Genomic DNA, 55,728 nt, shown 5'->3' with positions numbered 1-55,728 from the left:
GCAAGGTCCTCGCCCCGGGCGGCGTCCAGGTCCGGGAAGGCCAGGATCCAGAAGCGGTGACCCGTTTCTTCGGCCAGCAGGCCGGTAAAGGCCTCGCGCACCTCGAACGGCCGGTCCTGAACCACCGCCGCGATCCGGGCTTGCAGGTCTTCGGCCGTCGTCGCGTCGTGCGTGACCAGCGAGAATTCCGCCTGCCCGTCCGGGCCAGGGCCGCCGAACTTGGCCCAGATATCGAGGATGTCGGATGTGTTGCTCATGATCGCCCCCTAGTCGCGGCCCCGTCGGGCCGACGGGCACGATTATTGGTTGTGTTCATGACGCATGCAATCGCTACGCGGCGGGAAAAACACCCATTGCGGGCAGCTTGACCATAATGTGGCTTGAGGCTGTATTTCCTCGGCGGCGTTCGCGATGCGACGCGTTTTGGACGGCTGCTTCACCCGCCCCCGCAAGCTCCTCGGACACCTGCGCACGGCCGGGCTCTAACGGCGAGCGGCAAGGGCGGATAGCGGAACGCGGCGGGCCAGACAGGGGAGCGGAGGGAAGGAAGATGCGGAGGATCGGCGCAGGCGCCTTGCTGATGGCGGCCATGACCCTTTCGGCGTGCGGGGCCTGGAACACCTCCGTCTCGCCCCGTGTCGCGATCAAGACCCATGACCCTTGCAGGTCGATCCCCCTGCCTGATGGCGGACAGGGTCTGGGCGTCGAGGACATCGATCAGGATCCGGCGAGCGGCGCCTTCTACCTGTCGGCCGCCGACTGGGCCGGCGCGGTGCGCGGCGCGACGGGCCCCGGCGCGATCTACAGGCTTGTCCCCGCCGCAAACGGCGAGCTGACGCCGCAGAACGTCACCCCGGCCATGTCGGTCCCGTTCTCGCCGCACGGCCTGGACCTCTATCGCCCGGCGAACGGCGGCGACGCGCGCCTCTTCGTGATCAATCACAACGACAAGGCGCCCTCCCGCATAGAGGTGTTCGACGTGGGTCCCGACGGACGACTGACCTGGTCGGAGGCCGAAAGCGGCTCGTACAAGGACCTCAAGCGCCCGAACGACATCGCGGTCGCCGGGCCCAAGGCCTTCTACGCGACCAACGATCACGCCGCGCCCTGGCGAGGCTGGATGCCCGGCCCCCTGGAGATCATTGAGGACGGCATCGCGGCGCGCACCGCCAGGGTCGTTCACGTCGACCTCGCGACCCGCACGACCAAGACGGCCGCCCGCGCGGCCTTTCCCAACGGCGTCGCGATCGCCCCCGACGGCAAGACGGTCTATGTCAGCGAACTGACCCGCAGCCAGGTGCGGATATTCACCGTACGCGACGACGCCACCCTGGCGCCCGCCGGTCGCCTTGCCGCCCCTAGGATGCCCGACAACCTGCACCTGCAGGACGGCCGCTGGCTCTGGGTCACGGCCCATGACCACGTCTGGGACTTCCGCGGCCACGCCGTCAGTTGGAAGAAACGCAAGCCCAAGCACCCGCCCTCCCCCGGCCGGGTGCTGCGATATGACCTCGCTCAGCGAGCTCCCGCCGCGACGCTTGTCTATGGAAGCACCAAGGCGGCGCTGAAGAAGGATGGCGGGCCGTCTGCGGTTTCCGTGGGCGTACCGGGACCGGGCGGCGTCCTGCTCGGCTCGATCTATCAGGGCGCCTGGCGCTGCCCAGGCTGAACCGGGACGTCGGCGCTCAGGAGATGTATTTGGAGAACCTCAGACCAGCCGAAATCAGGCTCGGCGCGATCAAGCGCGCGACGATCAGCAATTCTGAGAGAGGAAGGGATGGTGGACGCGACAGGGATTGAACCTGTGACCCCTACGATGTCAACGTAGTGCTCTCCCGCTGAGCTACGCGTCCGCCGAAGCGATCCGAAGCGCCTTCGTGAAGGCGTCCCGGCCGGGAAGGTGTGGGGGTATAGCGGCGGCTTGGCCGGGGCGCAAGCCGCCTTTGAAACTTTTTCGGAGAAGTTTTCCGAAAGGTGTGGAGCCTTACGCGGCCATCATCTTTTCGACCTCGGAGACGAGGTCGCGCAGGTGGACAGGCTTGGACAGCACCTTGGCGCCGGCCGGTGCACGGTCCTGGGCCGACAGGGCCACGGCGGCGAAACCGGTGATGAACATGATGCGCAGGGCCGGGTCGCGGGCGGCGGCCTGGCGCGCCACTTCGATGCCGTCCATGCCGGGCATGACGATGTCGGTCAGCAGCAGGTCCCACGGGTGCTCGAGGTGGCTGACCGCCTCTTCGCCGTCGGCGCAGGCGGTGACTTCGAAGCCGGCCCGCTCCAGGGCCCGGGCGAGGAAGCCGCGCAGCGAGTCGTCGTCTTCGGCGAGGAGGATGCGGGCCATGTCGCTTACGTGTCCGTTAAGTCTTCATCTCTGGAAAGCCGAATCTAGGTCCAGGACGGTAAATCGCCGGTGAACCTGCGCGGTCCGTCCACAGATACGACGGGGCGCGAGGCCATTTGACCGCAAGCCCGCCGCCCTCGACTATGTGACGCATGAACGCATGGGACCCGATCACGCCGGAAACGGCCTCCGCCCAGGCCGGCGGCGCCGCGCCCGGGCGCGAACCGGCGTTCGAGGCCGTGCGGGCCGCGCCGGAAGGGTCGCGCCCGCCGACGCCCGTGGTGTTCGCCTCGCCGCATTCAGGTGCGCTGTATCCACCCGAGATGATGGCCGCCGCCCGTCTGCCCGAGTCGGTGCTGAAGGGCTCGGAGGACGCCTTCGTCGATCGGCTGATCGCCGGGGCGCCGGCCCGGGGCGTGGCGACCATCCGCTCGCGCCTGGCCAGATCCTATATCGACCTCAACCGCGACCCGTGGGAACTGGATCCGGCGATGTTCGAGGACGACGCCCTGCCAGAGTTCGCCCGCGGCCGCACCGCGCGCGTCGCCGCCGGCCTGGGGGCGATCGCCCGCATCGCCGACGGCCGGCCGATCTACGAGCGCAAGCTGACCTTCGAGGAGGCCACGGCCCGCGTCGAGTACGGCCACCGCCCCTATCACGACATGCTCAACCGCCTGCTGGCCCAGGCCCGCGCCGCCCACGGCCTGGCGGTGCTGATCGACTGGCACTCGATGCCGGCGGCGGCCACCCGCGGCACCCGGGCCAGGGCCGGCGGCCCCTGCGACATCGTGCTGGGCGACCGCTTCGGGGCGGCCTGCGCGCCGGGCTTGACCAGGCTGGTCGAGGAAGCCCTGGAAGGCATGGGCTATCGCGTGGCCCGCAACAGCCCCTATGCCGGCGGCTACACCACCGAGCACTACGGCCGTCCCGCCCGGCGCACCCACGCGCTGCAGGTCGAGATCAACCGCGCGCTCTATATGAACGAGACCACGCGCGAGCCGACCGAGGGCCTGGCGGTGCTGGCCGCGCACGTGGACCAGCTGACGGCGCTGCTGGCGCAGACCGACTGGGCGGCGCTGAAGTAACCACAACGGACGGTGGCGCTGGCGCAACCTTCACGATAAGGCGGCGCGATGAAAAACCTCGCCCTGGCCTGCCTGCTCGTGACCGCCCTGACCACCGGCCCCGCCGCCGGCCAGGATCCGGCGCCCCGTCAGCTGACGGCCGAGGAATCCGCCTACCTCCAGGAAATGTATCCGCCGCCCAAGCCGCCGACGCCGCAGGAAATCGCCGCCACGGCCGCGCACCGCGCCGAGGTCCGAAAGGTCCTGGACAGGACCGCGCGCCAGGCAGTCGCCCTGCTGGAAGACGCGCCGGGCCCCCGCTCCGCCGACGCCAGGAGCTGGTTCGGCGGCCTGCCGCGCATGCCCGCCGGCCTGGACTGGCCGCGCCAGCGGTCGACGCGCAAGCCCATGACCTTCCTGGCCCAGGTCGATCTTGCGGAAGTTCCAGACGCCGCGCGACCGCCGGGCATGCCCAAAACCGGCACGCTGTGGTTCTTCGCCGCCCTCGACTACCTGATGGAAGAGCGCGAGCAGGTGGCCGTGCTCTACAGGCCCGCGCGGCGCGAGCCCTGGCCCGAACGCGCCCCGCCGAAGGACCTGGGGCCGGTGCGGGAAGACGCCTGGCCCTACGACGCCTTTCCCAAGGGCGACCCGAGGGCGAGCATCATCCTTAAGACCCCGATGCGCCTGGTGGCCCACAAGTGCTACGACGCGGCGGCCGATCGCAACACATTCTATCCCGACCAACCGCAGGAGTTGATCAAGATCTTCCGCGAGGAAGACCTGAAGGCGGCCCTGGGCGGCCAGCCCAGGATCGGGCCGTCGGTTTACATGTCGCCTGAACATGGCGGGATCGACTGGCGAACCATCACCAAGACCTGGCCTCCAACCGGCTCCGACGCCTGGCCCCAGGCCGGCGTGTTCGCCGAAACGGCCGCCCTCAGCATCCCCGCCGAATTGCACACGCCCGCGCAGGACGGCCCTGAGTGGGCGCCCGAGGGGCGTGCCCTACGTGAACAGCTGGAACGGGAGGCCAGGGCGCAGGCCGCGACCTGGAGCTTGCGCCGCTTCACGCCGCTCAGCGCTGGCGAACGCAAGGCCTTCCGCACCTGGGCGGACTCGGTGACCGCTCGTGTCGAGGCCATGCCGCGCGAGAAGACCGGCGGATATCGCCTCGCCTTCTATCCTGAGTTCCTTGGAAAAGACGAATGGCACAGCCGCTATTCCGCCTATCAGGTGCTGGAGCACGGCGCGCCGCTCGAGGTGCTGCCCGAGGCGATGCGCCAGAGCTGGGACTGGATGGACCAGCCCAACCTCGACCAGATGTTCGGCTATGGCGCGCCTGTGCATGAAGCGGCCGAGCAGTATCGTGATCATGTCCTGCTGATGCAGCTCGCCGACACGCCCAGTCGCACCTGGACGGGCGGCGCCGTGCTGAGCTTCTGGATCTCGCAGGAAGACCTGGCGCGGGGCCGGTTCGATCGTGCGTTCCCGACCCTGGAGGCCAACTGAACGGCCCCCTCCCGCCCGCAAACCGCCGCAAAGTGCTGCAAACTCGCGGCCCGTCGGGCTCAGGCCAAAAAAAAGCCCGGCGGTAAGGCCGGGCTAGTTCATTAGGGAGGAAACGCCCAGGAAGGGCAGAAGCGGCAGCGCCGCCTCACACCTTCCTTATAGGGTGCGCTGCGAAATCGGGCAAGCGGAAAGTTGGACAACGTTGTCGAATTTTCCGCGACAACCTGAAGCAACCCTTTGCGCAGCAAGGATCGGAGAACGTCGATCTTCAAGCTTGACCACAAAATAGGCATTGCTGCGCTGCAGCATTAGTTGCCTAAGAAACGACATCCGCCAGAAACCACCTCAAACCCGGTAGGAATAAGGGTTTGCGAGTTGACACCGGTAACCGCGACACAAGGCGCCTTACGGGCGGGGTGGATAAACGCAGCGCAGTCGCGTAAAAGCCGCGCGCCTGACGCGCGCAGCGTCTCATCCGATTTTCTCCGAAAGCCCGCCGTCCTCCCATGTCCATGCGAAATATCGCCATCATCGCGCACGTCGATCATGGCAAGACCACCCTCGTCGACCAGCTGCTGGCCCAGTCGGGCGTGTTCCGCGCCAACGAGGCGACGACCGAACGCGCCATGGACTCCAACGACCAGGAGCGCGAACGCGGCATCACCATCCTGGCCAAGTGCACCAGCGTCCTGTGGAACGGTGAAGCGGGCGAAACCCGCATCAACATCATCGACACCCCCGGCCACGCCGACTTCGGCGGCGAGGTCGAGCGGATCCTCGGCATGGTGGACGGCTGCGTCCTGCTGATCGACGCCGAAGAAGGCGTCATGCCGCAGACCAAGTTCGTGCTGACCAAGGCGCTGAAGATGGGCCTGCGCCCGATCCTCTGCATCAACAAGGTCGACCGCGCCCACGCCGATCCGGACCGCGTCCACAACGCCGCCTTCGACCTGTTCGCCGCCATCGGCGCCACGGACGAGCAGCTGGACTTCCCGCACATCTACGCTTCGGGCCGTTCGGGCTGGGCCACGCTGGACATGAACGTGCCCAGCGACAACCTCGCCCCGCTGTTCGACCTGATCGTCCGCCACGTGCCGGAACCCAAGCAGATCGCCAAGCGCGACGAGCCGTTCCAGATCCTGAACGTGCTGATCGAAAGCGACCCGTTCCTGGGCCGCCTGCTGACCGGCCGCATCGAGAGCGGCCGCGCCGTCCCCGGCATGGCCATCCACGCCCTGGACCGTAACGGCAAGGAAATCGAGCGCGGCCGCATCACCAAGGTGCTGGCCTTCCGCGGCCTGAAGCGCCAGCCGATCGACGAGGGCGCGGAAGCGGGCGACATCGTCGCCATCGCCGGCATGTCCAAGGCGACCGTGGCCGACACCCTGTGCGCCATGGAAGTCACCGAGGCCCTGCCCTCGCAGCCGATCGACCCGCCGACCATCTCGATGACCGTCTCGGTCAACGACAGCCCGCTGGCCGGTCGCGAAGGCGACAAGGTGCAGTCGCGCGTCATCCGTGACCGCCTGCTGAAGGAAGCCGAGAGCAACGTCGCCATCCGGGTGACCGAGAGCACCGAAGGCGACGCCTACGAAGTCTCTGGCCGCGGCGAACTGCAGCTGGGCGTGCTGATCGAAAACATGCGCCGCGAAGGCTTCGAGGTCTCGATCTCGCGTCCGCGCGTCGTGTTCCAGGCCGATCCGGAAACCGGCAAGCGCCTCGAGCCGATGGAAGACGTCATGATCGACGTCGACGACGAGTTCTCGGGCATCGTCATCGAGAAGCTGTCGCTGCGTAAGGCCGAGCTGAAGGACATGGGTCCGTCGGGCGCCGGCAAGACCCGCATCCAGCTGACCGCTCCTTCGCGCTCGCTGATCGGCTATCAGGGCGAGTTCCTGACCGACACGCGCGGTTCGGGCGTGCTGAACCGCGTGTTCAGCCACTACGAGCCCTACAAGGGCGCGATCGACCAACAGCGCAAGGGCGTGCTTATCAGCAACTCGGACGGTGAAACCGCGGCCTACGCGCTGTGGAACCTGGAAGAGCGCGGCACCATGTTCGTCGGCGCCGGCGAGAAGACCTATCAGGGCATGATCATCGGCGAAAACGCCCGCTCGGATGACATGGACGTCAACCCGATGAAGGCCAAGCAGCTGACCAACGTCCGCGCCTCGGGCAAGGACGAGTCGATCCGCCTGACCCCGCCGCGCAAGATGACCCTCGAACAGGCCATCGCCTACATCGAGGAAGACGAACTGGTCGAAGTGACCCCGAAGAACATCCGTCTGCGCAAGCAGACCCTGAACCCGTCGTTCCGCAAGAAGCGCGTCAAGGAAGACTAGTCTTCCCAGGCTCCTTCGGGATCTGAAACGGGCCGCCGACCTTCCGGGTCGGCGGCCTTTTTCGTGGGCGAAGGCCCGCTCCTCCCCCGCTCGCGGGGGAGGGGGACCGGCGAAGCCGGTGGAGGGGGCGAGACTGGGCGCCGAGCTTGAACTCGCCCCCTCCGTCACGCTGCGTATCCGCAGCGCGCCACCTCCCCCGCTTCGCGAGGGAGGAGCTTGAACCCAAAAGAAAAGGCCGCCGCCCGCGAGGGCGACGGCCTTTCCGGCTTTCAGACCGGGATACGCCTACCAGCTGCGCTCGATGCTGAGGAAGCCGCGGCGGCCCCGCAGCTCGTAGCCCCAGACTTCCGAGTTGCCGACGCGATAGCTGCTCGAGATCGAGGGCGGGGCCTCGTCGAACAGGTTCTGCACGCCGAAGGTCATGGTCGTCTTGTCGTCGATCACCTTGCGGGCCGAGACGTTGTGATAGGCCATGAACTCGGTGTGGTACTTCACGTGGACGTACTTGTAGTAGGTCGAGCCGACCACGTAGTCGTAGCTGGTGGAGGTGGCGTACTTGGCGCTGCCGACGGTGTCGCCCAGGATTTCGGCGTCCGAGGCCTTGCCGGTGATGGTCGACGACCAGGTGTAGGTCCACGGCCCCTTGCGGTACGACAGGCTGGCCTTACCGGAGAAGTCCGGGCCGTCGTAGATGTAGGTCGTGCCGTTGTAGTCGTCCTCCTCGGTCTCGCCGAACAGGTTCGAGGTGTCCTGCAGCTGCCAGCTGAACTGGCTGTTGAAATAGAGCTGCCCGCCGTTGTCGAAGTCGTGGCGGTAGTCGGTGGTCAGGTCGATCGCGCGGCTCTTCTGCGAGGCGACGTTGACATAGTCGTTCTTGACCAGAGTCAGCTGGTGCGTGGTCGGATCGCGCGTCACCAGCTGGCAGAACGGGCTGGAGAGGCCCACCGACTCGTAGCAGCGCGAAGCGATCTTGGCCGCGCCGAACTGGGTGATCTCGTTGCTGATGTCGATGTCGGCGTAGTCGACCGCGACCTTCAGGTTGATGAAGCTCGGGGTGAACACCACGCCGATGGTCTTCGACTCCGAGGTCTCGGCCTTCAGTATGCCCTTGCCGCCGCCGGCCGTGACCAGGGTGGAGTAGCTGGCCTGGCTGGCCGACACGCCCTGGGCGGCGCAGTTGGTGACGATGGTCTGGCTGGCGCCGCTGCTGCCGTAGAGGATGCAGGGGTCGGCGACGCTGTAGCCGGTCTGGTCGGCGAGGTAGAGCTCGTACAGCGACGGGGCGCGGAACGAGGTGCCGTCGCTCATGCGCAGACGCCAGGTCGGGGTGATCTGCCAGTTCAGGCCGATCTTGTAGGTGTCGCTGTCGCCGTAGCTGTCGACCTCGGTGTGACGGCCCGAGACCTGCAGATCCAGGCTCTTGACCAGGAACAGGTCCTTCAGGATCGGCACGTCGATCTCGGCGAAGGCTTCGGTGGTGGTGTCGGTGCCGAAGGTGTGGCCGGCGCGGGTCAGGTTCCAGTTGTTGTTGTTCAGCGACGCCGTGCCCGGGCTGTCGTCGAAGTCGTCGTGACGCCAGGTGAAGCCGAAGGCGGCCCCGACCTTGCCGGCCGGCAGGCTGAACAGCTCGCCCGAGAAGCTGGCCTCGACCAGCGACTGCTCATAGGTGGTGTGGCCGACGTCCACGCCGAACAGGAAGGCCTTTTCGGCGTCGGTGAACTGGCCCGCCAGCACGCGCGAGCTGAACCACGGGATGCCGGTCGGCAGGGTCGAGCAGCTGCCGCCCGAGATCGTCACCAGCGACTGGTTACAGTACGAGCCCGCCGAGGTGGTGGCGGCGATCGCGTCGCTGTTGATCGAGCTGACCGAATAGGTCCCGTCCGACTTGCCGTACTGGCCGTAGACGTCCCAGTCCCAGCCGCTCAGGAAGCCCAGCTTGGAGCCTTCCAGGAACTTGAAGTCGCCGCGCAGGCCGCCCAGGCCCCGGTAGTAGTCGACCTTCTGGATCGAGTCGTAGGCCACCGCGATGACCGGATAGGCCGTGCCGCCGGCCGCGCCGAAGATGTTGTTCGGGTTGGTGGTGCTGACGGTCGGGAACAGCTGGCGGGCGCCGTTCTGTTCGGAGTTGCGGCGGTTGTAGAGCAGCTCGCCATAGGCCTCGACGCCGGCGCCCAGGTCATAGCCGCCGGTCACGTAGAAGCTGGCGCGCTCGACCGGGCTGATGACCGTGGCCCGCTGCCAGACCGACGAGTCGTAGTTGGCGACGCGGTAGGTCTCCGGATAGTTGGCGCGCGCCACGCGGGCCAGGTTGGCGAAGGCGGCGTTGCTGGCCACGAAGTTCGGCGCGGTGTTGCCGGTGTACGAGTAGCTCGTGCCCGGCTGCATGTACTGGAAGTAGCCGCCGTAGCCGCTGGTATAGGCGACGTTGTTGATCTGGTTGAAGCACTTGTAGCTGCCCGTGGCCGGATCGGTCAGGTCGACGCGCGCGCCCGTGGTCGTGCTGTAGTAGTTGTCGGCCGAGCAGGAGGTGTAGTCGCGGTCGCCGCGACGCAGGGCCATCTGCTTGTAGTAGCTGGCCGAGGCGCTGAGATAGCCGCGTTCGAAGGTCTTGCCCCACGAAGCTTCGGCCGAATACTCCTGGCCGCCGCCGCCCTTGGCGAAGGGCGCGTTGCCGTACACCCGCACGCGGCCGCCGTCATAGTTGGTCTTGGTGATGTAGTTGACGACGCCAGCCACGGCGTCCGAGCCATAGATCGACGAGGCGCCGTCCTTGAGGATCTCGACGCGGTCGATCATGGCGTTGGGAATGGTGTTCAGGTCGACCGGGCCGACCGTGCCGCGCACGCCCGACGGCGTCAGGCGACGGCCGTTCAGCAGCACCAGGGTGCGGTTGGCCCCCAGGCCGCGCAGCGAGATGGTGTTGACGCCCGGACCGCCGGTGACGTTGTAGCCCGTCATCTCGTCGGCCACCTGGAACGAGCCGCTGGCCAGCGACGAGCTCTGGATGATCTCGGTGGTGTTGACCAGGCCCTCGAGTTCGCTCTGCTCCGAGGTGATCACCTGGATCGGCGAGGCGCTGTTGTAGGCGTTGCGCTTGATGCGCGAGCCGGTCACGACGATGGCCTCGACATCGGCGGCGTCGTCGGTGTTCGAGGCCGCGGCCTTGTCGGACTTCGTCTGGGTCTGGGCCTGCGCCCATGCGCCGACGGGCGCCAGCCCCAGGCCGGCGATCACCGACGAGGCCAGCAGCAACTTGCGATCAAGCATCTAGAATATGCCCCCATGGATAGGTTTGCGTGGAAACTTCGCCCCTCGCGAAGTTCCTGCCCTGCCGGGGTCTTTAGGACGCTGAAGCCGCGGAAGAAGCGCAAACGCGCCCCTCAAGTCGACTTTTCACCCAAATTTCCCAACAAAGCCGCCCTCGACAGCAACAGTTAGCCGCCGAAGATCATGGGTAGGACATTAGTTCGTCACAGTTCGGTCGTTATCTCCCAACCGAACGACATGTGTTCTATTTAATAGTTTTATAGATTCACTTTAGAAATACATCGATATCTGTTGTTACGATTTTCATCACTGAAGTTGTGAATGACAACGCCTCGCCGTTGGCGGCGGGAAGGGTGCGCGAGCGAACGCCCGGCTTTTGGGCGCCGCCCGCGTTCAGAATGAATCGGATCAGCGTCGCGAGACCCGCCAGATGATGTTGCCGACGTCGTCGGCCACCAGCAGGTCGCCGCGCTTGTCGAACTCGACGCCTACCGGCCGGCCCAGGGCCTCGCCTTCCGCGTTGAGGAAGCCCGTCAGCACGTCACGAGGCGGCCCCGACGGCTTGCCGCCGGCGAAAGGCACGAAGATCACCTTGTAGCCGCTGTGGGGCTTTCGGTTCCACGAGCCGTGCTGGCCGATAAACGCCCCGCCCTTCAGCGGCGCAGGGAAGGCCGAGGCGGTGTCGAAGGTGAAGCCGAGCGAGGCGGTGTGCGGACCCAGCGCGTAGTCGGGCTTGATGGCCCTGGCCACCAGGTCGGGCCGCGGCGGCTTGACCCGCTCGTCCACGTGCTGCCCGTAATAGCTGTAGGGCCAGCCGTAAAAGCCGCCATCCTTCACCGAGGTCATGTAGTCGGGCACAAGGTCGCTGCCGATCTCGTCGCGCTCGTTGACCACAGTCCACAGGGCGCCGGAGGTCGGCTCCCAGCCCATGCCGTTGGGATTGCGCAGGCCGGTTGCGAACAGGCGCTTGGCGCCGGTGGCGACATCGATTTCCCAGATGGCGGCCCTGCCCTCCTCCTCGGCCATGCCGTTCTCGGCGACATTGCTGTTGGAGCCGACGGTTGCATAGAGGCGCCCGCCGTCCGGACTGGCGATCAGCGCCTTCGTCCAGTGGTGGTTGCGCGGCCCGCCCGGCAGGTCGGTCACCCGTCGACGCGGCGCGGTGATGGCGGTCTCGCCTTCCTTGTACGGGAAGGCCAGCACCGCGTCGGTGTCGGCCACGTAGAAGGTGTCGCCCACCAGGGCCATGCCGAACGGCGAGTTCAAACCCGACAGGAAGGTCGAGCGCAGGTCGGCGACGCCGTCGCCGTTGGTGTCGCGCAGCAGGGTGATGCGGTTGGCGCTCTTGGTCACCGCCCCGGCCCGCTTCATGACCATGCCCTGGATCTTGGCCCGGAGGCCCTTCTGGTCCTCGGGCTTGGGCGGGGCGTTGGTCTCGGCGACCAGAACGTCGCCGTTGGGCAGGACGTGGATCCAGCGGGGGTGATCCAGCTTGTCGGCAAAGGCCTGCACGACCAGGCCCTCGGCGGGATTGGGCGCGCCGCCCGCCGGCCAGCCCTTGGCCGGCGCGATGTTCAGGGTCGGCAGCAGCGTCTTCTTGGGCGCCGGCAGCTGCGGATTGGCGCCGGTGCCGGCGGCCACGTCGAGGTCGGCCCGCTCGCCGCAGGCCGCCAGGCTCAACACCGCCGCGCTCGCGGCGGCGACCAGAAGAACCCGCATCAGGCGCGTCGACGGAAAAGGCCCAGCAGGGCCAGCAACACCACCGCGCCGATCGTCGAGATCACCAGGCTGCCGATCCAGCCGGTCGCGCCCAGGCCGACCATGCTGGCCAGAAACGCCCCGATCAGCGAACCGACGAGACCCACGACCAGGTTGGTCAGCAGCCCGTGGTCGCGTTTCATGATCTTCTCGGCCAGCCAGCCGGCGAAGATGCCGATGATGATCGCGCCGATGAAACCCACGCCGTTCATGCCGTCGACTCCTGTTAACCCCTTGGCGTGAGGGAAATGCGCGGGGCGCGGCGCAGGTTGCGTGGTCCGTCAGGAACCTCCCCCTCTGGGGGAGGCGATCGCGCAGCGATCGGTGGGGGGGGAGGACGGCCACCGCCCGGCGGCTGAAAACGGCCCCCTTGCGCCCCTCCGGGCCACCTCCCCCAGAGGGGGATGATCTAGAGCCTTGGCTCCAACGGCGGCCCGCGCCATGGTCGCCGCCCACATCACGAGCGCCCCATGGTCCACCCCGTCTTCGCCGACCTGCCCGTCACCGTGTTCGAGGAGATGAGCGGTCTCGCCCGCGAGTTGGGGGCGATCAATCTGGGCCAAGGCTTTCCCGACGACCAGGGACCGATCGCCCTGCGGCGCAAGGCGGGCGAGGCGCTGATCGAGGGCTCCAACCAGTATCCGCCGATGCGCGGTCTTCCCGAGCTTCGCCGCGCCGTGGCCAGACACTACGGGCGCACGCAGGGTCTAGATCTCGACCCCGACCGCGAGGTCATCGTCACCTCGGGGGCGACCGAGGCCCTGGCGGCGGCTTTCCTGTCGCTGATCTCGCCCGGCGACGAGGTGGTGCTGTTCCAGCCGCTGTACGACGCCTACCTGCCGATGGTGCGGCGCGCGGGCGGCGTCCCGCGCCTGGTGCGCCTGTCTCCGCCGCACTGGCGGTTCGACCGGGCGATGCTGGAGGCGGCGTTCAGCGACAGGACGAAGCTCGTGGTGCTCAACAGCCCGCTCAATCCGGCCGGCGTCGTCATGCCCGAGCAGGACCTGGCCCTGCTGGCCGAGTTCTGCGTGCGCCACGACGTCATCGCCGTCTGTGACGAGGTCTGGGAGGCCGTGGTCTTCGACGGTCGCGTCCACCGCCCCCTGATGACCTTCCCCGGCATGCGCGAGCGGACGGTGAAGATCGGCTCGGCCGGCAAACTTTTCGGCATGACGGGGTGGAAGGTCGGCTTCCTGTGCGCCGCCCCGCCGCTGGCCAAGGCCCTGGCCGGCGCCCACCAGTTCCTGACCTTCACCACCCCGCCCAACCTGCAGGCCGCCGTCGCCTTCGGCCTGGACGAGCCCGGCGACTGGTTCGAGACCATGCCGGCCGGCCTTCAGCGCTCGCGCGACCGGCTGGCCGCGGGCCTGCGGCAGGCGGGGTTCACGGTGCTCGACAGCGGCGGGACCTACTTCCTCAACATCGACCTCCTCGCCTCGGGGATCGACGAGCCCGACCGCGCCTTCGCCCTTCGGGCCGTGCGCGAGCACGGCGTGGCGGCGATCCCGGTCTCGGCCTTCTATGCGCAGGATCCGGTGACCAGCGTCCTGCGGCTGTGCTTCGCCAAGGGGGATGATGTGCTGGACGCGGCGGTCGAGCGGCTGGCGGGGGCGAAGGGCGGCTAGAACCGCTTGCCACCCTTCTTCGAGCGCACAGCGCTTATCCGGGCCTTAGCGGCCGCCGCACGGCGGCGGCGATCGTTTGGGCGCCGCTCCCTTTCCGGGTAGGCGCGCCCCCCTCAGGCCGCCACCCGCTCCTCATCCCGCACGCTTCGCCGAAAGTCGCGCGGCGAGCAGCCGTACTGGTCGCGGAAGGCGCGGCTGAAATGGGCGCTGCCGTTGAAGCCCCAGCGGAAGCAGATCTCCGAGATCGACAGCCGGGCGAACTGCGGACTGGCCAGGTCGTTGCGGCAGCGCTCCAGCCGGCGGGTGCGCAGGTAGTGGCTGAAGGTCTCTTCCACCCCCTCGAACAGCTTCTGCACGTAGCGCGGCGAGACGCCCTCCTCGTCGGCCACCCGGCGGATGGTCAGGTTCGGGTCGGGCAGCAGGGTCTCGATGGTCTGGCGCAGGCGCTGTAGATGGGCGCTGCGGGCGTCGGTGGGCCAGGCCGCGCCGCGCTCCTCGCCGGCCTCCAGCAGGCACAGGCCCAGGAACTCGGCCAAGGCCAGTTCGACGGGGCGCAGTTGGTCGACGGTCAGGTCCTCCAGCGAGTCCGCCGTCGAGCGCAGCAGGCCCGACAGGATGTGCTTGACCCCGCCCTCGCCGCGCAGACGACCCACGCGCAGGGCTCGGGGCGCGACCAGGCGATGGTTCAAGGCGACGCGCGGCGCGCGGACGAACATCAGCCGGCAGCGGGTGGAAAGACGCAGGGCCGCCGCCTGGCCGGTAGGACCGAAAGCAATGTCGCCGATCGTCAGGTCTTCGGCGAGATCGTCGCTGACCACCGCCGCCTGGCCGTCGAGCAGCACCGCCATCCACACCGCCGCCGGCTGGTTGGTCAGGCGGCCCGAGATGGTCTGGGCCCCGGCGTTGACCAAGGCGAACTCGATGCCCAGCGGGCTGGTCAGGCAGACCACCGAGGTCGAGGCCGGCTCCAGCTCCGACAGCCCCTCGACCGGCAGGCCCAGGCGCGACATGGCCTCGCGCCAGGCGTCCGAACGCTCGGCGCGGGGATAGCTGTCGGTGCTGAACGACCAGGCCCGCAAGGCGGATCAGGCCTTGGTCGGGAAGATGTCGCGCGGGATGCGCACGTGGCAGCCCTGCTTGCCGTCGACCACCTGGGTCACCCCGAAGTCGGAGGCCACGCTCATCAGCGAATAGGCGTCGTTCTTGGACAGGCCCACGTGATCGGACAGCAGGCTCAGCATGTTGAGGGAGGCTTGCTTCATGGCCACGTTGAGGTCCTCGTCGAACCCGTGGACGATCCACCACTTGGGGGTCTCCAGCAAAGGCCCGGGGGTCTCGAAATCCTTCCGCAGCACGATCTGCATCAGGACGTTGAGCGAACTTTCGATCGCGGTGCCTGAAAGTTCGCCATCCCCCTGGCTGACATGGGGATCTCCGATGGAGAAGAGGCCGCCCTCCACCTGCACGGGATAGTACATCGTCGCGCCCGCCCCGATGCGCCAGTTGTCGATATTGCCGCCATGCAGGCCGGGCGGGATGGTGCTGACGCGGCCGTCGACGGCCGGCGCGACGCCCGCCGTGCCCAGGTGCGGACGGGCCGGGATGCGCACGCCCGGCAGCGCGCTCTGGCGGTCGCATTCGGGACAGTTGGTGATCGTGCCGGGCGTCAGGTACTTGCCCGGAAAGTCGTAGGCGTAGAGGGCGCTGGCGGTGTTGAAGTCGGCGTCCAGCTCGTAGATCGTCACCCGCTCCTTCTCGCCGAACTCCTTGTAGAGATAGCCCCAGTTGGCCGCGAGGTTGGAGCCGTAGCGGTTGCGCGGCGCCATGCGCAGATAGCGCACCTCCAGCACGTCGCCGGGCTTGGCGTCTTCGACATAGATCGGGCCGGTCATGATGTGGACGCCGGGGTTGCGGTCGTCCTCGGGCACCTTGGTGAAGATCCGCGTCACCGCCTCATCCATCATCAGTTCGGGGGCGTCGCCGGCGTGGTGGGTGATGGCCTCGGCCTGGATCAGGTCGCCGCTCTTGATGCGCAGGGCCGGTTTGATCGACGGGTCGAAGTAGCCCCAGTGGATGGTCTCGGGCGTGGCCTTCAGGTGGTGCAGGGCGCCGGGGGCGACGTCGGGGCGGACCTGGCCGGGTTCGCAGATGAAGGGCATCGGAAGTGTCCTCTCAGGCGGCCGGGAAGCGCGCCAGGGTTAAGTGTGAGCGGTTAACCCGCCCGGGCGCGCGCTAACTGGAAGCTGAAGCCTGCTGGTAAGCAGGCTTCAGGGTCACGCTGGTCATGCTCAGCGAGCCGTGCTCGATGTGGTCGGGGGAAAAGCGGGCGACGTCGCCGGGCAGGCGCGCGCCCAGCACATAGAGCAGCGGCCAGTAGTGGTCGGGCGTCGGCACGGAGCGACGCGCGTCCTCGCCCAACTTCTCGAACTCGACGGCGGTCAGCGGCCGGTCCTCGGCGATCGCCGCCTTGATCGCCTCATTGAAGCGCTGCGACCAGTCGTAGGGCGCGCAATGGCGGTCGCCCCAGTCCATGGCCGGCAGGTTGTGGACGATGTTGCCGGTGCCGACGATCAGCACGCCCTCATCCCTTAGCGGGGCGAGGCGCTGGCCCATCTCGTAGTGCCATTCCGGCGACCTGTTCCCGTCCATCGACAGCTGGATCACCGGCACGTCGGCTTCGGGATAGGCCTTGCACAGCACCGACCAGGTTCCGTGATCCAGGCCCCACTGACGCTCGTCCAGCACCACGGGAATCTCGGGCGACAGCAGGTCGCGCACCCGCGCCGCCAGCTCGGGCGAGCCCGGCGCGGGGTACTGCACCTCGAACAGGGCGCGCGGGAACGAGGCGCCGAAGTCGTGGATGGTGCGGGGCTGGCTCATCGCCGTGACCCCGACGCCCCGGGTGATCCAGTGGGCCGAGACGCAGAGGATGGCCTTGGGCTTGCCGTGCTTGGCCTCGATCTCTTGAGCCATCGCCCGCCAGGTCTTGGTGGTGTCGTTGGTCTCGAGCGCGATCATCGGGCTGCCGTGACCGAAGAAGACGACGGGAAGGCGCGCGGTCATCTCAGGCGGCCTCCACCGGGGTGGAAGACGCGGCGGGCGCGCCCTTCATCCGATCCCACTGGGCCTGGTAGCGCGGGGCGAGCCAGCGGTTGAACTGCACCTGCGCCCCCTCCTGCCAGGAGTAGCGGCCACGGATGGCGAAGCGCGAGCGCAGGCCCTTCTGGACCAGCTCGTCCACATGCATGTCCTGGGCGATGATCTGGCCCGCCGAGGTCATGATCATCTCCAGCCGTTCCTTGAAGCCGTAGCTGTCGCGCGCGCCGGGGGCGACCAGGATGCCGGTGTCCTGGGCCATGGTCTCAGGCCCCGTGGGCCGCAGGATCAGGTAGATGACCATGTCGCTGGTCATCACCAGAGACAGGGTCGGCGGGATGTTGGCGAAGGTCGCCCGGCCGCGGTCCTCGTCCGACAGCTTGGGGAAGATCGGCAGCACCGCCTTCTGGGTCGGGTTGAAGCTGGCGTCCGGGTGCAGGGTGCCGTTGTAGCGCAGGAAGCCCGCATCGCCCGGCGCGGCTTCCGGGAAACTGGCCAGCTCGCTGGGAATGAAGTCGTGCAGCACGCCGCGATGCAGCTTGCTGGCGTGGTAGCCGTCGTTGTTGTTCTCGAACATCACCTTCCAGTTCCAGGCGAACTGGCCGGTCATGGGCACGAGCGCCTCGGCGGTCTCGAGGTCGAAATTGGCGATGGCGGCTTCCACGGCGGCCAGGCGCGGCGCCAGCGGCTCTGCGTCCGCATCGAAATTGACGAAGATGAAGCCCAGCCAGATCTCGACCTTGAAGGTCGGCAGGCTGATCTTCTTCTTGTCGAAGCCGCAGGTGCGGTCCATGGCCGGTGCGTTCACCAGGTCGCCGTTCAGCGAATAGACCCAGTGGTGATAGGGGCAGACGAAGCCGCGGGCGTTGCCCTTGCCCTCGGCCACCAGCATGGCGCGGTGCTGGCACACCGACGACATCGCCTTGATCTCGCCGGCCCGGTTGCGGGTGACCAGGATCGGCTCGCCGACGATCTCGGTGGTGAAGAAGTCGCCGGGCTCCTGCACCTGGTCCACCCGGCCCACGCACAGCCATTCGCGGTCGAACAGGGCGGCCTTCTCGAACTCGTAGAACGCCGCGTCGGTGTAGCAGGCCGGCGGCAGGGTTTCGGCCGCGCCCACCTCGTGGGTGGAGCTGGACAGCCCGTCGAAGAAGGCGTCGCTGAACAGGGTCACGGCCGGGCGCTCGCTTTGGGGAAGAAGACCCCTCAAGGCTGGCGCCCCGCCCCGCCCCGGTCTTGCTCCAGCGCGCACGAAAACTTGGTCAGCGGCAGGCCCGGGCCGCACGGTCGCCCGCCGATCGGGCGCTGCTGTCGCCGCGCTGCGCAAGGACCCCACTTTTGACCGTACGCGCACGAGAGGCAGGCAAGAGACAGTACGCGCTGAGGCAAGACCGTGATTTTTCAGCCGCCTAGGCTCAAGGCCAGACAGTCACCGAAGGTCGCCGACATGCTCGCGCAAGCCCTGCCCGCCCTGGCCAAGAAGCCGCTGAAAGACGACTTCGGCGCCGAGATCCTCGACATCGAACTGCCGACGGCGACCGACGCCGAGCTGGACGGCGTGGTGGCCGCCTTCCATGCCCACGGCGCGGTGCTGGTGCGCGACCAGAAGATGACCCCCGACGACCTGATGGCCTTCATCGGCCGGTTCGGCGATCCGGAGGATCATACCCAGACCCGCTTCACCCTGCCCGGCTATCCGAAGATCTTCATCCTCTCCAACCGCGTAGTCGACGGAAAGCCGATCGGGGCCCACAACGACGGCGTCGGCTGGCACACCGACTACAGCTACAAGCCGCAGCCGGTGATGCTGACCATGCTCTATTGCGTGGAGGCGCCGGAGGAAGGCTCCGACACCCTGCTGGCCGACGGCTGCGCGGCCTGGGAGGCGCTGAGCGCGGAAAAGCAGGCCGAGCTGCTGCCGCTGCGCCTTCACCACAGCTACAAGCACTTCATGGCCACCCGCGAGTTCGGGGCCCAGATCCTGTCGCCCGAGATGGAGGCGGCCAATCCCGACGTCGAGCACCCGCTGATCCGCACCCACCCGGCCGACGGCCGCAAGGCGCTGTGGCCCTCGACCGGCACGGTCACCGAGGTGATCGGCAAGCCGGGTCCCGAAGGCCTCGCTTTGCTGGACGAGCTGGTCGAGTTCATGACGCAGGAGCGCTTCGTCCACCGCCACAAGTGGCGCGTCGGCGACCTCCTGATGTGGGACAACCGCTGCACCCTGCACACGGGGACGCTGTACGACGACAAGAAGTACTTCCGGACGATGCACCGCCTGTGGGTGAAGGGCGACGCGCCGTTTTAGAGATCATCAAAGGCCGTCATCCCGGAAAGCCCGAAGGGCTTATCCGGGACCCAGGGGCCGGCGCACTGCTGTCGCCCCTGGGTCCCGGCTCTCCGCTGCGCGGAGTTTACCCTCGGGCGCGTTATACGCGACCCGGGGGGCCGGGATGACGAGCAATAGGAAATGCGAACATGACCCAGACCTGGCTAATCACCGGCGTGTCCGGCGGGCTCGGGCACGAGATCGCCGCCGCGGCTCTGGCGCGGGGCGACGTCGTCGCCGGCACGGTGCGCAAGGCCGTCGACGTCGCCGCCTTCGAGGCCATCGCGCCGGGCCGCGCCCATGGCCTGGTGATGGACGTCACCGACCCTGTGGCGGTCGAGAACGCCGTGAAGGCGGCGGAGGCTCTGACCGGCCGGATCGACGTGCTGGTCAACAACGCCGGCTACGGCCTGGTGGGCGCGGTGGAAGAGGCCTCCCTCGCCGAGGTCCGCGCCCAGTTCGAGACCAACGTCTTCGGCCCCCTGTCGGTGCTGAAAGCCGTGCTGCCGGCCATGCGGGCGCGGCGCTCGGGCCGGATCGTCAACATCACCTCGGTCTCGGGCCTGGCGGTCTGGGCCGGCACCGGCGTCTATTGCGCCAGCAAGTGGGCGCTGGAGGGCCTGACCCAGTCGCTGGCGGCCGAGGTCGCCGAGCTGGGGATCAAGGTCGTCAACGTCGCCCCCGGCGGCCTGCGCACCAGCTTCGCCAAGGGCTCCAAGACCATCGTGGCCGACAAGATCGCCGACTATGACGGCCTGGCGCGCGACGCCGAGCGGATCATGGCCGACCACGCGGGCTCCGAGCCCGGCGATCCGAAGAAGGCCGCCCTGGCCGTGCTGGCCATCGTCGACGCGGAAGATCCACCCCTGCATCTGCTGCTGGGCGAAGACGCCCTGAAATACGCCGCCTACGCCGCCGACGGCCTGAAGGCCGACATCGACGCCTGGCGCGACCTCTCCCTTTCCATCGGCTTCGACTGAACGAGGACTTCCCCGTGACCAACACCCTGATCTTCGTCGACCTGGCCAGCGACGACCCCGCCAAGGCCGGCGAGTTCTATGCAAAGGTGTTCGGCTGGCAGAACGACGCCCGGCCGCAGGGGATCTATCACCGCATGGTCCCGGGCGGTCAGTTCAAGAACCCGGACGGCAGCGACAGCCAGATCGGCAACCTGCACCTGGGCATCTTCGACGCCGCCAACGCCCGTCCGCATCCGCAAGGCGCCGGCGTCGAGCCGCGCACCCTGTCGAGCGACGGCCGCAAGCCGCGCATCTGGATCCTGATCGGCGACGACGACAGCGCCGACCGGATCCTGGAAACCGCGCAGAGCCTGGGCGCCACCCTGCTCTGGCGCGACCACTACTGGGCCGAGTTCAACGGCTACAACCACGCCTTCCGCGACCCCTGGGGGAATGAGATCGTGCTGTGGGGCAAGGCGGGGGCGGACCCGGAAATTCCGGCGAGCTTCACCAAAGAATGATCCCTCTCCCCTTGTGGGAGAGGGTGGCCCGCGAAGCGGGTCGGGTGAGGGGTCGACAGGCCTGTCCGCCGTGACGACGGGCAGGCTGGGTGCGGCTTCAAAAGTCTGAGAGACCCCTCATCCGTCATCCTTCGGATGACACCTTCTCCCGCAAGGGGAGAAGGATCCTGCATCGCACCTGCGAAGCCCCATATTGCACCGCACCCAACACCGGCGCATCATCCCGCGATAACCAGAAAAGACCGCCGGGAGCGCGAGGATGTCGGACAAGGCCTTTCAGCACGCGCCCGATCCGCCGTGGATCTTCCGCACCTATGCCGGCCACTCGACGGCGGAAAAGTCCAACGCGCTCTACCGCTCGAACCTGGCGCGCGGCCAGACCGGCCTGTCGGTGGCCTTCGACCTGCCGACCCAGACCGGCTACGATCCCGACCACATCCTGTCGCGTGGCGAGGTCGGCAAGGTGGGCGTGCCGATCAGCCATCTGGGCGACATGCGCGCCCTCTTCAGCGAGATCCCGCTGGAGAAGATGAACACCTCCATGACCATCAACGCCCCGGCCGCCTGGCTGCTGGCGATGTACGTGGCCCTGGCCGACGAGCAAGGCGCCGATCGGCGCTTGCTTCAGGGCACCACCCAGAACGACCTGATCAAGGAGTATCTCTCCCGCGGCACCTACATCTTCCCGCCGGGGCCGAGCCTTAGGCTGATCGGCGACATGATCGCCTGGTGCTATCGCGAGGTTCCGAAATGGAACCCGATGAACGTCTGCAGCTACCACCTGCAGGAGGCCGGGGCGACGCCGGAGCAGGAGCTGGCCTTCGCTCTCGCCACCGCCATCTCGGTGCTCGACGCCGTCCGCGCCGGCGGCCAGGTGCCGGAAGAAGACTTCGAGATCGTCGCCTCGCGGATCAGCTTCTTCGTCAACGCCGGCGTGCGGTTCGTCACCGAGCTCTGCAAGATGCGCAGCTTCACCCAGCTTTGGGACCAGATCCTGCTGGAGCGCTATGGCGTGCAGGACAAGAAGGCCCGGCGCTTTCGCTACGGGGTGCAGGTCAACAGCCTGGGCCTGACCGAGCCGCAGCCCGAGAACAACGTCTATCGCATTCTCATAGAGGCCCTGGCCGTCACCCTCAGCAAGGACGCCCGCTGCCGGGCCCTGCAGCTGCCGGCCTGGAACGAGGCCCTGGGCCTGCCGCGCCCCTGGGACCAGCAGTGGTCGCTGCGGCTGCAACAGGTGCTGGCCTACGAGACCGACCTTTTGGAATACGAGGACCTGTTCGCCGGCTCCCACGTGGTCGAGGCCAAGGTCGCGGAACTGTCGAAAGGGGCGCTTGAGCAACTGGCCCTGATCGACGAAATGGGCGGGGCGGCCAGCGCCATCGACTACATGAAAGCCGAGCTGGTCGGGTCGAACGCCAAACGCGTACGAGCCGTCGAGACCGGCGAGCTGACCGTGGTCGGCGTCAACCGCTGGACCGACAGCGAGCCCTCGCCCCTGTCGGCCGGCGAAGGAAACATCGAGACGATCGATCCGAAGCTGGAAGCCGAGGTCGTCGCCCGCATCCAGGCCTGGCGCACGGCCCGCGATGGCGCCGCCGTCGAGGCCGCCCTGGCTGACCTGAAGGCCGCCGCGGCGGATGGCCGAAACATCATGGAGCCCTCGATCACCGCCGCCCGGGCGGGGGTCACCACCGGCGAGTGGGCCGGCGCCCTGCGCGAGGTGTTCGGCGAGTACCGCGGCCCGACCGGCGTGGCCGTCGTCGTCTCCACCGGCGAGGCCGAGGATGTGGAGGCGGTGAAGGCCGAGGTCGAGCGGGTGTCGCAAGTGCTGGGCCGCACCCTGACCTATCTGGTCGGCAAGCCGGGCCTGGACGGCCACTCCAACGGCGCCGAGCAGATAGCCACCCGCGCCCGGGCCTGCGGCATGGAGGTCGTCTATGACGGCATCCGCTCGACGCCGGAAGAGATCGTTCGCCGCGCCAAGGAAAGCCGCGCCCACGTGGTGGGCCTGTCGATCCTGTCGGGCTCGCACCTGGATCTCGTGCAGGAAGTGGTGCGGCTGATGCGGGCCGAGGGGCTGGAACACGTGCCCGTCGTGGCCGGCGGCATCATCCCCGAGGCCGACGCCCTGATCCTCAAGCAGATGGGCGTGGCGCGGATCTACACCCCAAAGGATTTTCGCATCACCGAAATCATGGGCGACGTGGTCAGGCTGGTCGAGGCGACGGCGCTGGAGCAGGCTTGAGTCTGCCCAGGCAAGCGCTACCTTTCCGCGCATGAACCCGCTTCGCAAGGTTTCGGACGGCATCCGCGTCCACATGTCCGCGGCCGAGCTCGGCCGCGAGATCGCGCCGACCGCGATCTGGGGATGCCTGGGGCTGGGCGTCTGGGGCGGCTCTCCGGAAGTGCAGCCGCCGCTGTGGATCGCGGGCGTCGGACTGGCCCTGACCATCTGGATCAACGGGCGAAGCGAGGATACGCCCGACCAGCCCGCGCCCGGCGTCTGGCGCGCCAGCCGCAAGGCCCAGTTCGAGGCGCGCTGGAAGCGCCGCCTCCCCTTCGCCGGCCTGGCCATCGCCCTGCTGCTGACCGGCCAGTCCTGGTGGTACGGCGACCTGTGGGGCGTGATCTACGCCATGGCGCTGAGCCTGGCCTTCGGCTGGCTGATCTGGCGACGCCCGCCGCTTGAGGCCGGCGCGGTCGAGCTGAGGATCGACGAAGCTGGGATCTATGACCGCGGCCTGGGCTGGACCATTCCGTGGGACGCCATCCAGGCGGTGCGTCCGCGCAGCCGCGACCGGCGCGGGAAGCTCGGCCTGCGGCTGGGTCCCAGCGAACTGCCGAACCTCAGCCTCGCCGACCGGACGGTGGGAACCGACATCGAGATCGACCTGGCGCCGATGGCCTTGGCCGTCGACGCGATCCGGGCCGAGATCTTCCGCCACCGCCCCGAGCTCGAAGCCACGCCGCCGGCCGACCCGCCCGGTGGCCTCATCGTCGCCCCCATCACCGGCGCGGCCACCGAGTCCGACCAGCACGACGAGGCGGCGCTCGGCGCCGTCGGGGCCCTGCTGATCGCCCAGAACCCGGCGATCCTGCTGTCGCTGGGGTCCAGCGAGTAGAGACGTCAGTTCCGCGCCAGGCGCCAGGCCGCGAGGCAGCCCACCAGGGCCAGGGGCGTGAAGGCGGCGAACAGCCAGGGGCCGTGGGCGAAGGCGGCGGCCTGGTCAATGCCGTGGCCGAAGCCCAGCAGGTTGGCCATGGCCCCGGCGGCGGCCGAGCCGGCCGCCCCGCCGATCAGTTGCACCGTGGGCACGGCCGACGAGGCCAGGGCCTGCTCCTCGATCGGCGCGCCGGCGATGGTGCGGCGGGCCAGGAACGCCCAGCAGAGGCCAAAGCCGCAGCCGACGGCCAGCAGCGACAGGCCCGTGCTCCACAGGCCGCCGCGCGTCACCGCCAGGGCGGCCAGCGCCACCCCGGCCAGGATCACCAGCGCGCCGGCGCGGATGGCCAGGGGCTCACGCTCGGCCTTCAGCCGGGCCACCAGCATGGCGCAGACCGTCCAGCCGGCGGCGATGCCGCCGGTGACATAGCCGGCGACCAGCGGCGAGGCGCCGTGACGGGCCTGGATGAAGGCGGGGCCATAGACGGTGAAGCCGATGGCGGCGGCCTCACAGGCGAACATGGTCAGAAGGCCAAGGCCGGTGGCGGTCGACAGGTCGGCGGCAGAGCGCGGCAGCAGACGGTCGGGCGAGGCGCGGTTGACGGCCAGCATGGCCGCCATGGCCACGACCCCGAAGGCCGCGCAGGCGCCCGCCACGGCCGACGAGGCCACGACCCCGGCCGCGCCGATCAGCCCTACGCCGACGACCAGCAGCAGCAACTGGCGGCTGGGAATGCGGGTGCGGCCGGCCTGCCGCTTCTCGCCCGGCAGCATGGCCAGCACGGCCGCCACGAAGACCACGCCCTGGATGACGAACGCCCAGAACGCCCCGCGCCAGAAGCCGGCGGCGGCGAACAGCCCGCCCAGCATCGGCCCCAGCAGCGTCGCCCCGCCCCACACCCCGGCCACCGCGCCATAGACACGCGGCCACAGGCTTTCGGGAAACAGGGCGGTGATCGCCACGTAGCACAGCGCCACCACCGCCCCCGCGCCCAGCCCCTGCACCAGCCGGCCGGTGACGAAGGTGACGAAGTCGGGCGCCAGCGCGCTCATGGCGCAGCCCAGGGCGTAGATGACGCCGGCGAAGGCCGTGGCGCGGCGCAGGCCCAGACCCTGCGAAAGCTTGCCGCTGCACGCCCCGGCTACGATCGAACCGATCAGATAGGCCGCCACCGACCAGCCGAAATACTGGTGGCCGCCGATCTCGCGGGCGACGCTGGGCATGATGGTGGCGGTGACCAGGGTGTCGGCGGCGTTCAGCCAGATGCCCAGGCACAGCAGGCCGAAGCGCGGCAGCAAGGCGCGGTCGAGCAAGACGGTGCGGTCGGCGGCGACGGACATCGACGGTCTCTGGGACGGTCCCTGCGGACCGGGCAGGCGGTCATGCCCGTTTCCGCCCCGCTCGCCAAGCCGTCGCGGCGAACCGGACGGCTCGCCCGGCCGTTGCGGTGCGTGTGAAACCCGCTTCGCCCCAAGCCCTGGCGCTGGCCGAGATCGGCGGCTTCCTCCTGGACGTCGCCCTGGCCGGCCTGCTGCTGCTCGCCCTCATCGACCGCATCGCGCCGCCGCAGGACCTGGCCTGGAAGCCATTCTCCATCGACCAGCCGCTGGGCCTGGCCACGGAAGGCAAGCTGGCGCGGATCGGCGCCGATCCGGCGGCCTGCCGCGCGGCCCTGCGCGCAGGCGGGATCGCGCCCATCGACCAGCCGGTTCGGGAAGACGGCTTCTGCTCGACGCGCGACACGGTGAGAGCCCAAAGCCGGCTGTCGCCCGCCGCCCCGGTCATGACCTGTCCGCTGGCCCTGCGCTACGCCGTCTGGGAACGGCAGGTGCTGGAACCGGCCGCACAGCGCCTGCTGGACAGCCGGCTTGCCCGGGTCGAGCATCTGGGAACCTATGCCTGCCGCACGATCTACGGCCGCACGGGCGCCCGGCCCAGCCAGCACGCCGGCGCTTCGGCCCTCGACGTTTCCGGCGTTCGCCTGGCCGACGGACGCCGGCTGACCATAGCCGGCGATTTCAGGGACCCTGGCCCCGAGGGCCGCTTCCTGCGCGTCGCCAGGGCTGGGGCGTGCGAACTGTTCGGCGCGGTGCTGGGCCCCGACTACAACGCCGCCCACGCCGATCATCTGCATGTCGACCTCAGCCCCTATCGTCTGTGCCGCTGATCCCGCGACAATAAGCGCGGCGCACGCAGGGGTGCGACACGCGCTCGACGCGCGCTATAGTTGGTCGAGTACCCGACGCGCCGATTCTGGAAATCCCGCCGATGCCGCACTCCGTCCTGGTGATCGACGATGATCCCCTGATCCGCGACTTCGTCGACCTGGTGCTGAGCCAGTCGGGCCATCGCGTCTCGGCCGCGCCCAACGGCACGATCGGCCTGGAGACCCTCAGTCACGCACGGGCCGACCTCGTCCTGCTCGACATCCAGATGCCCGGCATGAGCGGGCTGGAGGTGCTGCGGCTGATGCGCAAGCACCGCAAGCTGCGCACGCCGGTGATGATGATCACCGCCCGCGGCGATATCGACACCGTCAAGCTGGCCCTGAACGAGGGCGCCAACGGCTATATCGTCAAGCCGTTCACCGCCGCCGACCTCTCCAAGCGGGTCAACGCCCTGCTGAGCCACGAACCCAAGGCCGCCACGCCGCCGCCCGCGCCGGTCGCCGCGCCCGCCGCCCCACGCCAGCCCGACACCTTCGAGATCGATTAGCCGCCCCCAGATCCGTCCCTCCCCGCGAAGGCGGGGACCCAAGCGGGGTCTGTGGGTCGATCACGGCCGCGCCGCTTCCTCAAGCACGGCTTGGATCCCCGCCTTCGCGGGGAGCCTCGGAGAAAATGGCCGAGAGGGTCGAGACACCTCTCCCCTCAGCCTGCCGCGACCTTTCGCGGGCGCGCCGCCGTCCGCGCCTGGGCGGCGACCACGACCTGGGCCAGGATTGTCAGCAGGTTGCGCATGTCGATCGGCTTGGCGACGTGGGCGTCCATGCCCGCCTCCAGGCAGGTGCGGATCTGGGTGCTCATCACGTCGGCGGTCAGGGCCACGATCGGCAGGTTGCGCCAGCGCGGATCAGCGCGCAGGCGGCGCGTGGCCTCCAGGCCGTCCATCACCGGCATGTTGACGTCCATCAGCACGATGTCGAAGGCCTCGGCCTCGACGGCGGCCAGCGCCTCCTGGCCGTTCTCGACCTCGACCAGCTCGCAGCCGAACGGCTCGAGGAACAGGCGGATGACCCGACGATTGACCGGATGGTCGTCGACCACCAGCACCCGCCGGCCGCTCAGCGAGGCCAGGGCGTCCAGTTCGAACATCACCGCGGGCGCTGCGGCCGGAACGGCGGCGATCGGGGTGTCGGCCACGTCGGCGATGAACCGCAGGGTGAACAGCGAGCCCTCGCCCTCGCGGCTGCGCACATTGACCGAGCCGCCCATCAGCTCGGCCAGCCGCCGGGTGATGTTCAGGCCCAGGCCCGAGCCGCCGTAGTTGCGGGTGGTCGAGGCGTCGGCCTGGGTGAAGGCGCCGAACAGCTTGTCCAGCGTGGCGGTGCTCATGCCGATGCCGGTGTCGCTGACGGTCAGCCGTACGGCCTGGCGGCCGCTGCTGGGCTCCAGGGCGCAGGACAGGGTCACCTCGACCCGGCCCTCGCTGGTGAACTTCAGGGCGTTCGACACCAGGTTGGCCACGCACTGGCGCACCCGCACCACGTCGAACATCAGGCAGGGCGGCGGATCGCCGTCGACATTGAACGACAGGACGATGCCCTTCTCGCCCGCGGTCGGCTGGAAGCCGTTGATCAGCCGGCCGACGGTCTGGACCAGGTCGCCGGCGGTGGGCGCGATCTCCAGCTTGCCGGCCTCGATCTTCGACAGGTCGAGGATGTCGTTCAGCAGCACCAGCAGGGTCTCGCCGGAGTCGATCAACAGATCGACCTGCTCGCGCTGGCGGGCGGCCAGGTCGTCGGCGCGCAGGGCCTGGGCCATGCCCAGCATGCCGTTCAGCGGCGTACGCAGCTCATGGCTCATCACCGCCAGGAACGAGGACTTGGCGTCGCTGGCCGCCTCGGCCCGGCCGCGGGCGTCCTTCAGATTGGCCTGGGCCCGGCGCATGTAGAGCGCCCAGGCGATCCCGCCGACCACCAGCAGGGCCATCAGGGCGGCGATGACGCCGGTGGCCTGGGCCAGGCGCCGGGTCAGCTCGACCTCGGCGGTCAGGCGACGGCTCTCGCTGCGCTTGGCCCGCAGTTCTGCCTCCAGGGCCGAAGAGATCTGGGCGGCGGTGGCGGCCTGGGTGGCGCTGGCCTCGCGGGCGTAGGTGGCGCGCCAACGGTCGAACAGGGCGAAGGCGTCCTTGCCGCGCCCCTCGGCGTTGGCGATGTAGGCCTCGATCAACATCCGGCCGACCGGATCAGGCCGCGCGGCGCGGGCCGGAGCCTGGTCGAGCACGGCGAGGTCTCTCCGCGCCCGGGTCGCATAGCCGGTCCTGGCCAGGGCCTTGGCCCTCAGGCGCAGCATCGACACCGATACCCGGTCACGCGGCGCGGCCAGGGCCGGTCCGGCGTCGACCAGGCAGCGCAGCACGGCGCGCGGGTCGTCGCGGGCGTCGGCGATCAGCGCGCACAGGTTCTGGTCCCAGGTCAGCAGGTCCCGGTCGCCGGTGGCCTCGCTCATTCGATGGTGCATGTCGGCGAAGCGCTCGGCGGCCTGGATCTCGCCCAGCTCGGCGGCGGTGTAGGCGATGTCGTACAGCCGCTCGATCTTGCGCATGTAGAAGGCGTCGCGCTCGTCCAGGCGCGCGGCCTCGGCCATATGGTCCAGGGCCCCGTCCTTGTCGCCGATTTCCGACAGCGTGTAGGAGTGCACCTGATGGGCCTCGGCCAGCAGCGGCCGGGCGATGGAGCCGCGCTCCTCCAGGTTTTCGAACAGCTCGCCGGCGAACTGGCTGGCCTGGGTCCAGCGGCCGCTGCGGGCCAGCAGGCGGATCCGCTCGACCCCCGCCATCAGGCCGATCTCGCGGCCAGAGCCCTCCAGGAACCGCGCCCAGCGGGCGTCGTCGACGCCACTGGGACCGCGGGTCTCCAGCTCGTAGGCGGCCTCCATCATCTCGGCCAGGACGGTCAGCTCGGCGTCGCCGTCGGCATGAGCCGTGGCGCGAACCGTGGCGGTCCAGTCTTTGAAGGCCTGGTCTACATGATTGCTCTTGTAGGCGTAGAGCACCCGCCACAGGGCGTAGAGCCGGGTGTCGCCGCGCTGGCGCAGCGCTCGGCGGCCGGCCCGCTCGACGTCCTCGTTGGCGTGCGGGGCCGGTCCGGCCCGCTGCACGCCGATCTCGCGATAGAGCGTCTGCAGCTTGCTGGCCTGGCCGCCGATTTCCGGCGCGGCGGCGCGGGCCGGCGCCACGCCGGCCAGGGCGACGATCGCGAGCAGCAAGGGCAGGATGCGCTTCAAGCGGCGGGTCCTCGATTGACCCGACCGTCCTAGCGGCAACCTCTTACGCTGGCGGTTAATTTTCGGCGGGGCGCGTCCCTAGGCCGCACAGGAAACCGTCGTTATCGCGCGCCGGTGGAGCTTGGCTCAGATGGTCGCCCCGCCATCCACCACCAGGGCTTGCCCCGTCATGAAACTACCCGCGCTCGACGCGAGATAGACCGCCGCCCCGGCGATCTCGTCGGGCTCGCCGATCCGGCGCAGCGGAACCCCGGCGGTCGAGCGCTCCAGGGTCTTGGGGTCGTCCCACAGGGCCTTGGCGAAGTCGGTCTTGATCAGGCCCGGCGCGATGCAGTTGACCCGCACGTTGTCGGGGCCGAACTCGTGGGCGAGGTTCCGGGCCAGCTGGAAGTCGGCGGCCTTGGAGATATTGTAGGCCCCGATGATGGCGTTGCCGCGCAGGCCGCCGATCGAGCTGACGATGACGATCGACCCGTCCCTGCGCTCGCGCATCTCGGGCGCGACCATCGAGATCAGCCAGTGATTGCTGATGATGTTGTTGTCGAGGATCTTGCGGAACTGGTCGTCGCTGATCCCGGCCAGCGGGCCGTAATACGGATTGCTGGCGGCGTTGCAGACGCAGATGTCGATCCGGCCGAAGGCGGCGCGGGTCTCGTCGACCAGGCGCTGCAGGTCCTCTTTGGAGGCGATGTTGGCCGGCACGGCGATGGCGGTTCCGGCGCCGTGCTTCTCATTGAGAGCTGTCGCCACCTCCTCGCAGGGACCAGCCTTGCGCGACGAGATCACCACCTTGGCGCCGTGCTCGGCCATGCGCTCGGCGATGGCCTTGCCGATCCCGCGCGAGGATCCGGTGATGATGGCTACCTTGCCGGACAGGTCGAAGAGGCTCACGGCGCGCTCCCTAAACGTTTGTTTGAATTGCCGGCACAGTGACCCTGGCGAAGAAGCGGGTCAACCGGCTTCGAAAAAATGCGCTGGGCCTGTCGGGAACGGTCGACGCCGGCCGTCCTTGGGCCGAACACTGCTTCCAACGATACGGAGAAAACGCCATGGCCCTCGACGCCGCCCCCGCCGCCGCTCACGAACTGGTCCTGACCCGGATCATCGACCAGCCGGCCGAAAAGCTCTTCAAGTGCTGGACCACGCCCGAGCTGCTGCCCGAGTGGTTCTGCCCGCCGCCCTGGCGCGTCAGCCACGCCGAGATGGACGTGCGCACCGGCGGTTCCAGCCTGATCGTCATGAGCGGTCCGGACGGCGAGGAGATGCCGAACCAGGGCGTCTATCTGGAAGTGATCGAGAACCAGCTGATCGTCTTCACCGACGCCTTCACCAGCGCCTGGGTCCCGTCCGAAAAGCCGTTCATGGTGGGCATCGTCCGCTTCGAGGACCTGGGCGGCGGCCAGACCCGCTACACCGCCATCGCCCGCCACTGGTCGGCCGAGGACAAGGCCATGCACGAGCAGATGGGCTTCCACGAAGGCTGGGGCGTCGCCGCCGACCAGATGGCGGCCCTGGCGGCGAGGCTTTAGGAGGGGACCTCTTTCCTTCCGCCCTTCCCGCCCTAGAACCGGGGACCTCCACCGCTACCGACATGGCCCCGGTGAGCGGACGCCATCGGTGTCCGCGAAGGGTGGGAAGCGATCATAAAATCCCTCTCTCATGGAGAGAGGGAGGGGCCCGCGCCGCGAGGCGTGGGAGGGTGAGTGGGTAGGCGAAGCCCTTGGGAAGTCTTGGTGCTGTTGGGGCTACGTGCCGGCGCTCCGGCCGAAGGTGTAACCACTCACCCTCCCATGCTTCGCATGGGCCCCTCCCTCTCTCTAAGAGAGAGGGTCGTTGCGCCAGACGTCCGCAGCGGGTCGTGAAGAGGAATAGGCTCCGCCGCCTGTTTCGGACGGTCAGATCGGAGCGATGAGATCAACGCGTCGCGGGGGTCTCCACGCCGAGCAGGCTGGATGCGGTGAACGTCGGGGCCAGGATGGCGATATCGTAGCCAAGCGCCAGTTCACGCCATTCCGGCGGCGCCGACGCCAGCAAGGCCTTGGTCCTGAGCGGCCGAAGATCCACGAGCATCCACGATCCCGGCGCGGCCTTGGCCGCCCGCGCCAGCGTGGCGTCCTTGCGCCAGTCCGGGTCCTTGTCGTCGGCCATGTCGAAGGCATGCACGACGGCGGGCCGCCCGACGCCGCCATAGCCCCCCACCGAGCCCCTGGCCCCCAGCACCATGATGTGCAGCGCTAAGACGCCTTCGCCCTCGGCGCGCTCGGCCACATAGGCGCCGAGGTCGCGCTGATTGAGCGGATTGAGCGACTTGTAGGCATGGTTGGCGCCGAACTTCAGCAGGACTCTCGCCTCGGGATTTTCGGCGAGACGGGCGGCGAAGGTGCGCTTCATCAGCCTCGCGCGGCGGCCGTTGGCGTCGCCCTGGCCCGACCGCGACGCCTGGTAGATGGCGCGGGTCTCCGTCAGCAGGCCGAACAGATGGCGCACGCGCGGCCCGCCATCCCGCGCGACGGCGGCGGCGGCCTGATCAAGATCGGCCTGCGTGGCCGACAGCAGGAAAAGGTCGAAAGGCGAGCCTGATGCGAGGGCTGCGGCGGTGGCTTTCCGGTCCTGGGCGGCCAGACCGGTGAGGGCGGCCCGGGCGAGGGGCCCAGGCTTCGCGGCCAGCATTTCCTCGAGCAGATGGCCGCTGGATCCGAGGAACTCCTGGTCCAGTCCCCAGAGCTCGAACTTTTGTCCGGCGGCGGCGGCGCAATCGCCGGCCATACGGACTTCATCGCGTCCGTTGAAGAAGGCGACGCCGTCCGGGTGCGCGCGCATGAAATCGGCGACCCGGGCTTCGCGGTCCTTCGATCGCATGGCGGAATCGACGACACGGGCCGCTTCCGGTCCGGTCTCGATAGCCATGGCGGTCAGGCCGGAGGGCGCCATCAGGCGGCAGATCTGGGTCGTAAGGGCCGGGATCTCGCGGCTGTGGTGGCTCTCGCCGATCAGCACGTAGCGGCTGGCGGCGACGGCCTCCGACAGGACGAGCGCCCCCGCGCCCGACAGGCCGTCCGGATTGACGTCCAGAGGCGCGATCGCCTGGGCGAGGCGCGAAGAGAAGGGCGATGGCGTCGCCTCCTCGGCCACTGCGCTGTTCGCAAAAGCGGCAAGGGTGGCCAGAAGGACGCCCGACAGACCCCGACAAACTCTCCGCACGCGCACGCCCCCAAGCGACTCAACCGATCGTGGTCTATCGCGGCCCCGTTGGGACAGCCAATTAAAACGCGGCCATGCCAGGACGACGTCTGCGTCTGCCTCGGCCCGCTACCGCCCCTCCCCCGCCAGCTTCTCGTAATAGTCGGCCAGCACCTTGAAGGCGGCCTTGCGCCGGCCGGTGGGCGAGATCAGGCCCTTGCGGTTCCAGCCCTGCTGGTAGACCGGGTGCTGGCGGCGCGGCGAGCGGAAGTCCTTGAGGATCCACGGCGACATGCCGCGCAACGAGGGGGCGTTGGCCGCCATGGCCAGGGTCTGGACGTAGTAGCGGGCCTGGAAGTCCTCGGAGAACTTGCGCATCAGCGCCGGGTCGCTGAAGCCCGCCAGGGCGTCGGCGCCGAACTCGGAGAACACCATCGGCTTTTCGGTGGGCCGCCAGGCGATCCTGGCCACCGCCTCGAAGCTGTCGTCGGAATACCAGCCGGCATAGGTGTTGACCGCCAGCACGTCGAGCTTGGCGGCCAGCGGATCGTCGATGCCCATCACTTGGCGGCCGCCCTCGATCTTGCGGTCGGCCAGCAGGGCGGCGGTGACCAGCCGGGTGTCGTCCAGCGCGCGGACGTCGTCGGCCAGGGTTCCCAGGAAGGCGTTGCGGGCGTCGCTGATCGGGGTTTCGTTGGCCACGCTCCACAGCACGATCGAGGCGCGGTTGCGGTCGCGGCGAATGGAGTCGGCCAGCATGTCGCGCGCCAGTTTCAGGGTGCGGGCGTTGCTAAAATCGACCAGCCAGTAGATCGGGATCTCGCTCCAGACCAGCAGGCCCATCTCGTCGGCCAGGCGCGTGGTCACCTCCGAGTGCGGATAGTGGGCCAGGCGCACGAAGTTGGCGTGCAGGCCATCGCGGGCCTCGGCCAGCAGGGCGTGGGCGGAGGCCTCGGTGATGGTGCGGGCCGGGTTCTCACCCAGCTCCTCCTCGTGCAGGCAGATGCCGCGCAGGAACACCGGCTTGCCGTTGACCAGGATTTCGCCGCCGCGCACCTCGACGGTGCGGAAGCCGACACGGTCGGTCAGCACGTCCTGCCCCGCCTCGATGCGCACGTCGTAGAGCACCGGCGCGCCGGGCGCCCAGCGCTTGAGCCCCTTGGGCGCGGGGGACGACAGCCTGGCCACGCCGTCCGAACCGGCCTGGCCGGAGAGCGTCAGGTTCAGACCGGCGACCTTGACGCTGACCGCCTGGCCGGCGGCGGCGGGACCGTCCAGGCGAACGTCGGCGGCGATCGTCTTGCCGTCGCGGGTCAGGCGCACCCAGGCCTCGTCGACGAAGGTGGCGGGGGTGATCACCAGCCGCACCGGCCGGGTGATGCCGCCGTAGTTTTCCCAGTCGGTGACCGGCGGCGGCGCGCCGTCGACAGCGGGGGTGGAGTCGACGCCGACCGTCACCTGGTTCGAACCGGCCCGCAGACGCTTGGTCACCTCCAGCGAGAAGGGGGTGAAGCCGCCCTCGTGCTCGCCCACGGCCTGGCCGTTCAGATAGACCTTGGCGGTATAGTTGGCGGCCTCGAAGCGCAGGAAGGCCCGCTGGCCGGGCTTCAGCGCCGACGTCTCGAACTGCCGCTGGTACCAGACGAGGCCCTGGTAGTGACGCATCTCGGGCCCGTGGGTCAGCCACGAGGCCGGCAGGGTCGCGGTCGGCGAGCGCTGCATGTCGTATTCGTATAGCGCCTTGGGATCGGCGCGGGTGACCTGCTCGACGTCGCTGTCGTCATAGCGGCGGTGGCCGACGCCGGGCGGACCGCGGTGGAAGCCGGCGATCCCGTCGCGATAGGGGTCGACCGAATAGTTCCAGGTTCCCGACAGGTCCTGGCCCTCGCGCCGGTCGGCCCGTGTCAGGGTCGGCCCCGCCTGCGCCGCCGACGCGGCCATGACCAGCACGGCCGCAGCCGTCAGAACGCGCTCGAACACCCGCCGCATCCACCTCTCCCTGCCTTCGCAACGCTGGTAATGCCAACGTTGTCATTGGGCGGAATATTGGTCAGGCCGATTACGGATTGTCTAGGCCGCCATCTCGAATCTTTCCGTCATTCCCGCCCCGGAACCGGGGGTCTCCACTACTATCGACACAGCCCCAATGAGCGGACGGATTTGATGTTGCTATGGGCGGGGAGCGGACTTTGGCTAGGCCGACACATGCAAGGAAAGGCGTTCCAATAGGATAGCAAGGTCGCCTGACCGTTCTTCAGGTGGCAAAAGCTTCTGAAGCAGTTGGACGAGCTGGTTTGGAAGTGGCTCGTCGGTGCTTTGTCGGATTATGACGTTGTCACCGACAGCGGTGATGCTGAAAAGCTCACCTGCTGGTCCATAGGCCGCTGTGTAAACACCGTCACGGACGTCGCTTCGAGATATCGCTCTGCGGCATCGACGGATGAGAAAAGTAGCGCCGGTTCGTCCGCCGCCACGATTAGTTCGATCGGCGATTTAGTTCTCTCTCTGGAAGTCATAATTGCCGCCCATGCAATGATCTGCAATAGGTGATCAGGTGGCGTTGGGCCTATTCGCCTGAGTTCATGACATGGGGGAAGTACTTTGCATCCCATTCGTCTTTCCGCAAATAGATCTTCCCATAGCTGATCACCGTCTGCCTATCATCGTAAGCTTTTGTGGACATAACGACGTCGCCGACCCCATCAGGATCGAGATGGAGATGTTCGTCGGTCTCATCGAGCGCTTGCAGTTCGCTGATCAGCTTCGAACGCCCTGCTTCGTTGAGATACAGCTCAAAGAACGAGCCATCATCCGAGATGGTCATGGTGATGCGGGGTTTGCTCATTCGACGAAGCTAACAGCCATTCTGACAGTCTGCGATGGGTCGTGAACCGAAGTTGGCTCCGCCGCCCATCCCGGACAATCAAATCACCGTCGCAAGCGAGTGTCTGTCTCGGTCAACACCCGCCCTTGTGGCGAGAACCTCCCTGCCAGCCGCCAAGTCACAAGGGCAGGAATGACGGGAGTAGAGAAGCGACCGATCACGCCTTCGGACACTTCGCCCCGGTGTCGATCCAGGCCTTGATGATCTCGCCGAACTGACCTTGCGTGCCCGGCGCCGGCTTGCGGCCCTCGCCGGGGTTCCAGCCCCAGCCGACCAGATGGTCGCGGGCCATGTGCTCGTGGATCTGGGCCAGGGTCTTGCCGCCGTTGCGGGCCGGATCCTTCAGCTGGGCGCAGATCTGAGCGAGCGACTTGCCCTGCCAGGCCATCTCGGCCGGCGCCAGCGCCCAGTGAGGGTCGCCGGGGATGCTTTTGACCTGCTCGCCGAAGGTCTTGACGTTGGCCGGGCCGTGGCACGACAGGCAGGGCATGCCGGTGGGGCCATGGCCGCTCTGGCCGGCGACCATCGGCGGATTGTGCGGATGCAGGTCGTCGCCTTGAGTGGGCGCGCGAGTGGCCGGATGGCAGTTCAGGCAGCGCGGGCTCTGGATCACCTTGCCGGCCTCGGTGAACAGGGCGACCGAACGGGCGGCCGGGTCCTTGATCGACTGAAAGCTGGCGACGGTCTTCAGCCCCTCGGCCGGCGGCGCGGCGGGCGCGGGACCGGCCGCGCCCTGGGTCATGGCGATCACGGCGCCGCCCGCCAGGGTCAGACCGGCGGCGAGCATCACGGTGGCGAGACGCATGGCGTTGTTCTCCCGCTTGCCCAGCCGCAACGGCCAAGTCAGGCCTTGGTTGCGCTGGAGCCTGTCCATAGACAGGCTCCTCCTCGATCATCTGGAGCGTGGCAGCCGAAACCGCTCACACTTTCGGCTGCCACGCTCCGGCCAGAAATGTCCCGATCCAGCCGGCGACGCGGTTGCTGTCGTTGGGCGCGGCCAGCGAGGCTACGGCCGCGTCGGCCTGCTCCTGCGAAAAGCGCGTGCCGCGCCGGCTTTCGATCAGGGCCGTGGCGTAGGCGGGATCGAACTCCGGGTGGAACTGCATCGAGATGGCCTTGTCGCCATAGGCCAGCACGCCGAACGGGGTGAAATCGCTGCCGGCCAGCACCTGGCCGCCCGGCGCCAGGGCCACGACCTGGTCCTGGTGCGAGCCCGGCGCGCTGACATGGGCGACGTCGTCCATCCACGGCGCGGCCTTCGACACCGAATAGCTCTGCAGGCCGATGCCCCAGCCCTTGTCGGACTTCACCGCGCTGCCGCCGAAGGCCTCTGCCATCACCTGGTGGCCGAAGCACACCCCGACCAGCGGAACCTGATCGCGGGCGGTGGCGAGAAAACCCTTCAGCGGGTCGATCCACGGCAGGTCGTCATAGACGCCGGCCGAGCTGCCGGTGACGACATAGGCGTCGCAGGCGTCGATCGCCTTGGGCAGCACCCCGGCCTGGACGTCGAAGGTGGTGTAGTCATGGCCCGGCCCCAGCAGGCGCTGGAACATGCCGCCATAGCGGCCGTAGGCGGAGATCAGGCTTTCGGGCGGCTCGCCCGTTTCCAGAAGGCCGATGCGCATCGTCGTCCGTGCGTCCTATCGCGTCGCGCCGGGCTTCCACAACACGTCCCGCGCGCCGTCGGAATTGGCGCGCCGGGCGGCGACGAACAAGAGGTCCGACAGTCGATTTAGGTATTTTAACGCCGGCTGGCCGACGATCTCGCCTTCCGTCGCGGCCAGGGCCACGCAGGCGCGCTCGGCCCGGCGGCAGACCGTGCGGGCCACGTGCAGGGCGGCCGACAGGGCCGAGCCGGCCGGCAGCACGAACGAGGTCAGGGGCGAGAGGCGCGCGTTGATCAGGTCGATCTCGGCCTCCAGCCGCTCGACCTGGGCCTCGACCACGCGCAGCGGCTCCCACTCGGGCTTTCCGTTCTGCTCAGGCGTGGCCAGGTCCGCGCCGAGGTCGAAGAGGTCGTTCTGGATGCGCTCGAGCATGGCGTCGAGCTCGGCGTCCTCGCCCGCGTGCTGACGGGCCACGCCGATGAAGGCGTTGGTCTCGTCGACCCCGCCATAGGCCTCGACCCGCAGGGAGGCCTTGCTGACCGGCTCGCCGGTCGACAGCCGGGTCGAGCCCTTGTCGCCCGTGCGCGTATAGATGCGGTTGAGCACGACCACGGCGTCACCTCCTGAAACAAAGCTGCAAAATCAGCCGGCTAGACCTCTACCGGTGGCTCCACCAGAAGGCTGCGACCAGGACCAGCACCGCCACGAACTGAAGCACCACGCGAAGGCGCATCAGTCGATTGGAATAGGAACGTCCGAAGTCGCCGCCGCGGAACAGGGCGTAGATCCCCACGCACAGCGTCGCCAGCACGGCGAACAGGGCGATGGGGATGGCGATTTGGAACAGGTTGGCCATAGCGCTCAACCTAGGCCTCTCGTTCTACGAACGCCAGCGCCGCCCCGCTCGCCTCAAAATCGCAAAACATGTTCGGCGAGTGCGTTCGTTGAGCGCATTTGCCGCATCGACGAATGAGGAGCGCTACCATAGAACGATTTCCAGCAAAGTTTGACAGACTTTGACACGTTTTGTGGGTTGAATTCCCTTGCACACAAGGGTAGACGGCCCCACCTGAATTCACAGTGCGCGTTCGTTGAACATGATCGACGCCAAGCCGCGGATCGTTCAGCGCAGTTTGTTCCCCGCGGCCGGCCTGGAGAGAGAAGTCATGTCGCAGAGCGCCCGGCTCGCCGCGGTCCGTTCCGAAGGGAACGGGACGGAGAGGGAAGAAGCCCTCGCGGAAGTCCGCCAACTGATTACCGACCTTCGAGACGCCGCCCAGGACGGGCGCGATCTCGCCCGCCGCTACGCCGACGTCCTGCAAAACGTCGTCGACGAGTACTGCATCGAATTTGAGAAGCGCGCCGAAGCCGCGCTCGCCCGCCTGGAGGCCGCCGCATGAGCTTTGTTTCCGTCAACATCGAGTCCGGTTCCGAAACCCCGGTGAAGCTGACCCGCCGGGCGCTCGCCAAGCAGCGCACCCGCGAACGCGTCCTGTCGGCCGCCCGCCAGCTGTTCAGCGAGCGCGGCTACGAAGGCGCCACGATCCGTGACATCGCCCAGGCCGCCGGCATGTCGACCGGCGCGGTGTTCGCCAGCTTCTCGGACAAGTCCGAGCTGTTCGACGAGATCCTGACCGCCGACTACGAAGTCATCTACGCCCAGATGAAGCAGGCCGCCCGTGACGGCGAGACCGTCGCCGACGCCCTGCTGGGCCTGTTCGGCGTGGCCTACAGCTTCCACCTGGAGCAACTGCCGCTGCTGCAAGCCAGCATCGCCGTCAGCTGGACCCGCTCGGACGCCGCCGAAAAGCGCGCCCGCACGGATATCAAGCAACTGTTCGCCCTGATCACCGACGCTCTGGAGCGCGGCGTGCAGGCCGGTGAACTGAAGGCCGACGTGGACGCGAAACTCGTGGCCGAGATCGCTTGGGACGTGTATGTCGCCAACTACCGCCGCGCCGTCTACGATGGCTGGACGGTCGAGAACCTGGTGGCTCACCTGCGCGAACAGCTGAAGCTGATCCTCGCCGGCGTGCGCGCCTAGGGACGGTTCCGCCGGGGGGCGGAAGCGTCCCCCGGTCGTCCAGGTCAACGAAAAGAAGAACGAGACATGCGCCCGTTGGGGTCGGGCGTGCGTTTCGATGTGTTGAAATCAGCGCTGCGTGTCCGGAGGGGGAACTGCGTGGGCGTACGCGACGAACAGAAACAGGCGACGCGCGAGCGCGTGCTCGAAGCCGCGCGAGACCTGTTCAACGAGACCGGTTACGAAGAGACTACGATCCGCGCCATCGCCGAACGGGCGAGCGTGTCGGTGGGCAGCGTCTTCACGACCTTCGCTTCCAAGGCCGAGGTGCTCAGCCACGTGATGGAACGGCGCCTGGGCGATCTCTATGCCGAATTCGACCGGGTGCTGCCGTTCCTGCGCGGCTCCACGGCCGATCGGCTATGCTCGATCTTCGCCATCCACTACGAGTTCGAGACCCGGCGCGTGCGGCTGTTCCTGGCCCACATCGCCGCATCCTACAGCCCCAGCAACGACCCGGGCGTGAAGCCCTACGGTCGTAACGAGCGGCTGTCGGACATGCTCGAACAGGTGCTGCGCGAAGGCGTGGCGCGCGGCGACGTGCGCGGCGACCTTGACCTGGCCTTGACCGTGGAAGTGCTCAAGGCCTGCTACGCCTCCAACTACCGCATGGCGGCCGCGCGCGGCGCCGGCGCCGACGAGATGTCGGCCATCATGGACAAGCAGGTCGCGCTGGTCGCCGCCGGCTGGACGCCGCGCTAGCCCGCTCGACCCAAGGCTGCGAAGCGTCACAGTTTCGCCCACCTGCCCCGCTTGGCTCCTCCCACGACAGAAGTGGGGGGAGAACCATGGTCAATCGGCGTGACGTCCTGGCCGGCCTGCCGGCCGCCGCGCTGGCGAGCTCCGCCTCCGCGGCGCCGCCGTCGCGGGTTCGACCGCTGACCGCGCAGGGCGAGGTCAATCTCGCCGCCTTCGCGCGGCTGATGGCCCATGTGCGCTTCTTCCATGCCGGCGACGCAGCGGCGAGCGCCGACTGGAACGCCTTCGCGGTGTCGACGATCGAGACCGTCGAGACGGCCGCCTCCCCGGGCGACCTAGCCGCACGGCTGGGCGAGGCCTTCGGCCCGCTGACGCCGAGAATGACCATCCACGGCGGCCCGCCGCCCGCGGCCAAGCCGGCGGAGGAACCGACCGACGGCCGGACCCTGGTCATGTGGCGCCACCGCGGCGTCGGGCTGAAGACCAATCCGCTCTACAACAGCGCCCGCATTCCCGTGCCCGGCGGCAAGCCCCGGATCATGCTGCTGGATCTCGGCGGCGGGGTGACGGCGGTGATGCCGGTGACGGCCTACAGCGCCGATCCCGCGCTCCAGCCGCAAACCCCGTCGCCACCACTGGACAGCTATTCGCCCGACGACCGCGCCGTGCGCCTGGCCGGCGTGGCGATCGCCTGGGGCGTGCTGCAGCACTTCTATCCCTATTTCGACGTCGTGCAGACCGACTGGGACGCCGAGCTGCCCAAGGCCCTGCGCACGGCCGCCACCGACCCCGACGCCGAGGCCTTCAAGCGCACGCTGGAGCGCATGACCGTGGCCCTGCACGACGGCCACGGCATGGTCACGCGCGGCGCCGCCGTGCCGTACCTGCCGGCCGAATGGAGCTGGATCGAGCGGCGGCTGGTGGTCACGGTCGGCGCGCCCGGCCTGCCCGTCGGCAGCATCGTCGACCGCATCGACGGAACGCCCGTGACCGAACGGCTGGCTCGGATAGAGCCGCTGATCGCCTCGGCCACGCCGCAATGGCGCCGCGCCAAGGCGGTGCAGCTGCTGGGCCGCCGCCCCGACGGGACGCCCGCCCGGCTGGAAGGCCAGGGCCCCGACGGCGCGCGGCTGCGCGCGACGCTGGCGCCGCGCCCGGGCCTGGAGGTGGCCGAATGGATCAAGGCCGGCCGCCGCACGGCGCACTTCTCGCAGCCGCGCCCCGGCCTGCTCTATATCGACCTCAACCGCGTGACGCCCGAGGACCTGACCGACAGGCTGGACGTCCTGGCGCGAGCGCGGGGCGTGGTGCTGGACGTCCGGCGCTATCCGTCGCCGGCGGCGCGCGAGCTCTTTTTCCACCTGCGCGACCGCACGCTGCGCTCGCCGATCTTCGAGACGCCGATCGCCATCCTGCCGGACCGCAAGAACGTGGTGTTCGACGGCCGGGGGCGCTGGGCGCTGGAACCGAAGACGCCGGTCGCGACGGGGCGCCTGGTGCTGCTGGTCGGCGCGGGCTCGATGAGCCAGTGCGAAAGCTACGCCAGCATCTTCGAAGGCGAGAAGCTGGGGCCGATCGTCGGCTCGACCACCGCCGGAACCAATGGCGACATCAACCGCCTGAACCTGCCCGGCGGCTACCAGATGATCTTCACCGGCCTGCGGGTGCGCAAGCACGACGGCTCGACCTATCACGGGGTGGGGGTGGCCCCCACCGATCCGGTCGAGCCGACCCTGGCGGGGATCCGCGCCGGCCGCGACGAGGTGCTGGAACGCGGCATCGCGCTGGCCGACCAGGCGCAGGTCAGTCCCGCGTCATCCGCTCCAGCGGGGCGGTGAAGCGGGCCGGAAAGCCCTCCGGGGCATAGACCAGCTCGGCTTCGCGGGCGGCCCGCAGGCCCGCGGCGATCAGGCGCGAGCCGAAGCCCTTGCGCACCGGAGGCGTGACGGGCGGACCGCCGGCTTCGCGCCATTCGAGCACGAACCGGTCGCCCTCGATCGCCCAGTTCAGCGACACCCGGCCGCCCTCGACCGACAGGGCCCCGTGCTTGGCGGCGTTAGTCGCCAGCTCGTGCAGCAGCAGCGACAGCGACAGGCTGGCGTCGGCGGCCAACAGAACGTCGGGCCCCTCGATGCGGAACTGCCCTCGCCCGTCGTGCAGGGCCAGCATCGGCCCGATCACCGAGCGCACGGACGCCGGCCGCCACTGGTGCTGCAGCAGGACGTCATGGGCGTGACCCAGGGCGATCAGGCGATCCTCGAAGGCCCGGACCGCGCCCTTGTCCTCCACCGTCTTCAGGCTCTGGGCGGCGATGGCCTGGACCATCGACATGATGTTCTTCACCCGATGGCTGAGCTCGTGGTTCAGCAGCTCCTGCTGGGCCACGGCCTCGGCGCGCGCGGCCTCGGCCCGCACCTTGTCGGAGGTCTCGTTGGTCACGCAAAGCACGCCCAGCACCGCCCCGTCGTCGTCGCGCACGGGCGTGTAGGAGAAGGTCCACCAGGTGTCCTCGGGCTCGCCGTAGCGGGCCATGGGAATGTAGAGATCGACGACGCGCGAGGCTCGTCCCGCCTCCGCCGCCAGATACATGGCCTCGACGGTGGGCCAGGCGTCGGCCCACAGCGCCTCGAACCGCGCCCCCTGGGCGGTTTCCAGTCGCGGACCCAGGATCGGCCGATAGGCGTCGTTGAACATGAAGGTCCGGTCGGCCCCCCAGACCAGATACATCGACTCCGGCGAGCCGAGCAGCGAGTTGACGACCAGCTTCAGAGGCGCCGGCCAAGCCTCTCGCGGGCCCAGCAGGTGATGGTCCCAATCCACAGCCTCCAGGAGGCTGGCAGCCGACTGCACTGTCCGAAACTCCCCTCGGTGGCGGCCGCCCAGGCAGGCGATGCGCATCCAGGGCGGGACCCTAGGTGATCGCGGCAAGCGGCACAATCGAAGCCAAAGTGTCGCTGGGCCGACTTAGTTCCCCGTTCGCACCAGGCTTCGGGCGACGGACACGCCCCAGCGCTGGCAACCCTTGCTTTCAGCGGCCGCCTAGTTCCCGTCTTCCAGCAGGCGGCGGGCGATGACCTGGGCCTGGATCTCGCCGGCCCCCTCGAAGATGTTGAGGATGCGGGCGTCGGCCAGCAGACGGCTGGCGGCGTACTCCATCGCAAAGCCGTTGCCGCCGTGGATCTGCAGGGCGTTGTCGGCGGCGGCCCAGGCCACGCGGGCGGCGACCAGCTTGGCCATGCCGGCCTCCAGGTCGCAGCGCTTGCCCTCGTCCTTCTGGCGGGCGGCGAAATAGGTCAGCTGGCGCACGCCCATGATCTCGGCGGCCATCATGGCCAGCTTGTTGTGCACCCGGGGGAAGGCGAAGATCGCGTCACCGAACTGCTTGCGGTCCAGCGCGTAGGAAAGCCCCACCTCCAGCCCCGCCTGGGCAACGCCCACCGCCCGCGCCGCCGTCTGGATGCGGGCGCTCTCGAAGGTGGCCATCAGCTGCTTGAAGCCCTGGCCGGGCACGCCGCCCAGCAGGTTCTCGGCGGGCACGGAAAAGCCGTCGAAGGCGAGCTCGTATTCCTTCATGCCGCGATAGCCGATGACGCCGATCTCTCCGCCGCTCATGCCCTGGGCCGGGAAGTCGTCGCCCTCGACGCCGCGCGGCTTGGGGGCCAGCAGCATCGAAAGCCCGCGATAGTCGCTGGTGGCCGGATCGGTGCGCACCAGCAGGGTCATGACGTCGGCGCGGGCGGCGTGGGTGATCCAGGTCTTGTTCCCGGTCACCACGTAACGGTCGCCCTCCAGCACGGCGCGGGTGCGCAGGGAGCCAAGGTCCGAACCGGTGTTGGGCTCGGTGAACACCGCCGTCGGCAGGATCTCGGCCGACGCGATCCTGGGCAGCCAGTACTGCTTCTGCTCGTCCGTGCCGCCGGTCAGGATCAGCTCGCCGGCGATCTCCGAGCGGGTGGCCAGCGAGCCGACGCCGATCCAGGCCCGCGACAGCTCTTCGGACACCACGCACATGGCCGTCTTGCCCATGCCGCTGCCGCCGAACTCTTCGGGAATGGTCAGGCCGAAGACGCCCAGCTCGCCCAACTCCTCGACCAGCTCGATCGGAATCAGCTGGTCCTTCAGGTGCCACTCGTGGGCGAAAGGCGTGACCTTCTCCTCGGCGAAGGCGTGGAACTGGTCGCGGATCATCTCGAAGGTCTCGTCGAGACCGGTGTGCTCCAGGGTCGGGCGACCGCGCGCCTCGGCCAGGCGCTGGGCGATGCGGGTCTTAACCGCTTGCGTCCCGCCCTCGACCATCAGCTTCATGATGCCGTTCGAGAACAGACGGTTCATCACCGCGCGGTCGGTGACCAGATGGGCGGGACGGACGATCTCGCCCTGGTTCATCGGCACGCCGCCGATCAGCTGGGCGGCGTATTCGGAGAACAGCAGCTGGGCCAGCAAGGCCTCGATCTCGCCGAAACGCCCCTCGCTCTCCAGCCGCTCGGCCCAGCCGGCGACCTGATTCATCAGCTCGGCATAGGCTGCGTACCAGCCAAAGCCGTGCACGGCATGCTGCTGGGCGTCGGCGAGCTTGCGGTCGATCCTGCCGTCGGCGCCGGCGATGGCGGCCTTCACGGCGGGCCGGGCCTCGGCGACGAAGGTCTGGGCGCTGGTCGCCGCCTCACGCAGCAGGCCCGTCAGGCCCGGCAGGATCAGGGACTTGGACTCCTGGGCGACCGCGTCGGTCATGCTCTCAAACTCCCCTGCGCCGTACTTATGTTTTCCGGCACTGTGATCCCTTTCGCACCTGCGAGCAATGCCGCGACGCAGCATGCGGTTGCGCGGGAGCCGGGATCGGGAGGGCGCGCGCCCGCCCCCGAAGGGACGGGCGCGGTGTCGTCAGTTCGGGTCGGAATTGCTGGCCAGGGCCCACGAGAAGTCGGCGTGGGTGTTGCTGGTCGTGAAGTAGAGCGGGTCGCTGAAGAACGCGATCGGCTTCTTGTAGTCGGCCGGATAGGGCGCATTGCCGGCCGTGATCACGGCCACGCCGTGGCAGCTCATGCAGTTGGAGGTGATGCCGGCCGGGATGCCGGTGCTGGTCTCCAGATAGGGGTTGAAGCAGACGGTCATGGTCGAGCCGCCTTGGGTGGTCGTCTGGTCATAGGCCGTGCAGGTGGCGTAGTTGGTCCACGGCCCCGTCAGGCTGGCCGGCTGGCCCTGCTTGCTGCCCGGGAAGCCGTTCGGCGTGTCGGCGCCCGGCTGCCACCAGAAGGTCTGCCAGGTCCAGAACGGGATTTCCTTGCTGTTGACATGCATGGCCTGCAGCACGGCGAAGTCGCCGGCCGCGGCCGCGTTGGCGCCGGTCAGGCCGTTGGCGGTGTTGTAGTCCGCAGCCTCGGCGGCGCTGAGCTTGACCGAGTAGAAGGTGCTCATCGGGGCCCACAGGAAGGTCTTGCAGGCGCCCGGGTTGCGGATGCTGGCGATCTCGCGCGGGGTGGCCGGGCGCACCGGGCCCTGGCCGGTCGGCGCGACGAGCACGCAGGTGGTCCAGGTCTGGGGCTCGGGGTTCTGGGCGTTGGTCGAGGCCGCCGGCCCCTGCCACAGCGGTTGCGGGGTCAGGCCGCTGGCGTGGACCAGGCCGAACACCGGCTTCAGCTCGAGACCGCGCACCGGGAACTCCTGCACGCCCCGGTTCTGCGGGGTCGTGCCCGCCGGCCACGAGGTGTTCAGCTTCTGCATGTCCGAGGTGCTGGAGTAGCGGTACGACACGCCGCCCGGCCCCGGATGCGAGGCGTCGAGGAAGGCCGCCGCTTCGGGGCTGAACTTGTTGAACGATGTCACCGTGGTGTCGAACTTGGTCGGCGTGATGCCGCCACGGCCGTGGTGGAACTGGTTGGGCTGCTGGAAGACGCGCAGCTTGCGCGGCGCGGCCACGCGCTGAGCCACCGTCGTGGTGGCGGCGGCCGCCACGGTTCCGGCCGCCGGCGCGGGCGGGAAGATGTCGTTGGTGCCGGCCCAGGTTTCCCAGATCGGCAGCGACTGGCCGTTGAACGACTGGCCGGACGGCTGGGCCATGGCCTGCCAGAGCTGCCAGGCGTGGTTGCGCATCGCGGCGGTGTCGGCGTTGGCGATCCATCCGTTGATGGTGGCGGCGGCCACCGGATAGTCGGCCGTGGTCGGCAGCGGCACCGGCGTGATGACGGCCACGTCCAGCAGCGCCTCGGTCTTGGGCGGCGCTTCGGGCGTCTTGCCGCAGCCGGCCAGTCCGGCGCCCAGGGCGACGGCGGCGGCCGTCGCGATCGCGATCTTCCTCATGGGTCGGTCCCCTTCCCCGACGCGGTGTTGCATGCCGCGCCATCGAGGCATCCTACCCCCGAAACACCCTCGCTGGTTGTGCATTTGCGCACCACGACTTTCGAGGCCATGCGCGCGGTGTTTCGAAAAAATTCCAACATGAACGAATTCTGTCGAACGGCCTGACGGCTCGGTTCAGCTTCGGCCTGCGATGGTGCGTCTCACGGGGCCGACGGCTCCGAACAAATCATACGGGACGAAAGACCACCGCCATGCACAAGACCAACAAGATCAAGACCATCGGCCTGACCATCGCCGCCGCCACCGCCTTCACCATGGCCTCGGCCCCGGCCGCCAACGCCGTCGAACAGCGCCTGGGCGGCGTCGTCGGCTGCGACGCCTCGGGCAAGAAGCAGGAAGCGGGCGCCGTGATCGGCGGCCTGCTGGGCGCCGTCGCCGGCTCGAACCTGGCCAAGAACGACCGCGGCACGGGCACCGCCATCGGCGCCGTGGTCGGCGCGGGCGCCGGTTCCTACGTCGGCTGCAGCATGCAGAAGAAGCAGGCTTCGAACGACGTCGGCGGCTCCTACAAGACCAGCAACGGCATCAAGATCTCGCACAACGTCGACTCCGCGCCGATGACCAAGATCACCGGCAAGTACGTCGCCCGCTCGACCCTGAACCTGCGCGCCTCGGCCTCGACCCGCGGCCAGCGCGTCGGCTCGGTCGTCGCCGGCGAGACCTTCCAGGCCCTGGGCCGCACCAGCGACGGCCAGTGGATCCTGGTCGGCCAGAACGGCGTCGGCGTCGGCTACGTCTCCAGCGCCTACGTCTACCGCGCCTAATCGAGGTTCGGGGCGCGCCCCGTCCCCCCTGCGCGCCCCGTGCGAGCCCGCCTGGTCCCCCGACCAGGCGGGCTTTTCGCGCGTTTGGGGGAGGCTCGTTCACCCCAGCGCGCTGACCCCGCCCAGCCAGGTCTGCCACACCACCACGAAGCCACCGTGCAGCAGCACCGCCGGCCACAGCGAACCGGTGCGCAGGCGCATCAGGGCGCAGGCCAGACCCAGGATCGCCGTGCACAGCAGGAAATCCCAGCGCAGGAACGTCGTCGCGTGCGGCAGGAAGGTCAGGGTCTCGAAGGGATGCCAGGCGACATAGAGCGCGGTCGAGACGGCGACCCACAGCCAGGGCCGCCTGGTCTCGTCGCGGCCGGGCAGCAGCAGGCCGCGAAACGGGATCTCCTCGCCCACGGCCGGCACGATCCACACGATCAGCAGGCGGATCATCAAACCGGGCGCGGTCTCGGTCAGGCGATAGAGGCCGGTCGAAAAGCCGATCGCCGCCATCACCGCGCCGCAGACCACGGCGGTCAAGGCGCACCACCGCCAGCCTGCCGCGTCTGGCAAAATCGTCAGCACCTGCGCGAGCCGTCGCCCGGCGCGCCTCATCGGCCCAGCCGCCGCACGACAGGCGTCACCGCCGCTTCCGGTCCCTGGATCGACAGGCCGACATAGGTCTCGGCCTCGACCACCACGACGCCGTCGGCGGTTTCCCATTCCTCCTGGGAAACGTCCTGCGAGCCGCCCACACCCTGCCAGCGGTCCTTCAGGGTCGCGCCGCTTTCCAGCAACGCGTTCAGCAGCGCCGCGCGCAGGTCGCGATCGTATTCGTCGCCCAGATGGACGTTGAGCGAGCCGCTCAGCTGCGCCACTTCAGCGTGGTTTCCTTGACCGGATTGACGAACGGCCGGCCCTCGGCGCGGCTGGCCGTCCATTCGCGCTTCAGCTGCTGGTACCACTTGGCCTGGGTGTCGGCGTCGTCGATCCAGATCAGGGCCGGGTCGTACTTCAGCCCCTCGTTCTGCAGGTTCACCATGCGGCCGTCCTGGCGCAGGAACTCGCGGGCGAAGGGGGCGATCAGGGCGCGGAAGGCCATCACCGGATGGTCCGACCAGATCAGCTGGCTGATACGGGTCGAGGTCTCGGTCAGCGGCGTGAGGCAGGTCAGGGCCAGCACCTGACGCTTGCCCACCACGATGTGCTCCCAGCGATAGCCGGGCAGGCGGAAGGTGATCTCGATCTCCGGCGCGCCGCCGAGGATGTCATAGAGGCGGTTGGCCTTGCTGCGCCCGTGGCGGCGCATGACGAAGCCCTCCGGCGAGGGCGCGAAGACCTTGGTCTTTTCCGACTGGCGCTTGGACGAGCGCGCCCACCAGGCCTCGTGCACATAGGGCGCGTGGGTGGGGTCCATCAGGCCGACCACCGCGTGGTCCATGTGGGTCTCGAAGATCATCGAGTCGACGATCTTGGCCTGCCCGCCCACCACGCCGGGAAAGGCCGGCGGCGGCTCCGGCGGTTCGCCGTCGAAGCGCGGGTCGGCGCTGATCCAGACGAACACCATCCCCTGGCTCTCGGCCGCCGGATAGCGCCGCACGCGGATGCGCGAGACCTCGAGGCTCTGGTCGCTGGTCAGCGACGGGATCGAGGCGCAGACGCCATCCGAGCCGAACCGCCAACCGTGATAGGGACACTCGACGCTGGAACGGCCGTCGGCCTCCTGCGTCAGCTTGCCGCCCGACAGGGGCGCGGCGCGATGCGGGCAGACGTCGCGGATCGCGAACACCTTGCCGTCCTTGCCCCGGCTGACCAGCACCGGCTCGCCCAGGATCTCGTAGCGGGTGAGCTTGCCCGTCTTCACCTCGCGCGACAGGGCCGCATAGTACCAGGCGTCGAACAGGAAGCCCTTGCCGAACTTGGCGGGCGGGGCCTTGGCGGTCTTGGTCGCGGCGGGAGCGTCGTCAGCGGGCATGAGTGTCAACTGGAGAGAGGAACGGCGGTTCTTACGACGCCTTGTTCAGCGCGTCGCCCTCCATTGGCGCAACCTCAGGCGCACGGTCCAGGAAATCGATCAAATCACTCGGCCGCGCCTGCTCATGCTCGGACAAGCGGGCGGCAACTTTGATTTCAGAAGAGGCGTCGTCCTCAGCGGGCATGTGCGGATGCTAGCGCCAGTCCATGCGCCTTTTAAGTCTCGACAGGCAGTACACCCCCGAAAAATCCCCGCGAAGGCGGAGACCCAAGCTGATTTGCAGGATAAATCTGAGCTTGGCTGCGTGTCCGCTTGGATCCCCGCCTTCGCGGGGATGCTCGGAGAAAGGAGACAATCTCCGCCTACTTCCCCGCCGTCTCCACCAGCCGCTGATAGAACCGCACCATCTCTTCCAGATTGGCCAGGGTCATGTGCTCGTTGGTGCCGTGGATCATCTTGGTGCCGTCCATCGACAGGGTGATCGGCTGGAAGCGGTAGATGTCGTCGGCGATCGGCGACATGAAGCGGCTGTCGGTGGCGGCGATGACTAGGCCCGGCGCGACCGGCGCGCCGCTCTCGTTCCCGGCCAGCGAAGCCAGGGTCTTCCAGCCTTCCGAGGTCGTCGACGACACCGGCGAGGGCTCGTTCAACTGGCGCTCCCAGGCCAGTTGCACCGGCAGGTCGCCCACCGCGTCCTTGGCGCGGGCCATGACGGCGGCGGAGTTGTCGCCAGGTGCGATGCGGTAGTTGATCCAGGCCGTGGCGTCCTGGGGCAGCACGTTCTCCTTGGGCGAGCCCTTCAGCATGGTCGGCGCGATGGTGGTGTGCAGCATGGCCGCGCCCGCCGGGCTCCTGGCCGTCTGCTGGACCAGCAGCGGCGAGAACAGCCAGCTGTTGGCCGCCGCCATCTTCACCGTCGGCGAAGCGCTGGGGGCCAGCGACTTCAGCATCTCGGCGCCGGGGCCTTCGAACTTCATCGGATGGGGATGGTCGGCGATGGCCAGCACGGCGCGGGCCAGGGTGGTGACGCCCGTCTGCGGCGGCGGGGTCGAGGAATGGCCGCCGGGCGCAGGCGCGGTGACCTTCAGCGTGCCATAGCCCTTCTCGGCGACGCCGATGATCGCGGCCGGCCCCTTGGTGACCGGGTTGTCGGCCACCACCACCATGCCCTCGTCGAGCACGAACCAGGCCTTGACGCCCCGCGCCTTCAGCGTGGCGGCCACGGCCCGGGCCCCGGCCCCGCCGACCTCCTCGTCATGGCCGCTGGCGATGATCACGGTGCGCTTGGGCGCAAAGCCGCCGGCCGCCAGGCCGTCTACGGCTTCGAAGAGGCCGATCAGCGAGCCCTTGTCGTCGACCGCGCCGCGTCCCCAGACCGCGCCGTCGGCCACCACGCCGCCGAACGGCGGATGCTTCCAGTCCTTCTCGGTGCCGGGCGTGATCGGCACCACGTCCTGGTGGGCCATCAGCACGATTGGCGCCAGCGACGGGTCCGAGCCCTTCCAGGTGTAGATCAGGGCGTGACCGCCGACGACCTCGCGGGTCATGGCCTTGTGGGCGGCGGGATAGGTCGCCTGCAGCCAGGCGTGCAGGGCGTCCCATTGGGCCAAGTCGTTTTCGGCGGCGTTCTGGTGGCTGACGGTCTGGAAGCGGATGGCCTCGCCCAGGTGCGCGGCGGCCCTGGCCGCGTCGAACGGACGCGCGGCGGCGAGCGCAACCTCGCCCGCCTGGGCTGGCGGCTTGAAGGTGACGGTCCGCACGACCACCACCCCGGCCAGCACCGCGACCACCCCGACCGCGCCCAGCGCGACCTTGCTCTTCCACCCCATGACGCCCCTCCGCCAAAATGTCAGGGCGCAACTGTGCGACGGGGCGGCGAGGTTGCCAATCCCTATTTCGATACGTGATGGATCGAAATAGGGATTGATCGATCAGAAGCGATAGCTGGCGGTCATGCGCACGCTGTGGACCTCGATCAGGTCTTCGCCGCGCTGCATGTCGGTGCCGGCCGCATTGGTCAGGATGAACGGATTGGTGGCCGGCGCCGGCCCCTGCACCCGCACGGGGCCGCTGTCGTCCTCAAGGCGCGTATACAGATACTCCAGTCCCAGCCGCACGCGCCCGTCCAGTTGCCGCTCGAGCCCGAGGCCCGCCTGGTACCCGTCGGCCTTGTCATCCGTGTCGGGCACGAAGGTGTTGACCGTGTTGCTGCTGCGGAAGGCGTGCTCCAGATCACCCCGCGCCACGCCGCCCGTCGCGTAGGCAAGATAGGGGCCCATGGCGTAGCCGCCGCGAACGCGCAGGGCGGCCAGCGACTTCAGCTTTCGATCGAAACTGTAGAAGGCCGGCGTCGTCGAAAAGGCCGTGACGTCGTCCTGAAGCCGCAGGCGCTCGATCTCGGCCACGCCGCCGATCACGAAACTGCCGAACTGCCAGTCGTAGCCGCCGCGCAGCCCGATTTCCCAGCCGTTGTCATCATCGCCGACGCAGCCGCCGGCCGGAGTCGGCCCCTTGGCGAACCCGTCGCAGAACCCTGGAGAGAATGCATTGGCCCCGGCCGCCGTGGTGACGGTGTCGCCGTACTGACCGTCGAGATTCTTGTCGAACACCACCTGTTCGCCGGTGTTGTCGGCCGTCTTGGCGTAGCCGAACAGCGCCCCGACATAGGGCCCGCTCCACTCGCCGGCCATGCCTTGGGCCTGCGCCACGCCAGCGCAGGCGGCGCTGGCGACAAGCGCCAGGGCCACGGCCTTGAAGGTCTTGGTCATCGTCGTCCTCCCTGCGACGGCGAGGCGCCGCCGAAGGGAGCTACGAGAGAACATCGTTCTCGGATGCGAAGAGCCTCAGCCCTTCACGTGGGTGGTCGGACGGTCGTGGCCGTCGGACAGCTCTTCGCGCCACTGGCCGCGGTCGTCCTCATAGGTGATGCCGACCGTATCGCCCGCCACCTTCTGCTCGCCGGCCACGCGCTTGGCGGCGGCCAGGGCGGCGTCATGGGTGGGATAGGTCTCCGAGAAGACCGCGCCCAGCTTGTAGGCCCAGCCGCCGTCGTGCTCGACGATGGTGTAGGTGATGTCGGTCATGGCGCACTCCTTCGGTCTCGAAACTGAAGGGAAGAGGCCCTGGTTCCGGGCCGGCGTCTTGCATGCAGGCGCTGCGTTCCCCCGTTTCCATGCGCTCACCCCTCGCCGCTCAGCTCCTGCACCTCCTCGAAGGTGCGCAGGCCCGGCCGCTGGGCGCAGACCAGCACGCCCATGTTTCCAGGCAGGTGCTGGTTGGCCAGCATCTTCTCGTGGGCGGCGGGGATCTGGTCCCAGGGGAACACTTCCGACAGGCAGGGATCGACGCGGCGGTCGATGACCAGCTGGTTGGCGGCGCTGGCCTGCATCAGGTTGGCGAAGTGCGACCCCTGAACCCGCTTCTGGCGCATCCACAGGAAGCGGGCGTCCATGGTCAGGTTGAAGCCGCTGGTGCCGGCGCAGATGGCGACCATGCCGCCGCGCTTCACGACGAACACGCTGACCGGGAAGGTCGATTCCCCTGGGTGCTCGAACACCAGGTCGACGTCGCGGTTGCCGGTGATCTGCCAGATGGCTTTGCCGAACTTGCGGCTCTCCTTCATGTAGTCGGCGAACTCGGGGCCGTTGACCTTGGGCAGCTGGCCCCAGCAGTTGAACTCCTTGCGGTTCAGCACCGCCTTGGCGCCCATCGACAGCACGAACTCGCGCTTGTCGTCGTCGCTGACCACGCCGATCGCATTGGCCCCCGCGACGGCGGCCAGCTGCACGGCGAAGACGCCGAGCCCTCCCGAAGCGCCCCAAACCAGCACGTTCTGGCCGGGCTTGAGCTCATGCGGCTTGTGGCCGAACAGCATGCGATAGGCGGTGGCCAGGGTCAGGGTGTAGCAGGCGGCCTCTTCCCAGGTCAGGTGCCGGGGCCTGGGCATCAGCTGGCGCGACTGCACCCGGCAGAACTGGGCGAAGCTGCCGTCCGGCGTCTCGTAGCCCCAGATGCGCTGGCTGGACGAATACATCGGGTCGCCGCCGTTGCACTCCTCGTCGTCGCCGTCGTCCTGATTGCAGTGGATGACGACCTCGTCGCCCAGCTTCCAGCGCTTCACCTTGGCGCCCACCGCCCAGACGATGCCCGAGGCGTCGGAACCGGCGATGTGGAAGGGATGCTTGTGGCCGTCGAGCGGGCTGATCGGCTCGCCCAAGGCGGCCCAAATGCCGTTGTAGTTGACGCCGGCGGCCATCACGAGGACCAGCACCTCGTCCTCGCCGATCTCCCAGGTGGGCACCACCTCGACCTGCATGGCCGAGCCCGGCGGGCCGTGGCGCTCCTTGCGGATCGTCCAGGCGTACATCGACTTGGGCACATGGAACGGCGGCGGGATCTCGCCGATCTCGTACAGGTCCTTGACGGGAGACGCGGTGGTCTCGAGGGTCGCGGTCGTCATGTCACTCCCCGGCTCTTCGGCGCTGCAACATGAACGCCGTAGTGGCTGTTTGCGCTCCGCGGTACGGTGCGACGCCAGGAAGAAATGCGCCGCCGGACCGTCGTTCTTATCGTGTTCTCCGGCCACGCTCGGCAGGCCGGTACGGGCGAGGCTGAGACAAGGCTTCCGATCTGGCAAGCGGAATCCTTGTGCGTCGCAACATGGTTGCGAATGAAACGATCCGCCGTCCCGCAGGTTGCGCGCTTCCCATTCGCGGCGCGTCGGGCGAGGTTGGCGCCATGACGCAGACGATCCCCCCGATGCTTCACGTTTCGCGCCCCACCGGCTCGATCATCCTGCTGGAGCTGGACGCCCCGCCGGCCAATGCGCTGGGCCTGGCCCTGCGCGCCCAACTGGTGAAGGCGCTGGACGAGATCGCCACCGACGACGACGTCCGCGCCGTGGTGCTGACCGGGCGCGGCGGGGTGTTCTGCGCGGGCGATGATCTGCGCGAGGCCGCCGTACGCGGCGACGGCGCCCTGGCGGCGGTGGAAGACTTCAACCGGCTGATGGACTGGGTCGAGGCCCTGCGGGTGCCGACCATCGCCGCCGTCGACGGCTGGTGCTTCGGCGGCGGGCTGGAGCTGGCGCTCGCCTGCGACATCCGCCTGGCCAGCGATCGGGCGACCTTCGCCGCCTCGGGCGTGAACATCGGCCTGGTGGCCTCGGCCACGCGCCTGCCCCGCCTGATCGGCGCCGCGCGGGCCAAGGCTCACCTGCTGACCGGCGCCCAGTTCGACGCCGCGCGGGCGCTGTTCGACGGGATCGTCGCGGCGGTGCACACGCCCGGCACGCTGCTGCGCGAGGCCATGAAGCTGGCCGAGGCGATCTCGTCGCGCGCGCCCCTGGCCGTCGAGGCCACCAAGCGAGTGGTCGACGGCAAGGCCTATGTGGAAGAGGAACTGCCGGCCCTGATCGCCAGCGGCGACCACCAGGAGGCCATCGCCGCCTTCATGGGCAAGCGCACGGCCGACTTCCGTCGGCGGTAGGCGCTATTCGGAGGTCTTCTTGCCGCCGCCGAACTTCAGGAGACCGAAGCCGACCGCGAAGCCCAGGATCAGGCCGATGGCCATGTTGTCGATCAGCGCGCCGAAGATGATCCCGCCGCACACGCCCAGGACAAAGCCCACGCCACCCTTTTTCGTCATCGAAAGCCCCTTGAAACCCAGGCGTGCATCAACGACGAGACCGACGGCCGGGTCAACAAGATCCTCCCCCTGGGGGGAGGTGGCCCGAAGGGCCGGAGGGGGGACGTTTTCAGCCTCAGCTGAAGCTGACCGCCTTCCCCCTCAGTCGCTCCGCGACAGCTCCCCCTTCAGGGGGAGCATCTTTATTCCTCAAACCGGCCGATCGCCGGCGATCGTCACCCGGAAGCCCGAGCGCACGTCGGGGAAATAGTCCCAGATCGCCTGGTGCCAGGTGCAGCGGTTGTCCCAGAAGGCCACCGAATTGGGCCGCCAACGGAAGCGCACCTGGAAGTCCGGGTTACCGGCGTGGTGGTAGAGGTAGGAAAGGATCGCCGCGCTCTCGGCCTTGGGCAGGCCGACGATATGGGTGGTGTAGGACGGGTTGACGAACAGGCTCTTCCTGCCGCTGACCGGATGGGTGCGCACCACTGGGTGGGCGGTGCGGTTGTACTGCCGGTCGATGTCCGGGAAGAGCGCCTTGTAGATCGGGTTGGCGTCGTGGACGGCGGTGAGGCCCTCCAGATAGGCCTTCATCCGGTCCGACAGGGTGTCGTAGGCCGCGTACATGCTGGCGAAGACGGTGTCGCCGCCGTCGTCGGGCACGATCGGCATGTGCAGTATGCTGCCCAGCGGCGGCTCGGGATCGCAGGTCAGGTCCGAATGCCAGCTCTCGCCGGCCACGAATTTGGAATTCTCGTCGGCGTGGATGGCCACCACCTCGGGATGGTCGGCCAGGCCCGGCACGCCCGAATGGATCGCCAGCGGCCCGAACTTGCGGCCCAGCGCCTTGTGGGCGTCGTGGGTCATTTCCTGGTCGCGGAAGAACAGTACCTGGTATTGCGTCAGGGCCTGGTGCAGCTCCTCGAACTGCCGGTTCGACAGCGGCTGGCCCAGGTCGACGCCGAACACCTCGGCGCCGATCCGGCGGGTCATCGGCTTCACTTCCAGAACGTCGTACGCCATCGCGGACTCTCTCAGGATTTCAGGAACTGGCCGCGCACATAGACGAGCGGCGGCCTGGACTCGTCGATGCGGACCGAGACGACCCGGCCGACGAGGATCTCGTGGTCGCCGC

Annotated in this window: 52 protein-coding genes and 1 tRNA gene (2 of these 53 running past the window's edge); 19 read left to right on the top strand and 34 right to left on the bottom strand. The window is 68.6% G+C overall.

Annotated elements, in window-relative coordinates:
• Positions 1–257 carry the 5' portion of a S8 family peptidase gene (locus P7A99_RS06985; protein ID WP_277793184.1) on the bottom strand. It extends 1,420 nt beyond the left edge of the window, so 257 of the gene's 1,677 nt are visible here — the first part of the coding sequence; it begins with the start codon at positions 255–257; the stop codon falls past the left edge of the window.
• A gap of 293 nt (positions 258–550) precedes the next feature.
• Here P7A99_RS06985 and P7A99_RS06980 point away from each other — a divergent pair, with 293 nt between their 5' ends.
• Positions 551–1,669 carry an SMP-30/gluconolactonase/LRE family protein gene (locus P7A99_RS06980; RefSeq protein ID WP_277793183.1) on the top strand — a complete coding sequence of 373 codons (1,119 nt, stop codon included), beginning with the start codon at positions 551–553 and terminating at the stop codon, positions 1,667–1,669.
• Between the two features lie 109 nt (positions 1,670–1,778).
• Here P7A99_RS06980 and P7A99_RS06975 read toward each other — a convergent pair.
• A tRNA-Val gene (locus tag P7A99_RS06975) sits at positions 1,779–1,853 on the bottom strand.
• A gap of 131 nt (positions 1,854–1,984) precedes the next feature.
• A complete protein-coding gene (cpdR, locus tag P7A99_RS06970) occupies positions 1,985–2,341 on the bottom strand; it encodes a cell cycle two-component system response regulator CpdR (RefSeq protein ID WP_058350243.1) in 357 nt (118 codons plus the stop codon).
• Positions 2,342–2,493: 152 nt separating this feature from the next.
• On the opposite strand from cpdR, the gene P7A99_RS06965 reads away from it, so the two are divergent.
• The 3 genes from P7A99_RS06965 (at position 2,494) to typA (ending at position 7,259) form a co-directional block, all read left to right on the top strand.
• Complete coding sequence (locus P7A99_RS06965; protein WP_277793182.1) at positions 2,494–3,426, top strand: N-formylglutamate amidohydrolase; 933 nt, start codon at positions 2,494–2,496, stop codon at positions 3,424–3,426.
• Between the two features lie 48 nt (positions 3,427–3,474).
• Positions 3,475–4,917 carry a DUF1963 domain-containing protein gene (locus P7A99_RS06960; RefSeq protein ID WP_277793181.1) on the top strand — a complete coding sequence of 481 codons (1,443 nt, stop codon included), beginning with the start codon at positions 3,475–3,477 and terminating at the stop codon, positions 4,915–4,917.
• Between the two features lie 506 nt (positions 4,918–5,423).
• Positions 5,424–7,259 carry a translational GTPase TypA gene (gene typA / locus P7A99_RS06955; protein WP_277793180.1) on the top strand — a complete coding sequence of 612 codons (1,836 nt, stop codon included), beginning with the start codon at positions 5,424–5,426 and terminating at the stop codon, positions 7,257–7,259.
• Between the two features lie 285 nt (positions 7,260–7,544).
• On the opposite strand, the gene P7A99_RS06950 is transcribed toward typA, so the two are convergent.
• The 3 genes from P7A99_RS06950 to P7A99_RS06940 all read right to left on the bottom strand — a co-directional run bounded on the left by P7A99_RS06950 (position 7,545) and on the right by P7A99_RS06940 (position 12,496).
• On the bottom strand, positions 7,545–10,526 hold the full coding sequence (locus tag P7A99_RS06950) for a TonB-dependent receptor plug domain-containing protein (RefSeq protein ID WP_277793179.1): 2,982 nt from the start codon (positions 10,524–10,526) through the stop codon (positions 7,545–7,547).
• A gap of 408 nt (positions 10,527–10,934) precedes the next feature.
• Entirely contained in the window at positions 10,935–12,245 is a 1,311-nt protein-coding gene (locus tag P7A99_RS06945) for a PQQ-dependent sugar dehydrogenase (RefSeq protein WP_277793178.1), read from the bottom strand.
• Positions 12,245–12,496 carry a GlsB/YeaQ/YmgE family stress response membrane protein gene (locus tag P7A99_RS06940; protein WP_198576559.1) on the bottom strand — a complete coding sequence of 84 codons (252 nt, stop codon included), beginning with the start codon at positions 12,494–12,496 and terminating at the stop codon, positions 12,245–12,247. Before P7A99_RS06940 ends, P7A99_RS06945 begins: the two co-directional genes overlap by 1 nt.
• Positions 12,497–12,754: 258 nt before the next feature.
• Between P7A99_RS06940 and P7A99_RS06935 the strand changes: the two genes are divergently transcribed.
• Positions 12,755–13,909: an aminotransferase gene (locus tag P7A99_RS06935; RefSeq protein WP_277793177.1), complete on the top strand. Its 1,155-nt coding sequence runs from the start codon at positions 12,755–12,757 to the stop codon at positions 13,907–13,909.
• 113 nt (positions 13,910–14,022) lie between these two features.
• Here the strand turns inward: P7A99_RS06935 and P7A99_RS06930 are convergent, their stop codons facing one another.
• The 4 genes from P7A99_RS06930 to P7A99_RS06915 all read right to left on the bottom strand — a co-directional run bounded on the left by P7A99_RS06930 (position 14,023) and on the right by P7A99_RS06915 (position 18,179).
• Positions 14,023–14,988: a helix-turn-helix domain-containing protein gene (locus P7A99_RS06930; RefSeq protein WP_277793176.1), complete on the bottom strand. Its 966-nt coding sequence runs from the start codon at positions 14,986–14,988 to the stop codon at positions 14,023–14,025.
• Positions 14,989–14,994: 6 nt separating this feature from the next.
• Positions 14,995–16,068, bottom strand: coding sequence for an acetamidase/formamidase family protein (locus P7A99_RS06925; protein ID WP_277793175.1), 1,074 nt, complete (start codon positions 16,066–16,068; stop codon positions 14,995–14,997).
• Between the two features lie 73 nt (positions 16,069–16,141).
• On the bottom strand, positions 16,142–16,972 hold the full coding sequence (gene ygiD, locus P7A99_RS06920; protein WP_277793174.1) for a 4,5-DOPA dioxygenase extradiol: 831 nt from the start codon (positions 16,970–16,972) through the stop codon (positions 16,142–16,144).
• Position 16,973: 1 nt separating this feature from the next.
• The gene (locus P7A99_RS06915) at positions 16,974–18,179 is read right to left on the bottom strand and encodes an aromatic ring-hydroxylating oxygenase subunit alpha (RefSeq protein ID WP_277793173.1); all 1,206 of its coding nucleotides are present in this window, start codon (positions 18,177–18,179) and stop codon (positions 16,974–16,976) included.
• A 273-nt stretch (positions 18,180–18,452) separates the two neighbouring features.
• Here P7A99_RS06915 and P7A99_RS06910 point away from each other — a divergent pair, with 273 nt between their 5' ends.
• From P7A99_RS06910 to P7A99_RS06890, 5 genes are all read left to right on the top strand, one after another.
• Positions 18,453–19,313, top strand: a complete 861-nt coding sequence (locus P7A99_RS06910; RefSeq protein ID WP_277793172.1) for a TauD/TfdA dioxygenase family protein — start codon at positions 18,453–18,455, stop codon at positions 19,311–19,313.
• Between the two features lie 170 nt (positions 19,314–19,483).
• A complete protein-coding gene (locus P7A99_RS06905) occupies positions 19,484–20,314 on the top strand; it encodes an oxidoreductase (protein ID WP_277793171.1) in 831 nt (276 codons plus the stop codon).
• Between the two features lie 14 nt (positions 20,315–20,328).
• Positions 20,329–20,814, top strand: coding sequence for a VOC family protein (locus P7A99_RS06900; protein ID WP_277793170.1), 486 nt, complete (start codon positions 20,329–20,331; stop codon positions 20,812–20,814).
• 259 nt (positions 20,815–21,073) lie between these two features.
• A complete protein-coding gene (locus P7A99_RS06895; RefSeq protein WP_277793169.1) occupies positions 21,074–23,062 on the top strand; it encodes a protein meaA in 1,989 nt (662 codons plus the stop codon).
• A 31-nt stretch (positions 23,063–23,093) separates the two neighbouring features.
• The gene (locus P7A99_RS06890; protein WP_277793168.1) at positions 23,094–23,939 is read left to right on the top strand and encodes a hypothetical protein; all 846 of its coding nucleotides are present in this window, start codon (positions 23,094–23,096) and stop codon (positions 23,937–23,939) included.
• A gap of 5 nt (positions 23,940–23,944) precedes the next feature.
• On the opposite strand, the gene P7A99_RS06885 is transcribed toward P7A99_RS06890, so the two are convergent.
• Complete coding sequence (locus tag P7A99_RS06885) at positions 23,945–25,321, bottom strand: MFS transporter (protein ID WP_277793167.1); 1,377 nt, start codon at positions 25,319–25,321, stop codon at positions 23,945–23,947.
• A gap of 113 nt (positions 25,322–25,434) precedes the next feature.
• Here P7A99_RS06885 and P7A99_RS06880 point away from each other — a divergent pair, with 113 nt between their 5' ends.
• Complete coding sequence (locus P7A99_RS06880; protein ID WP_277793166.1) at positions 25,435–26,148, top strand: extensin family protein; 714 nt, start codon at positions 25,435–25,437, stop codon at positions 26,146–26,148.
• 101 nt (positions 26,149–26,249) lie between these two features.
• Positions 26,250–26,696, top strand: coding sequence for a response regulator transcription factor (locus P7A99_RS06875; RefSeq protein WP_277793165.1), 447 nt, complete (start codon positions 26,250–26,252; stop codon positions 26,694–26,696).
• Positions 26,697–26,851: 155 nt separating this feature from the next.
• Here the strand turns inward: P7A99_RS06875 and P7A99_RS06870 are convergent, their stop codons facing one another.
• Both P7A99_RS06870 and P7A99_RS06865 read right to left on the bottom strand, forming a co-directional pair.
• A complete protein-coding gene (locus tag P7A99_RS06870) occupies positions 26,852–29,428 on the bottom strand; it encodes a hybrid sensor histidine kinase/response regulator (RefSeq protein ID WP_277793164.1) in 2,577 nt (858 codons plus the stop codon).
• Between the two features lie 126 nt (positions 29,429–29,554).
• Positions 29,555–30,319 (bottom strand): SDR family oxidoreductase, encoded by a 765-nt coding sequence (locus tag P7A99_RS06865; RefSeq protein WP_277793163.1) that lies wholly within the window; start codon positions 30,317–30,319, stop codon positions 29,555–29,557.
• 158 nt (positions 30,320–30,477) lie between these two features.
• Here P7A99_RS06865 and P7A99_RS06860 point away from each other — a divergent pair, with 158 nt between their 5' ends.
• A complete protein-coding gene (locus P7A99_RS06860; protein ID WP_277793162.1) occupies positions 30,478–30,957 on the top strand; it encodes an SRPBCC family protein in 480 nt (159 codons plus the stop codon).
• Positions 30,958–31,342: 385 nt separating this feature from the next.
• Here the strand turns inward: P7A99_RS06860 and P7A99_RS06855 are convergent, their stop codons facing one another.
• The 7 genes from P7A99_RS06855 to P7A99_RS06825 form a co-directional block, all read right to left on the bottom strand.
• On the bottom strand, positions 31,343–32,560 hold the full coding sequence (locus P7A99_RS06855) for a hypothetical protein (RefSeq protein WP_277793161.1): 1,218 nt from the start codon (positions 32,558–32,560) through the stop codon (positions 31,343–31,345).
• A 177-nt stretch (positions 32,561–32,737) separates the two neighbouring features.
• Positions 32,738–34,597, bottom strand: a complete 1,860-nt coding sequence (locus P7A99_RS06850; protein ID WP_277793160.1) for a glycoside hydrolase family 2 protein — start codon at positions 34,595–34,597, stop codon at positions 32,738–32,740.
• A 577-nt stretch (positions 34,598–35,174) separates the two neighbouring features.
• Positions 35,175–35,453, bottom strand: coding sequence for a hypothetical protein (locus P7A99_RS06845; RefSeq protein WP_277793159.1), 279 nt, complete (start codon positions 35,451–35,453; stop codon positions 35,175–35,177).
• Positions 35,454–35,649: 196 nt separating this feature from the next.
• Entirely contained in the window at positions 35,650–36,366 is a 717-nt protein-coding gene (locus tag P7A99_RS06840) for an Isoquinoline 1-oxidoreductase subunit (protein WP_277793158.1), read from the bottom strand.
• Between the two features lie 46 nt (positions 36,367–36,412).
• The gene (locus P7A99_RS06835; RefSeq protein WP_277793157.1) at positions 36,413–37,120 is read right to left on the bottom strand and encodes a type 1 glutamine amidotransferase; all 708 of its coding nucleotides are present in this window, start codon (positions 37,118–37,120) and stop codon (positions 36,413–36,415) included.
• A gap of 15 nt (positions 37,121–37,135) precedes the next feature.
• Positions 37,136–37,714, bottom strand: coding sequence for a cob(I)yrinic acid a,c-diamide adenosyltransferase (locus P7A99_RS06830; RefSeq protein WP_277793156.1), 579 nt, complete (start codon positions 37,712–37,714; stop codon positions 37,136–37,138).
• Positions 37,715–37,760: 46 nt separating this feature from the next.
• Positions 37,761–37,958, bottom strand: a complete 198-nt coding sequence (locus P7A99_RS06825; RefSeq protein ID WP_058347782.1) for a twin transmembrane helix small protein — start codon at positions 37,956–37,958, stop codon at positions 37,761–37,763.
• 310 nt (positions 37,959–38,268) lie between these two features.
• Between P7A99_RS06825 and P7A99_RS06820 the strand changes: the two genes are divergently transcribed.
• The 4 genes from P7A99_RS06820 to P7A99_RS06805 all read left to right on the top strand — a co-directional run bounded on the left by P7A99_RS06820 (position 38,269) and on the right by P7A99_RS06805 (position 41,722).
• Complete coding sequence (locus tag P7A99_RS06820) at positions 38,269–38,502, top strand: hypothetical protein (protein WP_277793216.1); 234 nt, start codon at positions 38,269–38,271, stop codon at positions 38,500–38,502.
• Positions 38,499–39,146 carry a TetR/AcrR family transcriptional regulator gene (locus P7A99_RS06815; protein ID WP_277793155.1) on the top strand — a complete coding sequence of 216 codons (648 nt, stop codon included), beginning with the start codon at positions 38,499–38,501 and terminating at the stop codon, positions 39,144–39,146. Before P7A99_RS06820 ends, P7A99_RS06815 begins: the two co-directional genes overlap by 4 nt.
• Before the next feature lie 138 nt (positions 39,147–39,284).
• The gene (locus P7A99_RS06810) at positions 39,285–39,887 is read left to right on the top strand and encodes a TetR/AcrR family transcriptional regulator (RefSeq protein WP_277793154.1); all 603 of its coding nucleotides are present in this window, start codon (positions 39,285–39,287) and stop codon (positions 39,885–39,887) included.
• An 86-nt stretch (positions 39,888–39,973) separates the two neighbouring features.
• On the top strand, positions 39,974–41,722 hold the full coding sequence (locus P7A99_RS06805) for a S41 family peptidase (protein ID WP_277793153.1): 1,749 nt from the start codon (positions 39,974–39,976) through the stop codon (positions 41,720–41,722).
• Here the strand turns inward: P7A99_RS06805 and P7A99_RS06800 are convergent.
• The 3 genes from P7A99_RS06800 to P7A99_RS06790 form a co-directional block, all read right to left on the bottom strand.
• Positions 41,688–42,734 carry a sensor histidine kinase gene (locus tag P7A99_RS06800; protein ID WP_277793152.1) on the bottom strand — a complete coding sequence of 349 codons (1,047 nt, stop codon included), beginning with the start codon at positions 42,732–42,734 and terminating at the stop codon, positions 41,688–41,690. The two genes, P7A99_RS06805 and P7A99_RS06800, sit on opposite strands and share 35 nt — an antisense overlap.
• Before the next feature lie 189 nt (positions 42,735–42,923).
• On the bottom strand, positions 42,924–44,615 hold the full coding sequence (locus P7A99_RS06795) for an acyl-CoA dehydrogenase family protein (protein ID WP_277793151.1): 1,692 nt from the start codon (positions 44,613–44,615) through the stop codon (positions 42,924–42,926).
• A 150-nt stretch (positions 44,616–44,765) separates the two neighbouring features.
• Positions 44,766–46,181: a hypothetical protein gene (locus P7A99_RS06790; RefSeq protein WP_277793150.1), complete on the bottom strand. Its 1,416-nt coding sequence runs from the start codon at positions 46,179–46,181 to the stop codon at positions 44,766–44,768.
• Positions 46,182–46,432: 251 nt separating this feature from the next.
• Between P7A99_RS06790 and P7A99_RS06785 the strand changes: the two genes are divergently transcribed.
• Positions 46,433–47,005: an SH3 domain-containing protein gene (locus P7A99_RS06785; protein WP_277793149.1), complete on the top strand. Its 573-nt coding sequence runs from the start codon at positions 46,433–46,435 to the stop codon at positions 47,003–47,005.
• A gap of 99 nt (positions 47,006–47,104) precedes the next feature.
• On the opposite strand, the gene P7A99_RS06780 is transcribed toward P7A99_RS06785, so the two are convergent.
• The 8 genes from P7A99_RS06780 to ccrA all read right to left on the bottom strand — a co-directional run bounded on the left by P7A99_RS06780 (position 47,105) and on the right by ccrA (position 53,427).
• Positions 47,105–47,524 carry a CPBP family glutamic-type intramembrane protease gene (locus tag P7A99_RS06780; RefSeq protein WP_277793215.1) on the bottom strand — a complete coding sequence of 140 codons (420 nt, stop codon included), beginning with the start codon at positions 47,522–47,524 and terminating at the stop codon, positions 47,105–47,107.
• An 80-nt stretch (positions 47,525–47,604) separates the two neighbouring features.
• Positions 47,605–47,871 (bottom strand): hypothetical protein, encoded by a 267-nt coding sequence (locus P7A99_RS06775; protein ID WP_277793148.1) that lies wholly within the window; start codon positions 47,869–47,871, stop codon positions 47,605–47,607.
• Positions 47,859–48,968 (bottom strand): aromatic ring-hydroxylating oxygenase subunit alpha, encoded by a 1,110-nt coding sequence (locus P7A99_RS06770; protein WP_277793147.1) that lies wholly within the window; start codon positions 48,966–48,968, stop codon positions 47,859–47,861. Before P7A99_RS06770 ends, P7A99_RS06775 begins: the two co-directional genes overlap by 13 nt.
• 31 nt (positions 48,969–48,999) lie before the next feature.
• The gene (locus tag P7A99_RS06765; protein WP_277793146.1) at positions 49,000–49,152 is read right to left on the bottom strand and encodes a hypothetical protein; all 153 of its coding nucleotides are present in this window, start codon (positions 49,150–49,152) and stop codon (positions 49,000–49,002) included.
• 178 nt (positions 49,153–49,330) lie between these two features.
• Positions 49,331–50,797: a M20 family peptidase gene (locus P7A99_RS06760; protein ID WP_277793145.1), complete on the bottom strand. Its 1,467-nt coding sequence runs from the start codon at positions 50,795–50,797 to the stop codon at positions 49,331–49,333.
• 102 nt (positions 50,798–50,899) lie between these two features.
• The gene (locus tag P7A99_RS06755; protein ID WP_277793144.1) at positions 50,900–51,736 is read right to left on the bottom strand and encodes an outer membrane protein; all 837 of its coding nucleotides are present in this window, start codon (positions 51,734–51,736) and stop codon (positions 50,900–50,902) included.
• Between the two features lie 75 nt (positions 51,737–51,811).
• Entirely contained in the window at positions 51,812–52,051 is a 240-nt protein-coding gene (locus P7A99_RS06750) for a DUF2188 domain-containing protein (protein WP_101717057.1), read from the bottom strand.
• Positions 52,052–52,146: 95 nt separating this feature from the next.
• Positions 52,147–53,427 (bottom strand): crotonyl-CoA carboxylase/reductase, encoded by a 1,281-nt coding sequence (gene ccrA, locus P7A99_RS06745; RefSeq protein WP_277793143.1) that lies wholly within the window; start codon positions 53,425–53,427, stop codon positions 52,147–52,149.
• 299 nt (positions 53,428–53,726) lie between these two features.
• Here ccrA and P7A99_RS06740 point away from each other — a divergent pair, with 299 nt between their 5' ends.
• The gene (locus P7A99_RS06740; RefSeq protein WP_277793142.1) at positions 53,727–54,455 is read left to right on the top strand and encodes an enoyl-CoA hydratase/isomerase family protein; all 729 of its coding nucleotides are present in this window, start codon (positions 53,727–53,729) and stop codon (positions 54,453–54,455) included.
• Between the two features lie 3 nt (positions 54,456–54,458).
• Here the strand turns inward: P7A99_RS06740 and P7A99_RS06735 are convergent, their stop codons facing one another.
• From P7A99_RS06735 to P7A99_RS06725, 3 genes are all read right to left on the bottom strand, one after another.
• Positions 54,459–54,614, bottom strand: a complete 156-nt coding sequence (locus P7A99_RS06735) for a hypothetical protein (protein WP_277793141.1) — start codon at positions 54,612–54,614, stop codon at positions 54,459–54,461.
• A gap of 189 nt (positions 54,615–54,803) precedes the next feature.
• Positions 54,804–55,616: a TauD/TfdA dioxygenase family protein gene (locus tag P7A99_RS06730; protein ID WP_277793140.1), complete on the bottom strand. Its 813-nt coding sequence runs from the start codon at positions 55,614–55,616 to the stop codon at positions 54,804–54,806.
• Positions 55,617–55,627: 11 nt separating this feature from the next.
• Positions 55,628–55,728, bottom strand: the end of a protein-coding gene (locus P7A99_RS06725) for a flavin reductase family protein (RefSeq protein WP_277793139.1). 394 nt of this gene lie beyond the right edge of the window; 101 of the gene's 495 nt are visible here — the last part of the coding sequence; the start codon falls outside the window, past its right edge; the stop codon is at positions 55,628–55,630.

Source organism: Caulobacter endophyticus (genome assembly GCF_029543245.1).
Lineage (GTDB): Bacteria > Pseudomonadota > Alphaproteobacteria > Caulobacterales > Caulobacteraceae > Caulobacter > Caulobacter endophyticus_A.
The sequence above is the reverse complement of the archived record's forward strand: the minus strand, read 5'-3'. Positions and strand labels throughout refer to the sequence as shown.

What these genes read in the sequence shown, in the direction of transcription:
- ccrA (WP_277793143.1), bottom strand. Translation starts at nt 53,427, where the DNA reads ATGACGACCGCGACCCTCGAGACCACCGCGTCTCCCGTCAAGGACCTG.
- P7A99_RS06730 (WP_277793140.1), bottom strand. Translation starts at nt 55,616, where the DNA reads ATGGCGTACGACGTTCTGGAAGTGAAGCCGATGACCCGCCGGATCGGC.
- P7A99_RS06785 (WP_277793149.1), top strand. Translation starts at nt 46,433, where the DNA reads ATGCACAAGACCAACAAGATCAAGACCATCGGCCTGACCATCGCCGCC.
- P7A99_RS06760 (WP_277793145.1), bottom strand. Translation starts at nt 50,797, where the DNA reads ATGGGGTGGAAGAGCAAGGTCGCGCTGGGCGCGGTCGGGGTGGTCGCG.
- ygiD (WP_277793174.1), bottom strand. Translation starts at nt 16,972, where the DNA reads ATGACCGCGCGCCTTCCCGTCGTCTTCTTCGGTCACGGCAGCCCGATG.
- P7A99_RS06755 (WP_277793144.1), bottom strand. Translation starts at nt 51,736, where the DNA reads ATGACCAAGACCTTCAAGGCCGTGGCCCTGGCGCTTGTCGCCAGCGCC.
- P7A99_RS06820 (WP_277793216.1), top strand. Translation starts at nt 38,269, where the DNA reads ATGTCGCAGAGCGCCCGGCTCGCCGCGGTCCGTTCCGAAGGGAACGGG.
- P7A99_RS06795 (WP_277793151.1), bottom strand. Translation starts at nt 44,615, where the DNA reads ATGACCGACGCGGTCGCCCAGGAGTCCAAGTCCCTGATCCTGCCGGGC.
- P7A99_RS06905 (WP_277793171.1), top strand. Translation starts at nt 19,484, where the DNA reads ATGACCCAGACCTGGCTAATCACCGGCGTGTCCGGCGGGCTCGGGCAC.
- P7A99_RS06860 (WP_277793162.1), top strand. Translation starts at nt 30,478, where the DNA reads ATGGCCCTCGACGCCGCCCCCGCCGCCGCTCACGAACTGGTCCTGACC.
- P7A99_RS06980 (WP_277793183.1), top strand. Translation starts at nt 551, where the DNA reads ATGCGGAGGATCGGCGCAGGCGCCTTGCTGATGGCGGCCATGACCCTT.
- P7A99_RS06910 (WP_277793172.1), top strand. Translation starts at nt 18,453, where the DNA reads ATGCTCGCGCAAGCCCTGCCCGCCCTGGCCAAGAAGCCGCTGAAAGAC.
- P7A99_RS06825 (WP_058347782.1), bottom strand. Translation starts at nt 37,958, where the DNA reads ATGGCCAACCTGTTCCAAATCGCCATCCCCATCGCCCTGTTCGCCGTG.
- P7A99_RS06770 (WP_277793147.1), bottom strand. Translation starts at nt 48,968, where the DNA reads ATGCCCGCTGACGACGCTCCCGCCGCGACCAAGACCGCCAAGGCCCCG.
- P7A99_RS06790 (WP_277793150.1), bottom strand. Translation starts at nt 46,181, where the DNA reads ATGAGGAAGATCGCGATCGCGACGGCCGCCGCCGTCGCCCTGGGCGCC.
- P7A99_RS06890 (WP_277793168.1), top strand. Translation starts at nt 23,094, where the DNA reads ATGAACCCGCTTCGCAAGGTTTCGGACGGCATCCGCGTCCACATGTCC.
- P7A99_RS06895 (WP_277793169.1), top strand. Translation starts at nt 21,074, where the DNA reads ATGTCGGACAAGGCCTTTCAGCACGCGCCCGATCCGCCGTGGATCTTC.
- P7A99_RS06835 (WP_277793157.1), bottom strand. Translation starts at nt 37,120, where the DNA reads ATGCGCATCGGCCTTCTGGAAACGGGCGAGCCGCCCGAAAGCCTGATC.
- P7A99_RS06850 (WP_277793160.1), bottom strand. Translation starts at nt 34,597, where the DNA reads ATGCGGCGGGTGTTCGAGCGCGTTCTGACGGCTGCGGCCGTGCTGGTC.
- P7A99_RS06965 (WP_277793182.1), top strand. Translation starts at nt 2,494, where the DNA reads ATGAACGCATGGGACCCGATCACGCCGGAAACGGCCTCCGCCCAGGCC.
- P7A99_RS06945 (WP_277793178.1), bottom strand. Translation starts at nt 12,245, where the DNA reads ATGCGGGTTCTTCTGGTCGCCGCCGCGAGCGCGGCGGTGTTGAGCCTG.
- P7A99_RS06925 (WP_277793175.1), bottom strand. Translation starts at nt 16,068, where the DNA reads ATGCCCTTCATCTGCGAACCCGGCCAGGTCCGCCCCGACGTCGCCCCC.
- P7A99_RS06765 (WP_277793146.1), bottom strand. Translation starts at nt 49,152, where the DNA reads ATGCCCGCTGAGGACGACGCCTCTTCTGAAATCAAAGTTGCCGCCCGC.
- typA (WP_277793180.1), top strand. Translation starts at nt 5,424, where the DNA reads ATGTCCATGCGAAATATCGCCATCATCGCGCACGTCGATCATGGCAAG.
- P7A99_RS06740 (WP_277793142.1), top strand. Translation starts at nt 53,727, where the DNA reads ATGCTTCACGTTTCGCGCCCCACCGGCTCGATCATCCTGCTGGAGCTG.
- P7A99_RS06885 (WP_277793167.1), bottom strand. Translation starts at nt 25,321, where the DNA reads ATGTCCGTCGCCGCCGACCGCACCGTCTTGCTCGACCGCGCCTTGCTG.
- P7A99_RS06960 (WP_277793181.1), top strand. Translation starts at nt 3,475, where the DNA reads ATGAAAAACCTCGCCCTGGCCTGCCTGCTCGTGACCGCCCTGACCACC.
- cpdR (WP_058350243.1), bottom strand. Translation starts at nt 2,341, where the DNA reads ATGGCCCGCATCCTCCTCGCCGAAGACGACGACTCGCTGCGCGGCTTC.
- P7A99_RS06940 (WP_198576559.1), bottom strand. Translation starts at nt 12,496, where the DNA reads ATGAACGGCGTGGGTTTCATCGGCGCGATCATCATCGGCATCTTCGCC.
- P7A99_RS06750 (WP_101717057.1), bottom strand. Translation starts at nt 52,051, where the DNA reads ATGACCGACATCACCTACACCATCGTCGAGCACGACGGCGGCTGGGCC.
- P7A99_RS06815 (WP_277793155.1), top strand. Translation starts at nt 38,499, where the DNA reads ATGAGCTTTGTTTCCGTCAACATCGAGTCCGGTTCCGAAACCCCGGTG.
- P7A99_RS06805 (WP_277793153.1), top strand. Translation starts at nt 39,974, where the DNA reads ATGGTCAATCGGCGTGACGTCCTGGCCGGCCTGCCGGCCGCCGCGCTG.
- P7A99_RS06935 (WP_277793177.1), top strand. Translation starts at nt 12,755, where the DNA reads ATGGTCCACCCCGTCTTCGCCGACCTGCCCGTCACCGTGTTCGAGGAG.
- P7A99_RS06950 (WP_277793179.1), bottom strand. Translation starts at nt 10,526, where the DNA reads ATGCTTGATCGCAAGTTGCTGCTGGCCTCGTCGGTGATCGCCGGCCTG.
- P7A99_RS06845 (WP_277793159.1), bottom strand. Translation starts at nt 35,453, where the DNA reads ATGAGCAAACCCCGCATCACCATGACCATCTCGGATGATGGCTCGTTC.
- P7A99_RS06875 (WP_277793165.1), top strand. Translation starts at nt 26,250, where the DNA reads ATGCCGCACTCCGTCCTGGTGATCGACGATGATCCCCTGATCCGCGAC.
- P7A99_RS06840 (WP_277793158.1), bottom strand. Translation starts at nt 36,366, where the DNA reads ATGGACAGGCTCCAGCGCAACCAAGGCCTGACTTGGCCGTTGCGGCTG.
- P7A99_RS06735 (WP_277793141.1), bottom strand. Translation starts at nt 54,614, where the DNA reads ATGACGAAAAAGGGTGGCGTGGGCTTTGTCCTGGGCGTGTGCGGCGGG.